The sequence below is a fragment of the Catenulispora subtropica genome, assembly GCF_039531675.1.
GTDB lineage: Bacteria > Actinomycetota > Actinomycetes > Streptomycetales > Catenulisporaceae > Catenulispora > Catenulispora subtropica.
This window is the reverse complement of the sequence record NZ_BAAAQM010000050.1, coordinates 1-55,646: the sequence shown is the minus strand read 5'-3', so window position 1 is coordinate 55,646 and position 55,646 is coordinate 1. Positions and strand designations below refer to the sequence as shown.

At 71.8% G+C, this 55,646-nt stretch carries 57 protein-coding genes and 1 tRNA gene (1 of these 58 running past the window's edge); 29 read left to right on the top strand and 29 right to left on the bottom strand.

Annotated features, from left to right (window positions below):
- The 5 genes from ABD466_RS33315 to ABD466_RS33295 all read left to right on the top strand — a co-directional run.
- Positions 1-108 carry the end of a flavin reductase family protein gene (locus ABD466_RS33315; RefSeq protein ID WP_344661206.1) on the top strand. Its footprint begins 498 nt before the window's first position, so 108 of the gene's 606 nt are visible here — the last part of the coding sequence; its start codon lies off the left edge, out of view; the stop codon is at positions 106-108.
- Between the two features lie 14 nt (positions 109-122).
- Positions 123-512 (top strand): hypothetical protein, encoded by a 390-nt coding sequence (locus ABD466_RS33310; RefSeq protein ID WP_344661205.1) that lies wholly within the window; start codon positions 123-125, stop codon positions 510-512.
- Positions 513-680: 168 nt separating this feature from the next.
- Entirely contained in the window at positions 681-2,324 is a 1,644-nt protein-coding gene (locus ABD466_RS33305) for a GMC oxidoreductase (protein WP_344661204.1), read from the top strand.
- A 60-nt stretch (positions 2,325-2,384) separates the two neighbouring features.
- Positions 2,385-3,464 carry an NAD(P)H-dependent amine dehydrogenase family protein gene (locus ABD466_RS33300; RefSeq protein ID WP_344661203.1) on the top strand — a complete coding sequence of 360 codons (1,080 nt, stop codon included), beginning with the start codon at positions 2,385-2,387 and terminating at the stop codon, positions 3,462-3,464.
- The gene (locus tag ABD466_RS33295; protein ID WP_344661202.1) at positions 3,461-3,940 is read left to right on the top strand and encodes a carboxymuconolactone decarboxylase family protein; all 480 of its coding nucleotides are present in this window, start codon (positions 3,461-3,463) and stop codon (positions 3,938-3,940) included. The genes ABD466_RS33300 and ABD466_RS33295 overlap by 4 nt, the downstream gene beginning before the upstream one ends.
- 155 nt (positions 3,941-4,095) lie before the next feature.
- Here ABD466_RS33295 and ABD466_RS33290 read toward each other — a convergent pair whose 3' ends face one another.
- Positions 4,096-4,647: an SMI1/KNR4 family protein gene (locus ABD466_RS33290; RefSeq protein ID WP_344661201.1), complete on the bottom strand. Its 552-nt coding sequence runs from the start codon at positions 4,645-4,647 to the stop codon at positions 4,096-4,098.
- A gap of 146 nt (positions 4,648-4,793) precedes the next feature.
- Here ABD466_RS33290 and ABD466_RS33285 point away from each other — a divergent pair, with 146 nt between their 5' ends.
- Positions 4,794-4,985, top strand: coding sequence for a hypothetical protein (locus tag ABD466_RS33285; protein ID WP_344661200.1), 192 nt, complete (start codon positions 4,794-4,796; stop codon positions 4,983-4,985).
- A gap of 75 nt (positions 4,986-5,060) precedes the next feature.
- On the opposite strand, the gene asnB is transcribed toward ABD466_RS33285, so the two are convergent.
- A complete protein-coding gene (asnB, locus tag ABD466_RS33280; RefSeq protein WP_344661199.1) occupies positions 5,061-7,724 on the bottom strand; it encodes an asparagine synthase (glutamine-hydrolyzing) in 2,664 nt (887 codons plus the stop codon).
- Positions 7,725-7,971: 247 nt separating this feature from the next.
- Between asnB and ABD466_RS33275 the strand changes: the two genes are divergently transcribed.
- Positions 7,972-8,904 carry a hypothetical protein gene (locus ABD466_RS33275; RefSeq protein ID WP_344661198.1) on the top strand — a complete coding sequence of 311 codons (933 nt, stop codon included), beginning with the start codon at positions 7,972-7,974 and terminating at the stop codon, positions 8,902-8,904.
- A 62-nt stretch (positions 8,905-8,966) separates the two neighbouring features.
- Entirely contained in the window at positions 8,967-9,827 is an 861-nt protein-coding gene (locus ABD466_RS33270) for a hypothetical protein (RefSeq protein ID WP_344661197.1), read from the top strand.
- Between the two features lie 4 nt (positions 9,828-9,831).
- Here ABD466_RS33270 and ABD466_RS33265 read toward each other — a convergent pair whose 3' ends face one another.
- The 4 genes from ABD466_RS33265 to ABD466_RS33250 all read right to left on the bottom strand — a co-directional run bounded on the left by ABD466_RS33265 (position 9,832) and on the right by ABD466_RS33250 (position 13,372).
- A complete protein-coding gene (locus ABD466_RS33265) occupies positions 9,832-11,148 on the bottom strand; it encodes a (Fe-S)-binding protein (protein WP_344661196.1) in 1,317 nt (438 codons plus the stop codon).
- A 125-nt stretch (positions 11,149-11,273) separates the two neighbouring features.
- A tRNA-His gene (locus ABD466_RS33260) sits at positions 11,274-11,346 on the bottom strand.
- A gap of 131 nt (positions 11,347-11,477) precedes the next feature.
- Complete coding sequence (orn, locus tag ABD466_RS33255) at positions 11,478-12,128, bottom strand: oligoribonuclease (protein ID WP_344661195.1); 651 nt, start codon at positions 12,126-12,128, stop codon at positions 11,478-11,480.
- Positions 12,129-12,346: 218 nt separating this feature from the next.
- Complete coding sequence (locus ABD466_RS33250) at positions 12,347-13,372, bottom strand: GlxA family transcriptional regulator (RefSeq protein WP_344661194.1); 1,026 nt, start codon at positions 13,370-13,372, stop codon at positions 12,347-12,349.
- Between the two features lie 289 nt (positions 13,373-13,661).
- Between ABD466_RS33250 and ABD466_RS33245 the strand changes: the two genes are divergently transcribed.
- Both ABD466_RS33245 and ABD466_RS33240 read left to right on the top strand, forming a co-directional pair.
- A complete protein-coding gene (locus ABD466_RS33245; RefSeq protein WP_344661232.1) occupies positions 13,662-15,107 on the top strand; it encodes an FAD-linked oxidase C-terminal domain-containing protein in 1,446 nt (481 codons plus the stop codon).
- On the top strand, positions 15,101-16,369 hold the full coding sequence (locus tag ABD466_RS33240) for an FAD-binding oxidoreductase (protein ID WP_344661193.1): 1,269 nt from the start codon (positions 15,101-15,103) through the stop codon (positions 16,367-16,369). Before ABD466_RS33245 ends, ABD466_RS33240 begins: the two co-directional genes overlap by 7 nt.
- A gap of 152 nt (positions 16,370-16,521) precedes the next feature.
- On the opposite strand, the gene ABD466_RS33235 is transcribed toward ABD466_RS33240, so the two are convergent.
- From ABD466_RS33235 to ABD466_RS33225, 3 genes are all read right to left on the bottom strand, one after another.
- Positions 16,522-16,992 (bottom strand): DUF6114 domain-containing protein, encoded by a 471-nt coding sequence (locus ABD466_RS33235; protein ID WP_344661192.1) that lies wholly within the window; start codon positions 16,990-16,992, stop codon positions 16,522-16,524.
- Between the two features lie 2 nt (positions 16,993-16,994).
- Complete coding sequence (locus ABD466_RS33230) at positions 16,995-17,612, bottom strand: DUF6230 family protein (RefSeq protein ID WP_344661191.1); 618 nt, start codon at positions 17,610-17,612, stop codon at positions 16,995-16,997.
- 170 nt (positions 17,613-17,782) lie between these two features.
- The gene (locus ABD466_RS33225) at positions 17,783-18,652 is read right to left on the bottom strand and encodes a TetR/AcrR family transcriptional regulator (RefSeq protein WP_344661231.1); all 870 of its coding nucleotides are present in this window, start codon (positions 18,650-18,652) and stop codon (positions 17,783-17,785) included.
- A 167-nt stretch (positions 18,653-18,819) separates the two neighbouring features.
- Here ABD466_RS33225 and ABD466_RS33220 point away from each other — a divergent pair, with 167 nt between their 5' ends.
- Together ABD466_RS33220 and ABD466_RS33215 are read left to right on the top strand one after the other, a co-directional pair.
- The gene (locus ABD466_RS33220; protein ID WP_344661190.1) at positions 18,820-19,752 is read left to right on the top strand and encodes a hypothetical protein; all 933 of its coding nucleotides are present in this window, start codon (positions 18,820-18,822) and stop codon (positions 19,750-19,752) included.
- A gap of 8 nt (positions 19,753-19,760) precedes the next feature.
- Complete coding sequence (locus ABD466_RS33215) at positions 19,761-20,411, top strand: hypothetical protein (protein ID WP_344661189.1); 651 nt, start codon at positions 19,761-19,763, stop codon at positions 20,409-20,411.
- A 153-nt stretch (positions 20,412-20,564) separates the two neighbouring features.
- Here ABD466_RS33215 and ABD466_RS33210 read toward each other — a convergent pair whose 3' ends face one another.
- The 3 genes from ABD466_RS33210 to ABD466_RS33200 form a co-directional block, all read right to left on the bottom strand.
- Positions 20,565-20,864, bottom strand: a complete 300-nt coding sequence (locus ABD466_RS33210) for a DUF2218 domain-containing protein (protein ID WP_344661188.1) — start codon at positions 20,862-20,864, stop codon at positions 20,565-20,567.
- 99 nt (positions 20,865-20,963) lie between these two features.
- Positions 20,964-22,043 (bottom strand): aldo/keto reductase, encoded by a 1,080-nt coding sequence (locus tag ABD466_RS33205; RefSeq protein ID WP_344661230.1) that lies wholly within the window; start codon positions 22,041-22,043, stop codon positions 20,964-20,966.
- Positions 22,044-22,130: 87 nt separating this feature from the next.
- Complete coding sequence (locus tag ABD466_RS33200; protein ID WP_344661187.1) at positions 22,131-23,324, bottom strand: L,D-transpeptidase; 1,194 nt, start codon at positions 23,322-23,324, stop codon at positions 22,131-22,133.
- Between the two features lie 147 nt (positions 23,325-23,471).
- On the opposite strand from ABD466_RS33200, the gene ABD466_RS33195 reads away from it, so the two are divergent.
- Positions 23,472-24,773: an adenosylmethionine--8-amino-7-oxononanoate transaminase gene (locus ABD466_RS33195; RefSeq protein ID WP_344661186.1), complete on the top strand. Its 1,302-nt coding sequence runs from the start codon at positions 23,472-23,474 to the stop codon at positions 24,771-24,773.
- Between the two features lie 92 nt (positions 24,774-24,865).
- Positions 24,866-25,939, top strand: a complete 1,074-nt coding sequence (locus ABD466_RS33190) for a phosphotransferase family protein (RefSeq protein WP_344661185.1) — start codon at positions 24,866-24,868, stop codon at positions 25,937-25,939.
- Positions 25,940-25,993: 54 nt separating this feature from the next.
- On the opposite strand, the gene ABD466_RS33185 is transcribed toward ABD466_RS33190, so the two are convergent.
- On the bottom strand, positions 25,994-26,848 hold the full coding sequence (locus tag ABD466_RS33185) for an NAD(P)-dependent oxidoreductase (RefSeq protein WP_344661184.1): 855 nt from the start codon (positions 26,846-26,848) through the stop codon (positions 25,994-25,996).
- Between the two features lie 58 nt (positions 26,849-26,906).
- Between ABD466_RS33185 and ABD466_RS33180 the strand changes: the two genes are divergently transcribed.
- A complete protein-coding gene (locus ABD466_RS33180; protein ID WP_344661183.1) occupies positions 26,907-27,272 on the top strand; it encodes a MerR family transcriptional regulator in 366 nt (121 codons plus the stop codon).
- Here ABD466_RS33180 and ABD466_RS33175 read toward each other — a convergent pair.
- A complete protein-coding gene (locus ABD466_RS33175) occupies positions 27,259-27,882 on the bottom strand; it encodes a TetR/AcrR family transcriptional regulator (RefSeq protein WP_344661182.1) in 624 nt (207 codons plus the stop codon). The genes ABD466_RS33180 and ABD466_RS33175 overlap by 14 nt on opposite strands.
- Before the next feature lie 85 nt (positions 27,883-27,967).
- On the opposite strand from ABD466_RS33175, the gene ABD466_RS33170 reads away from it, so the two are divergent.
- Positions 27,968-28,783, top strand: a complete 816-nt coding sequence (locus tag ABD466_RS33170) for a class II aldolase/adducin family protein (protein WP_344661181.1) — start codon at positions 27,968-27,970, stop codon at positions 28,781-28,783.
- A gap of 335 nt (positions 28,784-29,118) precedes the next feature.
- Here the strand turns inward: ABD466_RS33170 and ABD466_RS33165 are convergent, their stop codons facing one another.
- Positions 29,119-31,062: a fibronectin type III domain-containing protein gene (locus ABD466_RS33165; protein WP_344661180.1), complete on the bottom strand. Its 1,944-nt coding sequence runs from the start codon at positions 31,060-31,062 to the stop codon at positions 29,119-29,121.
- Positions 31,063-31,278: 216 nt separating this feature from the next.
- Here ABD466_RS33165 and ABD466_RS33160 point away from each other — a divergent pair, with 216 nt between their 5' ends.
- The 3 genes from ABD466_RS33160 to ABD466_RS33150 are packed head-to-tail and all read left to right on the top strand — an operon-like array spanning position 31,279 to position 33,873.
- Positions 31,279-31,752: a hypothetical protein gene (locus tag ABD466_RS33160; RefSeq protein WP_344661179.1), complete on the top strand. Its 474-nt coding sequence runs from the start codon at positions 31,279-31,281 to the stop codon at positions 31,750-31,752.
- A gap of 43 nt (positions 31,753-31,795) precedes the next feature.
- Positions 31,796-32,482: a response regulator transcription factor gene (locus ABD466_RS33155; RefSeq protein WP_344661178.1), complete on the top strand. Its 687-nt coding sequence runs from the start codon at positions 31,796-31,798 to the stop codon at positions 32,480-32,482.
- Positions 32,479-33,873, top strand: coding sequence for a sensor histidine kinase (locus ABD466_RS33150; RefSeq protein WP_344661177.1), 1,395 nt, complete (start codon positions 32,479-32,481; stop codon positions 33,871-33,873). The genes ABD466_RS33155 and ABD466_RS33150 overlap by 4 nt, the downstream gene beginning before the upstream one ends.
- Here the strand turns inward: ABD466_RS33150 and ABD466_RS33145 are convergent.
- The 5 genes from ABD466_RS33145 to ABD466_RS33125 all read right to left on the bottom strand — a co-directional run bounded on the left by ABD466_RS33145 (position 33,845) and on the right by ABD466_RS33125 (position 37,165).
- Positions 33,845-34,270, bottom strand: a complete 426-nt coding sequence (locus tag ABD466_RS33145; protein WP_344661176.1) for a barstar family protein — start codon at positions 34,268-34,270, stop codon at positions 33,845-33,847. The two genes, ABD466_RS33150 and ABD466_RS33145, sit on opposite strands and share 29 nt — an antisense overlap.
- A complete protein-coding gene (locus ABD466_RS33140; protein ID WP_344661175.1) occupies positions 34,267-34,776 on the bottom strand; it encodes a guanyl-specific ribonuclease in 510 nt (169 codons plus the stop codon). The genes ABD466_RS33145 and ABD466_RS33140 overlap by 4 nt, the downstream gene beginning before the upstream one ends.
- 45 nt (positions 34,777-34,821) lie before the next feature.
- Positions 34,822-35,511: a thiamine phosphate synthase gene (thiE, locus tag ABD466_RS33135; RefSeq protein ID WP_344661174.1), complete on the bottom strand. Its 690-nt coding sequence runs from the start codon at positions 35,509-35,511 to the stop codon at positions 34,822-34,824.
- A complete protein-coding gene (locus ABD466_RS33130) occupies positions 35,508-35,840 on the bottom strand; it encodes an Rv2175c family DNA-binding protein (RefSeq protein ID WP_344661229.1) in 333 nt (110 codons plus the stop codon). Before ABD466_RS33130 ends, thiE begins: the two co-directional genes overlap by 4 nt.
- Before the next feature lie 152 nt (positions 35,841-35,992).
- Complete coding sequence (locus ABD466_RS33125) at positions 35,993-37,165, bottom strand: NAD(P)/FAD-dependent oxidoreductase (protein WP_344661173.1); 1,173 nt, start codon at positions 37,163-37,165, stop codon at positions 35,993-35,995.
- Positions 37,166-37,213: 48 nt separating this feature from the next.
- Here ABD466_RS33125 and ABD466_RS33120 point away from each other — a divergent pair, with 48 nt between their 5' ends.
- The 7 genes from ABD466_RS33120 to ABD466_RS33090 all read left to right on the top strand — a co-directional run bounded on the left by ABD466_RS33120 (position 37,214) and on the right by ABD466_RS33090 (position 45,754).
- On the top strand, positions 37,214-38,443 hold the full coding sequence (locus ABD466_RS33120; protein ID WP_344661172.1) for a low temperature requirement protein A: 1,230 nt from the start codon (positions 37,214-37,216) through the stop codon (positions 38,441-38,443).
- A 26-nt stretch (positions 38,444-38,469) separates the two neighbouring features.
- On the top strand, positions 38,470-39,618 hold the full coding sequence (gene thiO, locus ABD466_RS33115) for a glycine oxidase ThiO (protein ID WP_344661171.1): 1,149 nt from the start codon (positions 38,470-38,472) through the stop codon (positions 39,616-39,618).
- A gap of 5 nt (positions 39,619-39,623) precedes the next feature.
- Positions 39,624-39,839 carry a sulfur carrier protein ThiS gene (gene thiS / locus ABD466_RS33110; protein ID WP_344661228.1) on the top strand — a complete coding sequence of 72 codons (216 nt, stop codon included), beginning with the start codon at positions 39,624-39,626 and terminating at the stop codon, positions 39,837-39,839.
- A 4-nt stretch (positions 39,840-39,843) separates the two neighbouring features.
- Positions 39,844-40,692 (top strand): thiazole synthase, encoded by an 849-nt coding sequence (locus tag ABD466_RS33105; protein WP_344661170.1) that lies wholly within the window; start codon positions 39,844-39,846, stop codon positions 40,690-40,692.
- 10 nt (positions 40,693-40,702) lie between these two features.
- On the top strand, positions 40,703-42,526 hold the full coding sequence (gene pknB / locus ABD466_RS33100; RefSeq protein ID WP_344661169.1) for a Stk1 family PASTA domain-containing Ser/Thr kinase: 1,824 nt from the start codon (positions 40,703-40,705) through the stop codon (positions 42,524-42,526).
- Positions 42,527-42,877: 351 nt separating this feature from the next.
- Positions 42,878-44,659, top strand: a complete 1,782-nt coding sequence (locus ABD466_RS33095) for an ATP-binding SpoIIE family protein phosphatase (protein ID WP_344661168.1) — start codon at positions 42,878-42,880, stop codon at positions 44,657-44,659.
- A gap of 66 nt (positions 44,660-44,725) precedes the next feature.
- On the top strand, positions 44,726-45,754 hold the full coding sequence (locus ABD466_RS33090; RefSeq protein ID WP_344661167.1) for a DMT family transporter: 1,029 nt from the start codon (positions 44,726-44,728) through the stop codon (positions 45,752-45,754).
- Between the two features lie 68 nt (positions 45,755-45,822).
- On the opposite strand, the gene ABD466_RS33085 is transcribed toward ABD466_RS33090, so the two are convergent.
- Positions 45,823-46,200, bottom strand: a complete 378-nt coding sequence (locus tag ABD466_RS33085; RefSeq protein ID WP_344661166.1) for a hypothetical protein — start codon at positions 46,198-46,200, stop codon at positions 45,823-45,825.
- 26 nt (positions 46,201-46,226) lie between these two features.
- Between ABD466_RS33085 and ABD466_RS33080 the strand changes: the two genes are divergently transcribed.
- The gene (locus ABD466_RS33080; RefSeq protein WP_344661165.1) at positions 46,227-46,394 is read left to right on the top strand and encodes a hypothetical protein; all 168 of its coding nucleotides are present in this window, start codon (positions 46,227-46,229) and stop codon (positions 46,392-46,394) included.
- An 82-nt stretch (positions 46,395-46,476) separates the two neighbouring features.
- Here the strand turns inward: ABD466_RS33080 and ABD466_RS33075 are convergent, their stop codons facing one another.
- The 3 genes from ABD466_RS33075 to ABD466_RS33065 all read right to left on the bottom strand — a co-directional run bounded on the left by ABD466_RS33075 (position 46,477) and on the right by ABD466_RS33065 (position 49,095).
- Positions 46,477-47,121, bottom strand: a complete 645-nt coding sequence (locus ABD466_RS33075) for a type III secretion system chaperone family protein (protein ID WP_344661164.1) — start codon at positions 47,119-47,121, stop codon at positions 46,477-46,479.
- Positions 47,122-47,206: 85 nt separating this feature from the next.
- Positions 47,207-48,319: a glycerol dehydrogenase gene (locus ABD466_RS33070; RefSeq protein WP_344661163.1), complete on the bottom strand. Its 1,113-nt coding sequence runs from the start codon at positions 48,317-48,319 to the stop codon at positions 47,207-47,209.
- 224 nt (positions 48,320-48,543) lie between these two features.
- Positions 48,544-49,095 (bottom strand): MarR family winged helix-turn-helix transcriptional regulator, encoded by a 552-nt coding sequence (locus ABD466_RS33065; protein ID WP_344661162.1) that lies wholly within the window; start codon positions 49,093-49,095, stop codon positions 48,544-48,546.
- Positions 49,096-49,209: 114 nt separating this feature from the next.
- Here ABD466_RS33065 and ABD466_RS33060 point away from each other — a divergent pair, with 114 nt between their 5' ends.
- Positions 49,210-50,562 carry an MFS transporter gene (locus tag ABD466_RS33060; protein ID WP_344661161.1) on the top strand — a complete coding sequence of 451 codons (1,353 nt, stop codon included), beginning with the start codon at positions 49,210-49,212 and terminating at the stop codon, positions 50,560-50,562.
- Between the two features lie 332 nt (positions 50,563-50,894).
- On the opposite strand, the gene ABD466_RS33055 is transcribed toward ABD466_RS33060, so the two are convergent.
- From ABD466_RS33055 to ABD466_RS33045, 3 genes are all read right to left on the bottom strand, one after another.
- On the bottom strand, positions 50,895-51,722 hold the full coding sequence (locus tag ABD466_RS33055) for a hypothetical protein (protein WP_344661160.1): 828 nt from the start codon (positions 51,720-51,722) through the stop codon (positions 50,895-50,897).
- The gene (locus ABD466_RS33050) at positions 51,719-52,333 is read right to left on the bottom strand and encodes a DUF4365 domain-containing protein (protein ID WP_344661159.1); all 615 of its coding nucleotides are present in this window, start codon (positions 52,331-52,333) and stop codon (positions 51,719-51,721) included. The genes ABD466_RS33055 and ABD466_RS33050 overlap by 4 nt, the downstream gene beginning before the upstream one ends.
- Before the next feature lie 77 nt (positions 52,334-52,410).
- Positions 52,411-52,740, bottom strand: coding sequence for a hypothetical protein (locus ABD466_RS33045; RefSeq protein ID WP_344661158.1), 330 nt, complete (start codon positions 52,738-52,740; stop codon positions 52,411-52,413).
- Between ABD466_RS33045 and ABD466_RS33040 the strand changes: the two genes are divergently transcribed.
- Positions 52,730-53,428: a phosphodiester glycosidase family protein gene (locus ABD466_RS33040; RefSeq protein ID WP_344661157.1), complete on the top strand. Its 699-nt coding sequence runs from the start codon at positions 52,730-52,732 to the stop codon at positions 53,426-53,428. The genes ABD466_RS33045 and ABD466_RS33040 overlap by 11 nt on opposite strands.
- 5 nt (positions 53,429-53,433) lie before the next feature.
- Here the strand turns inward: ABD466_RS33040 and ABD466_RS33035 are convergent, their stop codons facing one another.
- Positions 53,434-54,507: a winged helix DNA-binding domain-containing protein gene (locus tag ABD466_RS33035; protein WP_344661156.1), complete on the bottom strand. Its 1,074-nt coding sequence runs from the start codon at positions 54,505-54,507 to the stop codon at positions 53,434-53,436.
- A 124-nt stretch (positions 54,508-54,631) separates the two neighbouring features.
- A complete protein-coding gene (locus ABD466_RS33030) occupies positions 54,632-55,429 on the bottom strand; it encodes a DNA alkylation repair protein (RefSeq protein ID WP_344661155.1) in 798 nt (265 codons plus the stop codon).
- Positions 55,430-55,646: the final 217 nt, after the last annotated feature.

Here is a 55,646-nt window from a genome sequence, read left to right as displayed (position 1 = left end):
GATCACGTCGAGCCGGGGGCCTGGGAGCCGCTGATCTACAACTTCCGGCACTACTTCGGGCTCAGCGAGGAGCTGGGGTTCTCGTATCGGAGTCAGACGCCGCGGTGAGGCGCCGTCAGCATATGGTGACGACCGGCCGCGAGCCGCTGCTGCCCTGGGGAGCCCGGCGGGCCCGGCGCCGCGCCGCCATGGCGACGCCGCCGCAGGGTGCTGGCGCGCGGGCCTGCTACGAGGCGTCGCTGCGACTCGCGTTGGGGCGACGCGATCGCGTCCACTCGACGGCGCATCTCGCCCTGGCGGCCGCGTGCCTGGATCCCGGCGTCGCGTGGCTGCTCGACCACCTCGGCGTCGATCGCAGAGCCCTGCTCGCCGACCTCGCGGCGACCTTCCCCGCACGGCGGAAAGGGCACCCTCGGCGCCGCGCGGACATCCTGCGGAGATATCAGCGGCGCACCGGCCGCGCCGCGGTCGACGGGGCGGCACTGGCCGGGCTGATGGCGCCGGAGCGGTGACACCCCGGCCCTGACGTCGCGTCTCAGGGGTCGTATCCCTCATCGGCGAGGTCTACCTGGGGTTTCTCATCTGACGTTCCGTTATATTACTCGTCAGTAGACCGTGACTTCTCACGCCGGCGGTAGTAGAACAAGTTCTCAAAATCCGCCCCGTGTGAGGAGCGTCACATGAGCGCAACATCAAGGCAAGGGCCCGGAAGACGGAGCCTGTCACGGCGGGGTTTCCTGGCGGGAACAGGTTCTGTGGTGGGCGCCGCGGCCCTGGGGGGCTTCTCGGCCTCCCGGGCCGCCGCCGCCTCGCGGTACAGCACCCCGATCGGCAACGGCGCGCACGCGCAGGCGCTGGTCATCGGCACCGGGTACGGAGGATCGGTCGCGGCGCTGCGGCTGGCCCAGGCCGGTGTCAGCGTCGAGATGATCGAGATGGGCATGGCGTGGGACACGCCGGGTTCGGACGGGAAGATCTTCTGCACCCTGACCAGCCCGGACTACCGGTCGTACTGGCTGCGCACGCAGACCAAGGCGCCGCTGAACTACTTCCTCGGCTTCCCGATCGACCGCAGCATCCCGAAGTACACCGGCATCCTCGACGCGGAGGACTTCGCCGGGATCACGGTCTACCAGGGGCGCGGCATCGGCGGCGGGTCACTGGTCAACGGCGGGATGGCGGTGACGCCGAAGCGGGAGAACTTCAGCTACATCCTGCCGTCGGTGAACGCCGACGAGATGTACAACACCTACTACCCGCGCGCCAACGCCGGGCTCGGGGTCGGCCTCGTGGACCCGACGTGGTTCGACAACACGGCCTGGTACCAGTTCGCGCGCGTGGGCCGGAAGCAGGCGGGGCGTTCGGGGTTCCCGTTCGTGTTCGTTCCGGACGTGTACGACTGGAACTACATGCAGCAGGAGGACGCGGGGACGGTGCCGAAGTCGGCGCTCGGCCAGGAGCTGCTGTACGGCAACAACTACGGGAAGAAGTCACTGCAGAAGACGTACATACCCGCCGCGCTGGCGACGGGGAAGGTCAACATCTCGCCGCTGCACAAGGTGACGTCGGTCAGCCCGGCACCCGGCGGCGGATACATGGTGCTGATGGACCAGCTGGACACGTCGGGGAACGTGGTGACGAGCAAGCAGGTCACCGCGGACAAGGTGTTCTTCGCGGCCGGGAGCGTCGGGACCAGCAAGCTGCTGGTGCGGCTGCGGGACACCGGTCAGCTGCCGAACCTGAACGCGGCCGTCGGACAGGGCTGGGGCGACAACGGGAACATCATGGTGGGCCGCGCCAACCAGATCTGGGACCCGACGGGGGCGAAGCAGTCGACGGTGCCGTGCGGCGGGATCGACAACTGGACGGCCGGGGGCGCGTTCGCCGAGGTCGCGCCGATCCCGACGGGGATCGAGACCTGGGCGTCGCTGTACCTGGCGATCACGAAGAACCCGCACCGCGCGCAGTTCACGTGGAACGCCGCCACGCAGACGGTGGACCTGAACTGGCAGCAGGCGTGGAAGCAGGACGGGATCACGATGGCGAAGAGCATCTTCGACCGGATCAACTCGACGGAGGGGACGATCTACCGGACGGACCTTTTCGGGGTCTACAAGATCTGGAACGACACGTTGACCTATCACCCGCTGGGTGGGGCGGTGCTCGGCCAGGCGACGGACGACTACGGGCGGCTGGCCGGGTATCAGGGGTTGTACGTGATCGACGGCGCGCTGATCCCGGGCAACACGACGGTGAACCCGTTCGTGACGATCACGGCGTTGGCGGAGCGGAACATCGAGAACATCATCGCCAACGGGGGCTGACGGCCGGGGCCGAAGCGGGCTGGTGCGAGGTCGGAGCACGATCGAAGTGAGGCAGAGCTGATGATCCCCACGGTGGTCTGGGGCACCGGCAATGTCGGGCGCGCGGCGATCCGGGCGGTCGCCGCGTGTTCGGGGTTGGTGCTGAAGGCAGTGATAGTGAGCAATCCGGAGAAGGTGGGAAGGGACGCCGGGGAACTGGCCGGCCTCAAGGACGGGCCATGGGGCGTGGCGGCGACCGACGACGTCGACGCGGCGCTGAGCGGGGCGCGGGCCGTCGTGTACGCGGCGTCCGGCGAGATCCGGCCGCAGGAGGCGCTGGACGACGTCAACCGCGCCATCCGGGCCGGCGCGGTGGTCGTGACGCCGTCGTTGTACGCGTTCTACGATCCGCGCAGCGCACCGGCCGAGCAGCGGGAGCAGGTCCTGGCGGCGGTGGCCGAGGGCGGCGGGTCGCTGTTCGTGTCGGGAATCGATCCGGGGTGGGGCAACGATGTGCTGCCGCTGCTGATGACCGGACTGGGGACCGAGATCGAAGCGGTGCGCTGTCAGGAGATCTTCGACTACTCGACCTACGACCAGGAGGATTCGGTCCGGTACCTGGTCGGCATGGGGCAGCCGATGGACTATGAGCCCCCGATGACGGCGCCGACCGTGCCGACGATGGTGTGGGGCGGGCAGATCCGGCTGATGGCGCGGGCGCTCGGCGTCGAGGTGTCGGAGATCCGGGAGCACGTCGAGCGGGCGGCGCTGACGGAATCCGTGGAGACCGAGACGATGGGCCGCTTCGAGGGAAAGACCCAGGGTGGCGTGCGTTTCGAGGTGCGGGGGATCGTCGACGGCGTCGCGCGGATCGTCATCGAGCACGTGACCCGGATCCATCCGTCGGTGGCCCCGGAATGGCCCCAGGCGCCGGACGGAGTGGGGGCGCACCGCGTGGTGATCGAGGGGCGTCCGCGGATCGAGGTCACCGTCGAGGCGGCCGACGAGGACGGCAACCGTTCGGCGGGCGGCAACGCCACCGCGGTCGGACGGCTGGTGAACGCGATCGGCTGGCTGGCCGGCCGCGAGCCGGGGATCTACGACGCGCTGGACGTGCCACTACGCCCGGCGGCGGGGCTGTGGGGAGGCGCGACGCAGTGATCATCGACATTCCGGAGGGCAAGGAGCCGATCGGATACGTGTGGGGCGAGATGGTCCCCGGTATCGGCCCCGCGGCCGCGACGTTCTCCATGGCGGTCTACGAGCACACGACCCTGGGACTGCGCGAGTTCGAGGCGGCGAGGCTGCGGATCGCGCAGATCAACGGGTGCTTGTTCTGTCTGGACTGGCGGACCGACCGCGACGGGGTGAAGGTCGAGGAGGGGTTCGACGAGGCCGTCGCCGAGTGGCGGACCACGGACGCCTTCGACGAGCGGACGCGGTTGGCAGCCGAGTACGCCGAGCGGTACGCCGTGAGCCACCATGAGCTGGACGGCGAGTTCTGGGAGCGGATGCTGGCGCATTACTCGCAGAAGGAAGTGGTCGAGCTGACCATGTGCCTGGGGTCGTGGCTGGCGTTCGGGCGGTTGAACCGGGTGCTGGAGATCGACGCGGCTTGTGTTCTGCCTGGACGGTGACGGCGGAATCGCGAATCCGGGTTGGACGGCCCCCGGCCCCCGGGGGAACAGTGAGCTGACGTGCGACCTCGCCGATCGCGACCGGCAGGCGCGCGTGCCGCTCCAGCAGCGCCGGCGCCTGCCGACACACCGAAGCGGCCCGAACCCGAACAGCCTTACCGCGCCAACTCCGCCATCGTGTCCTCGAAGTCCGGGAACTCGTCCCGGGCGGCCGCCACGACCTCCCGGGCCGTCATGCGCTCGCCCGTCGCGTGCTTCTCGGCGATCGCCGTGAACTCCGGGTGCGGGCGGGAGCGGCGGGTCGGGTACTCCACGGCCTCGTACGGGCCGCTGCCGTCGGCGACCAGCCAGAGGAAGCCGGACAGGTCGCAGGCCACGACGCCGGTCTCGCCTTCCGGGCCGAGGAACACGATCGGCTGGTCGGTCAGGGGCGCGTCGTCGCGGACGAGCCAGAACGCCGCGTAGCCGCCGGCCGAGGTCTGGCCGAAGACCCGGAACTGATCGCCGGTGGTCTCGGGGTTGGCGGTCCAGGTGCGGAACCAGTCGGTGGTGTCCTCGGCGTCGAGGAATTCTTCGAAGGGCTCGAAGTCCACGGTGGGGTGGTCGTCCTCGTCCTCGTCGTCCTCGCCGGCTTCCGGGAAGCCGAGGGCGGCTATCGCGGCCAGCGCCGCCGGGAGGACGAGGTCGTCGTCGTCTTCGATAGTCACGAGGCGTAGATTAGCCGGGCTCAGGGCGTCTGCTCCAGCGTTGCGCGGGGTGGGGCTTTCGGTGGGGTTCGTCGGTGGAAATCCTCTGGTGTCAATTGCCACCGAGCTGGTGCAATGGAGGTGAGGCGCCAGGGAGGGGGTGTCTGATGAACGCCACCATCGCAAGGGAGCGTCAGGACAACGAACGCGGCCCCGCGGACATCTACTGCACATGGGGCGGGTGGCCTTGGCGGGCCGAGTGCCGGCTCTGCACGATGAGCTCGCCGGGACAGCGGACGCGGGACGAGGCGCGGGAGTGGGCTGAGAGCCACCACCACGCTTTCCACGAGATCGACTGATAACGGGGAACAGGCCGGAGGCCCGGATCCCCCTGTGTCGCAAGGGGACCCGGGCCTCCGGCTTTCGGCTTTCGGTTAAGAACCCTGCTTCGGCAGCACCACCACAGCCAGCGGAGTCCGCTGGGCGCCCTGGCCGAGAGGGTTGTCCTTGAACATCTCCGCGATCTTCTCCTCGGAGACGGTCGTGGCCTGCCCGAGGATGTTGCAGCCCAGGTCGTTGGCATCGATGATGGCCACCCCCTGGAACGTCTCCGCGGCCTGCTCCGGCAGCACCCTGCGAAGGCGCTCGGCCAGCTCGGCGGCGGCCTTCTCCGGATGCGCGGGAGCCAGCTTGGCCGAGACGTTCGACGGGTAGAGCGAGTACTGCGTCGGACCGTCGATGGCCCGGACCGCGGGGCCGGCGAGCTGGTAGAACAGGCCCTTGCGGCCCACGACCTTGCCGACGGCGCCGGCCGCGGAGGCGGCGATGATGCGCGGCAGCCCCGCCTCCTGGATGGCCAGCTGCATGGTCTCCGGGGAGCCCAGGCCGATGCCGGCCGGGGTGCGGACGACGAACTTCTGCAGCTTGCGCGCGGCGAAGGACGGCTTGATCTCCCACAGGAAGTAGGAGCGGCCCTGGGAGATGGCCACCACCTTCTCGCTGACCGCCAGGAACCAGGGGCTGTTCAGCGCCTCGGCGTGCTCGTCCGACTCGGCCGCGCGGGTGGCGAACTCGGCGCCGTACTCGGAGATCTTGGTGTGGAAGTCGTCGCCCTTGGCGAAGGCGTCGGTCTGGATCGGGAAGCGGAGCACCTGGCCGCTGGAGGCGGTGCTGATCGCGATCTCCTTGCCCGGGTTGGCCGCGAAGTACTCCTTGGCCGCCGAGGTGGTGGAGTCGATGTGGGTGCCGGGAGCGTCGACGAAGGTGCGCAGCCAGAGCTCGACGTTCAGCAGGCGCCAGAACAGCATGGTGTCGCTGTTCTTGCCGGCGATGAACTCCTCGAAGGCGCGCAGCACGGAGGCCTGGTCGAAGTACGGCCGGGAGCCGAAGGAGTCGGAGCGGAAGACCGTGTGCACGTGGTTCTTGATGCGCAGGAACCACTCCCGCTCGGGGGTGGTGAAGCCGATCTTGTTGCGGCGGTCGACGATGGTGTCGGGCAGCAGGCCGCGGACCGAGTCGCGCAGGATCTTCTTGTTCCAGCCCTGCTTGATGATCGCCTCGGGCTCGAGGGTGAACAGGTAGCGGAGCAGGGTCATGTCCAGGAAGGGCACGCGGCCCTCCAGGGAGAAGCGCATGGTGTTGCGGTCCTCGTAGCGGAGCAGCGAGGGCAGCGAGTTGGCGAAGATGTCCTCGACCAGGCGGGCCCGCAGGTCGTCCGGCACCGGGGAGAAGGTCTCGCCCTTGTGCTGCTTGGCGAAGCCCTTGTCCAGCATCTGCCGGATGTCCACCGGCTTGTCCAGGCCGAGCTTGCCGCGCACCACCTGCTTGCCGTACCGGGACACGACGTCGGTGGACGACACCACCTCGCGCAGCAGCTTCGTGTACTGCTTCTCCTTGCGGAGCTGGCGCAGGTACACGAAGTAGTACGGCAGGTAGCCGGCCATCATCTCGTCCGCGCCCTGGCCGTCGAGCAGGACCGTGACGTGCTGCGTGGCCTCCTGCATCACCTTGTACTGCGCGTAGGGGCCGGTGGAGATGGTCGGCTCCTCCTGGGTGCGCACGAAGTCCGCGAGGTCCTCCAGGAACTCGTCCGGGTTCGGCCTCACCTTGTGGCAGTTCACCGGGCCCTCGGCCTTGGCGATGACCGCGTCGACGTAGCGCTCCTCGTCGTTGACGCTGCCCGGGAACACCGCGGAGAAGCTGTTCTGGGTGGAGCCGACCGACTCCACGTCCTGAGCGTGCTGCTTCATCAGCTTGCTGATGACGGCGACCACCGTGGAGGAGTCCAGGCCGCCGGACAGCGCGGTGCCCACCGGAACCTCACCGACCAGGCGCATCCGGATGGCCTCGGTGAGGCGCTCCTTGAACTCCTTGGTGGTGTCCTTCGTGAACGGCGAGCGCGGGCCCTCGGCGAGCAGGTCCTCGCGCAGCGTCGTGAACATCCGCCGCTCGACGGTGCCGTTGTCGACGACCACCACCTCGCCGGGCCGCACCTTCTCGATGCCGGCGAAGAACGTGCGGTCGGAGTCCTCGTGGATCCGGAACCGCAGGTAGCGGTAGAGGGTGACGTCGTCCGGCGCGGCCTCGACCAGGCCGGAGGCCAGGATCGCCTTGATCTCCGAGCCGAACACCAGGCGGTGGCCCTCCGGGCCGTCGACCGAGGCCAGGTAGATCGGCTTGATGCCGAAGTGGTCGCGGGCCAGGTACGACTTCCCGGTCTCGGTGTCGTGGATGGCGACGGCGAACATGCCGTTGAAGCGGTCGAACGCCTTCTCGCCCCACTCGGCGAACGCGCGCACCACCACCTCGGTGTCGCAGACCGTGCGGAAGGTGTGGCCGAGCGCCTCCAGCTCGGTCATCAGCTCCCGGTAGTTGTAGACCTCGCCGTTGTAGACCGCGGCGTAGCGGCCGTCCTCGGTGAGGAAAGGCTGGTCTCCGTGCGCCCGGTCGATGATCGCCAGGCGGCGGTGCGCGTAGCCGACCTTCGCGCCGTCGCTGTAGACGCCCTCGCCGTCCGGACCCCGGTGGGCGATGGAGTCGCCCATCCGCTTGAGCATCGCCTCGTCATGGGCGCCGAAGACACCCGCGATCCCGCACATGTGCTGTGCCACTCCTCGCCGTATGTAGAACCTGCCGCGCTGAGCCAAACCTATACGACGAGCGGGTGACGCCCGCGCGACGCCGAGTAGTGCGATGCGCGAGCGGGCAGGGGAACCGCGTGATCACCGTCCGCGCCCGAGCCGACGTCGGATCTTCCGACGTTGCTACCATCCTCCTAGGAGGCGGATTTCCAGTACAGCCAGCCATGCCGGACGCCACGGCTACCGATCCGGGGGGACGACGACGATGGCGAATGACACCGTGACCGACAGGCCGCAACCACCGGCCGGGACCGCGCCCGCGGGCGGTTCCGGCAGCGCGACCCAGGCCGAGGGCGACCCGGGGGCCGGCGTGGACGGACCACGGACCGGCGAGGCGGTCGCGGCCGGCGGGCAGCCGGACCGGCCGGACGCCGGCCGGAGCCCGCGGGGCACCGCCGTCCCCGCCTCCCCACCGGAGGGCCGTCGCCGCAACCCGCTGGTCCGCGCGGCCGTCGCCGTCGGCCTCAGCTTCGCCCGCGACATGGTCACCTTCTTCTCGGTACCGGTGCGCAAGGTTCGCGAGCGCAAGCTGATGGCGATCCCGGCGACGCTGATGTGCGTGGCGCTGATCGGCGTGCTGTGGGTCCTGGAGATGATCCGGCCGACCGGGCTGGCGTTCGTGCAGCACGTGGCCGGGGTGCGGCAGGGCGAGCCGCTGTGGGAGGTGCTGCCGCAGCTGCCGCTGTCGCTGTTCGCCCCGGCGCCGGACCTTCCGGCCTGGGGCGCGATGGCCCAGGTGCTGATCGCGTTCGGGATCGCGGAGTGCTGGCTGGGCTGGCGGAAGATGCTGGCGATCGCCTTCGTCACCAGCGCGGTGACCTCGATGGCGGCCCGGGTGATGGTCTACGCCAGCAACTGGCTGCACATAGGGACGCCGGGGATCGACAACTTCCAGGTCGACACCGGTCCGTCGGTGTCGGTGGTGGCCCTGCTGATCTACCTGGCGCTGCGGCTGCGCACGTACTGGGTCGTGGCGCTGACCGCGGTGTCGATGGGCGGCGAGGCGGCGATCCTGCCGAACCTGGCCGGGCGCGAGCACCTGGTGGCGATCAGCCTGGGCATCCTCACGTACTTCATCCTGGACCGCTGGTGGCCGGCCTGGCAGAGACGCAAGATCGAACGGTCGACCTCGGACTGAGCCGCTCGGCCCGCCGCTCGGCCCGCCGCTCGTCCACCCTCGTGAAATAAGCTCTCTGCGCTATGGACTGGTATCCCGAATCCGACGAGACGCTGCTCTACCGGGGCCGGGTCGCCTTCGCGACCGGCCGGGCCGCCAAGGTGGCCGGCATGCGCTGGTTCCGCGACGAGGCCGGCCGCGACATCACCCCCGAACTGGGCTGGCCCGCGGGCCCGGCGTACACGCCGCGCAGCGAGGCGGCCGCCCGGACCGGCAGGACCCTGGGCGGCATCGGCAAGGGCATCGTGGTGATCGCGGCGATGGCGATCAACGCGGTCAGCAACGCCAACCCGGACGTGTCGGTGGGCGACGGCGCCAGGTCGGCCGACCCCGCCCACGAGGTCGAGGACTTCCCGGTCCTGGTCGCCGCTCCGGGCACGGCGGCCCGCACGCTGCCGTACCGGCTGGACCCCGACCGCCGGCCGGCGGACACCGCGACGGACCTGGCCGTGACCGACCGGCGGGTGGTGGTCCTGGGCGTCTCCACGAAGGCCGGCCTGACACCCGCCGAGGTGCTGTGGGAGACGCCGCGCACCGCGATCGCCTCGGTGGTGAAGCACGCCTTCGGAACCCACGGCGGCGACCTCAGCCTGGTCTTCGGCGACGGGTCGCGGGCCCGGCTCGACCTGCTCGACGGCTCGCGGGCGGCGGTCCAGCTCACGGCCGAACTATGCCCGCGGCGGCGGGTGGAGATGACCGAGCTGGCGCTGCAGAAGATGAAGAACCGGGCCGCGCCGATGAAGCTGGAGCACTGGTGGGAAGCGGTGCGGCAGGACGACGGCACGGTGGTGGCGCAGCGGGTCCTGGTGGCGCCGGACGGCAAGCGGGTGCGGGAGTCGCGCCAGCACGACGTGACGAAGTGGATCGACGCCCCGGTGGGGTGAGCGGTCAGGCCTCGCCCCGGGGTGTCCGCCGGCGCGCCCGGCGCGGGTTGAGCCGCAAGCCGCGGATCGAGGCGTCGACGATCTCGACCGGGTGCACGACCGGGATCGGCGGCTGGTCCCCCTCGTCAAGGTAGCGCCGGATCTGGAGCAGGCAGCCGGGATTGCCGGTGGCGACCAGGTCCGGGTCCGTGGCCCGGATCCGCTCGGCCTTGCGGCGGCCGAGCTGTTCGGCGGCCTCCGGGCGGACCAGGTTGTGGATCCCCGCCGAGCCGCAGCAGAAGGCGGCCTCGGCGGGCTCGACGAGCGTGAGGTCCGGGATGCCGGCCAGCACGCGGCGGGGCTGGGCGCGGACGCCCTGGCCGTGCGCGAGGTGGCAGGCGTCGTGGTACGCGACGCGCGCCGGGACCGGGTGGCGCTCGGCGACCGGTTCGAGGTCGTCGAGCACTTCGGAGACGTCCCGCACCTTGGCGGCGAAGGCGGCGGCGCGGTCGGCGTAGGCGGGGTCGCCCGCGAGCAGGGCGCCGTACTCCTTCAGTGTCGAGCCGCAGCCCGCGACGTTGACCACGACCGCGTCGAGGCCCTCCCCCTCGTCGAACGCGTCGATCATCCGCCGCGCGTGGCGCCGGGCCTCGTCCTCTCGTCCGGCGTGCAGCGACAGCGCGCCGCAGCACCCCTGCGCCGGGACCTCGACGTCGCAGCCCTCGGCCTGGAGCACGCGCACCGTGGCGGCGTTGACGTCGCCGAAGAACACCCGCTGCACGCACCCGGCGACCAGCCCCACGGTCCGCCGCCGCGCGCCGCGCGCCGGGTTGTGCGGCGCGGACGACCGCCACGCCGTGCGCAGGGTGGTCGGGGGCATCAGAGCCTCCATCGCGCCGAGCCGGGGGAAACGGCGCAGAAGACCACTGGAACGGACCAGGGCCGCGCCACCCGTTCGGCGGTAGGCGACGGCGCCGAGGGCCGCCACCCGGAGCCGCAGCGGATGCGGGAACAGCGCGAACACGAGGCGCCGGAAGAGCGCGTCGCCCCGCGGCTCGGCGTAGGCCTGCTCGACCTTCGGCCGGAACTCCTCGATGATCCGGTCGTACTGGACGCCGGACGGACAGGCGCTGACGCACGACAGGCAGCCGAGGCACGAGTCGACGTGTTCGGCGACCGCGGGGTCGAGGTCGGCTTGTCCGGTGATCACCTGACGCATGAGGTGGATGCGGCCGCGCGGGGAGTCGTTCTCGTCCCCGGTGAGGGCGTAGGTGGGGCAGGCCGGGAGGCAGAACCCGCAGTGGACGCAGGCCGAGGTCAGGTCGTCGAGGTTCTCGCCCATGGCGGGCAGTGTACTGAGCGAGTGCCGGACCACTAGGGTCGCCGCGTGGTTTCTCTGGCGAGGCCGTGAGCCGGGCCCGGCAACGAAAAAGCTCCCGACCTGAGGTCAGGAGCTGTTTCCAAGAGGGTGGCCGACGGGGCTCGAACCCGCGACAACTGGGATCACAACCCAGGACTCTACCAACTGAGCTACGGCCACCATGTGCCCCCCGCGCCGCTGACCTTTGGTTTCCCGCCGTCCCGCGCCGCGCTGGCACCGCCAAGCATACATGGATCGGGGCGTGCTCTGCACAACCCTTTCCGTAGGTGCTCTCACCGCACCTTGGGAGGTCAGGCGCCTGTGGGCTCGGAGCCCCCGGCGACGCGCGCGGCCTCCTCGGCTTCCACCTTGGCCGCCAGCGCGCGGGCGGTGTCGGAGTCCGGGCCGGGGTGCGGCACGAAGATCGCCTCGCGGTAGTAGCGGAGCTCGGCGATCGAGTCGCGGATGTCGCCGAGGGCGCGGTGGTTGCCGGTCTTCTTCGGGGCGTTGAAGTAGACGCGCGGGTACCAGCGGCGGGCGAGTTCCTTGATCGAGGAGACGTCGACGATCCGGTAGTGCAGGTGCTGCTCCAGCTCGGGCATGTCCCGGGCCAGGAACCCGCGGTCGGTGCCGACGGAGTTGCCGGCCAGCTGCGCCTTGCCGGCCTCCGGGACCTGCTCGCGGACGTAGGCCAGGATCCGCTGCTCGGCCTCGGCCATCGGGATCCCGCCGGGCAGCTCCTCCAGCAGGCCGGAGGCGGTGTGCATCTCGCGCACCACCTCCACCATGCCGGCGAGAAGGTCCGGGAGCCGGTCGGCCGGCGGCGCCACGACCACGTCGACGCCGTCGCCCAGGACGTTCAGCTCGGAGTCCGTGACCAGCACGGCCACCTCGATCAAGGCGTCCTTGTCCAGGTCGAGCCCGGTCATCTCGCAGTCGATCCACACCAGCCTGTCACTCATGGGCCCACCCTATCCAGGCCCGATCGCGCCCCGCAGGCCAAGGGCCGGGCCGGGGGACGGGCCGAGGCGGCGGGGCGGACCCGGAGGGGGCCGACCGGCGCGGGCCGGTGAGCCGATCGCGGGTTCCGCCGGCACCCCGCGAGTCGAGCTGGACCGTCCTGCAGGTCGCGCGAAGGCGCGGCGCCGCGTTCGCGCTGCCGGATCTCGCAGTCGGCTCGCTAGTGCCCGTCGCGGCCGCCGCGCGCCCGGGAGGCCAGGTACGCCTCGCGGTACCGGGCCGGCTGGGTGCCCAGCACGCGCAGGAAGTTGGCGCGCATCGCCGGGCCGGAGGCGAAGCCGGAGCGCCGGGCCACCTCGTCCACCGGCAGGTCGGTGGACTCCAGGATGCGCTGCGCCGCGATCACCCGCTGGGAGTTCACCCAGCGCAGCGGCGTGGTGCCGGTCACCTCCAGGAAGCGCCGGTCGAAGGTGCGGCGGGACATCGAGGAGTGCTTGGCGAACTCGTCGACGTCAAACGGCTCGGCCAGGTGGTCCAGGGCCCAGGCCATGGCGTCGCCGATCGGGGTGCCGGCGCCGAGCTCGCTGGGCAGGTGCCGGTCGAAGTAGGCGGCCTGGCCGCTGCGCCGGCCCGGGCCGACCACCAGGCGCCGGGCCAGCGCGCTGGCCGCCTCCGCGCCGTGGTCGGTGCGCACCAGGTACAGGCACAGGTCCAGGCCGGCCGAGGAGCCGGCGCCGGTGACCACGTCGCCGTGGTCGATCTGCATGGAGCGGGCGTCGACCTTGACCCGGCGGTGGTGCCGGGCCAGGGCCGGCGCGTACATCCAGTGCGTGGTGGCCCCGCGGCCGTCCAGGACGCCGGCCGCGGCCAGCACGAAGACCCCGGAGTCGAACGCGGCCAGCCGCGCGCCCTCCTTGTGGGCCTTGCGCACCGCGGCCAGCGCCGGTTCCGGGGGCCGCTCCCCCGGGGCCCGCCAGGCCGGCACGATCACGGTCCCGGCCTGGTCGGCGCCGGAGAGCCCGAACGGCGTGGACAGCCGCAGCGATCCGGTGGTGGCCAGCGGGCCGGCCTCCCCGGCGCACACCAGCAGCCGGTAGTACGGCAGGCCCATGACGCGCCGGTCGACGCCGAACACCGTGATGGGTATCGCCGATTCGAACAGGGGGGCGTCCCGGAAGAGCAGGACGGCGACGGTGCCCCGGTCGCGCGTGGGAGCCAGGCGCGGGCGGGGGGCTGTCAGTGTCATTCGGGCGGCTGACCTCTCTGGTCCAGATGGATCGTCGAACGAGCCATTTTCCTTTGTAGGCAAAGGGAAAAGCGACTTGGAGCGGAAGCCGTGCCGGGCCGTGGATTATCAGAACTCATACATGACCCGGGCACGGGTGTCCACCCGCGCCGTCACCGCGGCCGGCTTCCCCGGTGGCGCACGGTGGTGATCTGTGGTGGTCTACTGGAGGATCGAGGGTGGGGCTCGGCGAGGAGAGGGGGTGCGGCGCGTGGACCGGGAACGGGCGCTCGAAGCGGTTCTGACGGACGTGACAGCGCGGTGCGGCCCCACGCTGCGCGCGCTCACCGGCGCCGCCGAACGCCGTGCGTACGAGACCGACGCGCTGACCGCGCACCGCGTGCTGCCCGGCCTGGTGCTGCTGCCCGCGGAGCGTGCGCAGGTGGCGCCGATCGTGAAAGCGTGCCTGCGGCACGGCGTCCCGTACGTCGCGCGCGGCGCCGGGACCGGACTGTCCGGGGGCGCGCTGCCGGCCGCGTCGGGCGTCGTGATCTCCCTGGCGCGGCTCAACCGGATTCTTGAGGTGGACGCCGACCGGCGCACCGCGGTGGTCGAACCGGGCGCGACCAACCTGTCGATCAGCGCCGCGGCCGCCGTGCACGGCCTCTACTACGCCCCGGACCCCTCCTCGCAGGTGGTGTGCACGATCGGCGGCAACGTCGCGGAGAACTCCGGCGGCGCGCACTGCCTGAAGTACGGGTTCACCTCGCACCACGTGCTGGCCGTCGAGGCCGTGCTGCCGGACGGCTCGGTGGCCGTGCTCGGCTCCGACGACATCGAAGCGCCCTGCTACGACGCGCCCGGGTACGACCTGCGGGGCGTCTTCGTCGGCGCCGAGGGGACGTGCGGCGTCGCCACCCGGGTCGCGGTCCGGCTGCTGCGCCGGCCGGAAGCGGTGCGCACGCTCGTCGCCGACTTCCCGGACGTGCCCTCGGCGTGCGACACGGTCAGCGCGGTGATCGCGGCCGGGATCGTCCCCGCCGCGATCGAGATGATGGACAACCTCGCGATCCGCGCCTGTGAGGACGCCGTGCACGCCGGCTACGACCGGGAGGCCGCGGCCTCGCTCATCATCGAGCTGGACGGCCCCGCCGAGGAGTGCGCGGAGCTGTTCGAGAAAGTCAGCGCCCTGTGTTCGGCGCACGGCTGCACCCGGCTGCGGATCGCCGACGACGAGGCCGAGCGGGCCGCGATCTGGGCCGGGCGCAAGGCGGCGTTCGCCGCGATGGGGCGGCTGTCGCCGGAGTTCCTGCTGCAGGACGGCGTCGTGCCGCGGACCCGGCTGGCCGAGGCGCTGGCCGGGATCGCCCGGCTGTCCGGGGCCGCCGGGCTGCGGGTGGCCAACGTCTTCCACGCCGGCGACGGCAACCTGCACCCGCTGGTGCTCTACCGGGCCGCCGACGGCGAGGAGCCGGCCGCCGAGCGGCTCGCGGCCGACATCGCCGAGCTCTGCGTCGCGCTCGGCGGGTCGCTGAGCGGCGAGCACGGCATCGGCGTGGACAAGGCGTGCTCGATGCCGAAGATGTTCTCCCCCGCGGACCTGACGGCCATGGACCGTCTACGCGCCGCGTTCGATCCGTCAGGGCTGTGCAACCCCGGCAAGGTGTTCCCGACCCCCGCGCTGTGCGGGGAGGCGCGGGCCGGGGCGTACCAGCCGCATCCGCTGGAAGAGACCGGAAAGATCCAACGATGGTAGGCCCCTCATCCTCCGGCCCGACGCCCGGCGACACGCCGCCGGGGCCGGGCTCCGACACCGCCGGCACCGCCGTCGCGGGCCCGTCCGGCACCGCCGCGGAGCCGCCGCCCGGCCCGCACTCGATCACCCCGACCACGGTGAAGGACCTGCGCGACGCGGTCACCGCCGGCACGGTCCTGATCCGCGGCACCGGCACGGCCACCACCTGGGGCGCGCCGGTCCGCGACCCGCGCACCACGGTGTCGCTGGCCGGCATGGACCGGGTGCTGGACCACCGCCCCGCCGACATGACCGTGCACGTCCAGGCCGGCATCCGGCTGGACATGCTGCAGGCCGAACTGGCCGAGCGCGGGCAGTGGCTGCCGTACGACCCGGCGCGCTCGGAGGCCACCATCGGCGGGCTGCTGGCCACCGGCGACGCCGGCCCCCGGCGGCTGGGCTACGGCTCCCTGCGCGAGCTGGTGATCGGCGCCACGATGGTGTTCCCGGACGGCGCGATCGCCAAGAGCGGCGGGCACGTGATCAAGAACGTCGCCGGCTACGACCTGGCCAAGCTCTGCCACGGTTCGCTGGGCACCCTCGGCGTGGTCGCCGAGCTGGTGCTGCGCGTGCACCCGCTGCCGCAGACCTCGCGCACGGTGATGGTCCGGGACGTGGACACCGAGGCGGCGCAACGCCTGGCCTGGGCGCTGACCCGGTCCGCCACCGAGCCGACGGCGATCGAGTGGTGCGAACCGGAGCAGGTGCTGGCGGTCCGCTTCGACGGCACCTCCGACGGCGCCGCGGCACGGGCGGCCGCCGCCCGCGCTTTGCTGTCCGGAAGCCTGGCCGAACTGGACGCGGACGAGTCCGAGGGCTTCTGGTTCTCCCACGCCGCGCGCGTCATCGCCGAACCCGGCGACACGGTGCTGCGCGCCGCGACCCGCCCCGGCGTCGACCCCGGTCTGGTGCGCGCCCTGGCGGCGTGGGCCGAGCACTCGGGGGTGAAGGCGCTGCTGACGTGCAGCCCGGCCACCGGCGGCTACACGGTCCGGGTCACCGGCGGTGACGCGAAGGCGCACGCGGAGCTGGTGAAGAACTGGCGGACGTCGGTCGAGGCGGTCGGCGGCTTCGTGATGCTGCGCCGGCGCCGCCCGGGGGTGGACGCGATGGTGGAGTCGTGGGGGCGGGCGCCGGGCGGGGTGGAGGTCATGCGGCGGGTGAAGGGGAACTTCGATCCGGAGAACCGGTTCGCGCCGGGGAGGTTCGCGCCCTGGTTCTGAGCGCCCTCACCTGCCGCCGGCACAGAGGTGCCGCCCGACGCCGTCGGTGGTGCGCGCAAGCCCACCGCTGACGGTTCCAGACCGGGAGCCTTCGAGGCGCTCGGCCGGCCGGCCCGGGGCGGCGGCCGGCCGAAGCCGTCCGGCGTCACGCGTCAGGAGGTCGGCACCTGCTCCGTCCCGGACTCGGGCCCCGTCTCCTCGTCCTCCTCTTTGGCCCCGGCGGGGGCGTCGCTCCAGCCGTAGGCCAGCGAGGCGCCGGTCATGGCCACGAGCATGCCCACCATGAACCCGCCGAGGTTCGACGTCATCCAGCTCGCGATCGAGAACAGCAGCGCCAGGATCGAGTAGAACGTCCGGTGCTGGGGGTCGAACAGCAGGCTCAGGCCCAGGACGCACAGCACGATCGGGACCACGTACCCCGACACGCCGTACAGGCCCATGTGCAGGATGACTTTCCAGGGCACGTAGAACAGCGACAGCATCTCGGCGCCGCCCGCGAGCACCAGGAACCCGCCCCAGAACGGACGGGTGCGGCGCCAGTGGCGGAAGGCCAGGCGCGCCCGGCGCGCTGCGGAGGGCCGGGCCTCCGTCGCGGCGGGCGCGCCTTCTTCGTGTTCTGTCACGCTCAGCAGCCGTTGTCCGAGAAGGTCATGCTCAGGTTCGGCAGCTTGAAGGTCGCCGCGGTGGCCGCCCAGTTGTGCTGGCGGACGTTGGTGATGTCGACGCTGTCGGCCTGCTGGCCGAACACGCCCAGCGGACCGGCCAGCGAGGGGACCTCGGTCATGGTGCTGGCGTCCTGGCCGATGGAGATGTTGTTGAAGTCGGCCTCGTCACCGACCAGGGAGTCCGAGTCCAGCACCAGGTTGGTGGCGGTCACCGCGTTGGCGCCGCCGCCGGCCTTGATCAGCAGGTTGGTGCCGACCAGGTTGACGCTCTGGCACAGGTTGTGGATCGTCGCGTTCCGGATGACCGACACGAACACCAGCTGCTGGCCGTTCTCGTCCTGCAGGTTCGGGCTGCCCGGCGCGGTCTGGTCCAGGCCGCCGTACTGCTGGAAGCCCTCGCCGTGCAGGCTGGAGGCGGTCACGTCGAACGGCATCCCGGAGATCGCGAACTGCACGCCCAGGGCGCCCTGCGCGGTCGCGAACACCAGCGCGCCGGTGGTGGCCAAAGCGGCCAGGCCGGGCACGGCGGCCCGCCGGTAGCGGACCCTGCCCTCGGGCTTGGCGGGTTTCGTCGCCATTCGGCTCCTTTCGATCCTGTCACCAGGCGTTGGTCGACGCCGGCGCCGTGGTCCACGCGCTCTTCCGGCACCGGCTGTGCGGAGAATGTGAACTGGATCACACAAAAGGTGACCGACCGGTAACATACTCTCAGGGTTTTGAATCGGTCAACCGTTCGCTCCCTGATTCACTACCCGCTGCTCGCCCCGGTGACACCGGCTCCGGCCAGCGCCGGAACGCACGGGGCGACAGAGCGCTGATGCGCTCCGCGGGCCTCGGCCGCGGCGCGCGCCGCCGGCTCCGGCCCGGCGAACGGCGCGACCACGAAGTAGACCAGGTCCGGCAGCAGCCCGGGCAGTTCGGCGCCCCGCCCCTCGGCGATGTACCGGTAGAGCGTGCCGTAGGCGCCGGACACCACGCCGCGGACCAGTTCGTCCCGGTCCACCTCGGGCGGGGTGGCCGGGGCCGGGGCGAAGAAGGCCTCGAAGTCGCGCAGCCGGCCGGCCCGGGCCCGGCGGCCCTCCGGGCCGACCGCGTCGATCTCCACGATCGCCGCCGCGGCGAACGCCGGCACGCTGCTGAGCACGTCCAGCAGCACGCCGAGCACCGCGCGGGTGGCCCGGGTCCAGCTCTCCAGGCAGTCCGGACGGGCCGGGGCGCCGGTGGCGGCGTCCTGGCCCACGGCCCCGGCGTAGGCGTCGCGCAGCATCGCGAACAGCACGTCGGTGCCGTGCCGGTAGGCCGCCAGGAACGCGCCTTGTTTGCTTTCGAAGTGCTCGTAGAACGCCGGTCGCGTCACGCCGGAGGCCCGGCAGATGTCGCTCACCGAGGCGTTCGCATAACCCTGTTCCGCGACGGTGCGGACCAGGCCGTCGTAGAGGCGGTCGCGCTGCGCGGCGGCCACTTGCTCGCGCGGCACGCGGCTGGGCCCGCGTTTGATGGCGCGCTGGGGATCCCGGGCGTCGCGGGCGCCGGGCAGCGGGGCCAGGGCCGCCGACGAGACGGTGACGTGCGGCGCCTCCACGATCGGCGGCGGGAGACGGGTGGGCGTAACGGACATCTTCACCCCCTGAGGGTTGACTGGCGAACCCAGCGGAGTTACAACTCCCACGAGTTTTGTTACCGGCCGGTATCGGAGCGTGATCCGTACTACCCGCACCATCCCGGCGTCCTCTGCGACGCCTCCCCGCCACTGTAGGCATTCCCCGCTGACGAGGGAGCGTGAACATGGCTTTCCGAGGCCTGTTCCACCGGTTCAGAAACCGTGCACTGGCCGCGGCAGCGGCGGGGGCCGCGCTGGTCGCGGTCGCCGCCGCGCCCGCGGCCGCCACCACTGGTCAGCCTTCGGGCCCGTATACAGGCATGGGCACCTGTCCCACCGCGAGTGCCCCGATGCAGAGCCCGGACAACGCGATCGTGGGCTGCGTGGTGGCCACGATCGGCGGGGGCGGGTTCACCGTGGGCTCCACCAAGGTGAACTTCACCTCACCGATGACGGTCACGTTCGGCATGTACTGGTCGGCCACCGGCCCGACGGTGACCTTCCCGGACGGGACCACCGCGGCGCTGTTCTCCACCGCGGCCCCGACCGACGGCAAGGAGCTGACCGCGAGCCCGCTCGACGTCCCGATCCCGGGGCTGTCGAACTTCTGGCCCGGCGTCACCAGCGCCATCGTGCTGATCGAGCCCGCCGGGCCGGTGACGGCGTTCGCGCCGTTGTCCGCCGGCGAGAACTATCCGTTGTTCAAGCTGCCGATCAAACTGCACCTGCTCAACGCGTTCCTGGGCCTGAACTGCTACGTCGGCTCCAACAGCAGTCCGATCGTGCTCAGCCCGACGGCCGGCACCACCAGCCCGCCGCCGCCCAACCAGCCGATCACCGGCGACCCCGGCACCATCGCGATCGACAACGATCCGAACGGGTTCGGCACCTCGGTGATCGACTTCAGCGGCGCGACGATGGTCGACAACGCGCTGTCCGTGCCCGGAGCGCACGGCTGCGGCCTGTTCGACTCCGCCGACTGGATCGTGAACTCGCTGTTCGGGGTCCCCTCGGCGGCCGGCCACAACACCATCACGCTGACCGGCGTCGGCAGCACCATCGCCGTCGACCCGAGCATCAGCGACCTGACCAACGCCATCAACGCCACACGGAAGTGAGACCCGCCATGCGCAAGCGCACCCTCGCCACCGCGGCCGTCGCCGCCTGCGGACTCGCCCTCGGCATCGCCGGCCCGGCCGGCGCCAGCACCGGCGGCGTGCTGACCGTCGGCAGCGCCGGCGGTACCGACGTCAACGTCGGCGACACCCTGACCGGGGCGATCTCCAGCAACTTCGTCTTCACCACCAGCGGGGGCAAGATCACCTGCACCACCGGCCAGTTCACCGCGACCGACTCCACCAACGGGCCGGTCGGCGGCACCGCCACCGAGAGCATCTCGCAGCTGCACGCGGACGCGGCGAACTGCACCACCACCATCTCGGGCACCACCAAGGTGGTCAGCGTGGAGATCAACGGCGCCGCCACCGGCACGGTCACCGACGGCGCCAGCCCGACGCTGCACGTCACCGGCCTGGACGAGAAGGTCACGCTGAGGTCCATCCTGGGCACCAACGTGGTCTGCGACTTCGGCACCACCGGCTCGGTCACCGAGATCGACGGCGCGCTGAGCAACACCACCAACGGCGCGACCTTCACCAACCAGCCCGTCAACAAGATCACCGGCTCCAGCCTGTGCCCGGCCAACGGGACGTTCTCCGGCGGGATCGGCCCGATCAAGGACACCACGCAGGCCAGCCAGAACACGTTCGTCAACTGACCCGCTGAACCGGTCCGGAGTCGGCACTCCAGGCAGTACTCTGGACCGCCCCACCTCGGAGGGGCCCGGTCGGGCTCCGGGCTCCTCCGCCAGTCCTGTCCTGGACCTGTCCTGGACCTGCCCTGGACCTGCCCTGGACCGTCCTAGACCGTCCTAGACCTCGGCCCCCGCCGACCACTCCACGACCAGCTCGTCCTGGGTGGCGAAGCGCATCAGGTGCCGGGCGACGACGTCCTGCACGGCCGCGAGCCGCTCCTCGTCCTCGGCCCGCACCGTCAGCACCAGGGTGCCGGGCTCCGCGAGCAGGACGCAGCCGCCGGAGCTGAAGGTCAGCGTGCCCGAACCGCCGTCGTCGGACTGCTCGGCGTCGACCTTGCGGCCGAGGTGGGACACCAGCTGCTTCAGATAGCGCTCGGGGCGCTCCGTACGGACGTGCGCGACTGACTCGATCATGCCGCCATTATTCCGGCCGTCCCGTCACCACCCCGTCACCGTCCGTCCCACCTCGGCTTGTCGCGCGGGCTCGTCACCCGACAGCGGTACCGTCCCGCGTCACTCGCTCTCCGTCTCCGCCGGCTCCTCCGCCGCAGCCGGCCGATCCGCGAGCGCCCGGCGCCGCATCGCCACGTCGCTCAGCGCCGGCGGCTTCCAGCCGCCGTCCTCCCAGACCAGTTCGCGTCCCGGGGGCACGATCGCGTCGATCCGGTCGAGGGTCGCGTCGTCCAGGACCACGTCCATGCCGGCCAGCGAGGCCTGGAGCTGCTCCATGGTGCGCGGACCGATGATCACCGACGTCACCGCCGGGTGCGCCAGCGGGAACGCCGTGGCCAGTTGCGGCAGGGTGCAGCCGAGCTCGTCGGCCAGCTCGGCCAGCTTCTCGACCGCGTCGTACTTCGCGGCGTTGGCGGGCAGGGCCGGGTCGAAGCGCTCGGCGGCCAGGGAAGCCCGGCCCGAGGAGTAGTCGACCTCCCGGCCCCGGCGGAACTTGCCGCTCAGGAAGCCCCACGCCAGCGGGCTCCAGGTGAGCACGCCCATGTTCAGGCGCCGCGCGGTCGGGAGCACCGAGCGCTCGATGCCGCGGGCCAGGACCGAGTACGGCGGCTGCTCGGTGCGGAACTTCATCAGGCCGCGGCGCTCGGCCACGTGCCACGCCTCGACGATCTCCTCGGCCGGGAACGTGGAGCAGCCGAAGGAGCGGATCTTGCCCGCGTGGACCAGATCGGTCAGGACGCCGAGCGTCTCCTCGATGTCCGTCTTCGGGTCCGGGCGGTGGATCTGGTACAGGTCGATCCAGTCGGTTCGCAGCCGCCGCAGGCTGTCCTCCACGGCGCGCACGATGTAGCGCCGGGAGTTGCCGCCGTGGTTGCGCTGGTCGTCCAGCGAGAAGTGGACCTTGGTCGCGAGCACGATGTCGTCGCGCCGGCCCTTCAGGGCCTTCCCGACGATCTCCTCGGACTCCCCGCTGGAGTACATGTCGGCGGTGTCCACGAAGTTGATGCCGGCGTCCAGGGCCGCGTGGATGATCCGCTCGCCGTCGGCGTGGTCGGGGTTCCCGATCTTGCCGAACATCATGGTGCCCAGCGCGTAGGTGCTCACTTCGATGCCGGTGGCACCGAGCACTCGGTAATGCATCGTCATGCCCCGGACGTTATGACCTGGAGTCGACTCCAGGTCAACCCCCGCACCCCGCGCGGCCGGAGCACCGGCTCGCGCGGGGGGCTAGGACTTGACCGCGCTCCCGCCGAGCCACTGGTTCCAGCTCTCCTGCCAGTCCCCGTAGCCGTTGCCGGGCGCCACGCTCTTCGGCGAGTTCACCACCTGCACCAGGTCCCCGGGCATGGTGTTCTGGAACAGCCACGCGGCGCGGTCCATCGACAGACCGACACAGCCGTGGCTGACGTTCGCATAACCCTGCGAGCCGACGGACCACGGAGCGGCGTGGATGTACGTACCCGAATACGTCAGGTGGATCGCGTACCGCACGTCCGGGATGTCGTACTCGTTGCCGAAACCGACGGTCGAGGACTGCATGTGGACCGACGTCGACTTGTCGATCACGGCCATGGTGCCGCCCCAGGTGTCCGCCCCGGGCTTGCCGCCGGTGACCGGGAACGAGTTCACCTGCTTGTCGTTCTGGTAGATCGTCATGCGGTGCTTCGACAGGTCGATCAGCGACAGCTGCTTGCGGCCCACGGTGAACCCGAACGCGGTGTCCCCGCCGCCGTACTTGCCGTCGCCGGCGGGCACGCCGTCCAGCTCCAGCGACACCTGCACCTTGGTGCCCGGCTGCCAGTAGCTCTCCGGGCGCCAGTCCAGCCGGGCGTCCGACAGCCAGCTCCAGTGCCCGGCCTGCGGTGGGTCGGTGACCACCCTCAGGGACTTCTCCACCGCGGCGCGGTCGGTCACCGGGCGTGTGAACTGCACCAGGATCGGCATGCCGACGCCGACCGTGTCGCCGTTCTGGGGCGCGGTCGCGGCGAACTTCAGCTGCTTGTCGGCCTCCGGGGCGAAGGTGGTGAAGGACGACGTCCGCGACACCTGGGTGCCGTCCGAGGCCACGCCGGTCGCGGTCAGCGTGTACCGGGTGCGGGTCTTCAGATGGGAGTCGGCGGTCCACGTGGTGCCGTCCGGGTTCAGCGACCCGGGCACGGCCCGCCCGTCCGGGCCGGCGAGCACCACGGCGGCCAGCTTCTCGCCGGACTGGGCCGTCACGCTCACCGGAACCTCGGTCCGGATGTTCGTGGCCCCGTCGCTGGGTACGCTGGTCAGCGGGATGGGGGTGGCGACCGGCTCCACGGCGGCGCGGGCGACGAGCGGGACCGCGCCCGAGGCCAGGGTGCCGCCCACCAGGGTGGCGACGGCGGCGACGCCGAGGGTCCGGCGGGGATGGCGCGGAGTCGTCCCGGTGCGCACTCTGGGCTTCCTCAGGTTCGTGACGGATGAGCGGTGCATGTTGATATATGTGCGCCGCTTCCTCCGTATATATGCGAAACGATGCTCCGATCGAAGGAAGGCGCGCTGAGTTGTCGCCCAAGAGGTCCAAAGTGGTTTGATTCCCAGGTGAGCGATTTCGCGGGCGACGCCCTGTCCTGGACCCCCGACCTGGCCGCCGCGGACCGGGAACGGGTCTGGCACCCGTACGCCCCGATGCCGTCGGTGGTCGAGCCGTTCCCGGTGGCCGGCGCCGACGGCGTCCGCATCCGGCTGGCCGACGGCCGCGAGCTCGTCGACGGCATGGCCTCCTGGTGGTCGGCGATCCACGGCTACCGCCACCCGGTCCTGGACCGGGCCGTCCGCGACCAGCTGGACGCCATGGCGCACGTCATGTTCGGCGGCCTCACCCACGCCCCCGGCGTGCTGCTGGCCGAGCGGCTGGCCGCGATGGCCCCGGCCGGCCTCGAGCACGTGTTCTTCGCCGACTCCGGCTCGGTGTCGGTCGAGGTCGCGATCAAGATGTCCCTGCAATACCAGCGCTCCCAGGGGCACACGGCCCGCACCCGGCTGATGACCGTGCGCGGCGGCTACCACGGTGACACCTTCGGCGCGATGGCCGTCACCGACCCGGCCGGCAGCATGCACCAGCTGTGGGCCGACGTGCTGCCGCGGCACGTCTTCGCCGACCGGCCGCCGGCCGTCTGCACCGAGGAGTACGCCGCGCACCTGCGCGGCCTCGCCGCCGAGCACGCCGACTCGCTGGCCGCGGTCATCGTCGAGCCGGTCGTCCAGGGCGCCGGCGGCATGCGGTTCTACGACCCCGAGGTGCTGCGCGTGCTGCGCGCGGTGTGCGACGAGCACGGCCTGCTGCTGGTCTTCGACGAGATCGCCACCGGCTTCGGACGCACCGGCGAGCTCTTCGGCGCCGGCCACGCCGGCGTGAGCCCGGACATCATGACCGTCGGCAAGGCGCTGACCGGCGGCTACCTGACCCTCGCCGCGACGCTGTGCACCGCCCGGGTCGCGCACGGCATCTCCAGCGGCGAGGCGCCGGTCCTCATGCACGGCCCCACGTTCATGGCCAACCCGCTGGCCTGCGCGGTCGCCTACGCCTCCACCGGCCTGCTGATGGAAGGCCCGTGGCGCTCCCAGGTGGCGGGCATCGAGAAGCTCCTCACCGAGCACCTGGATCCGGCGCGGGAGCTGCCCGGGGTCGAGGACGTCCGCGTGCTCGGCGCCATCGGCGTGGTGGAGATGGAGCGGCCGGCGGACATGCGCACCGCCACCAAGGCGGCGATGGACCTCGGGGTGTGGATCCGGCCGTTCGGGAAGCTGCTCTACGTGATGCCGCCGTATGTGACCCCGGACGAGGACGTCGTGCGGATCGCCGAGGCGCTGGTCGCGGCGGCGCGCGTCTCGGGGCGGTGAATCGGCCGAAGGTCGCGATCTCGGCGCCGGGCACCCGCACGCCGCGCAGGCCGCTCTTCCGCGAGTGACCGATAAGCCATACCTTTCCAAGGGTGACAGACCCCGCCGCCACCGCTCCGGTGGGCCTCGACCTGGTCGCCGTAGCCGCCCACCTCGCCGAGCGGGCCCCGGATCTGAAGGCGCGGGAGCCCCTGTCCGCGACGTTGATCGCCGGCGGCCTGTCCAACCTGACGTACGAGATCCGGGACGCCGGCGGGCGGTCGTGGATCCTGCGGCGGCCGCCGCTCGGCCACGTGCTGCCGACGGCGCACGACATGCGGCGGGAGTTCCGGGTCGTCTCCGCGTTGCACGGGACGGTGCCGGTGGCGCGGACGCACCTGCTCTGCGAGGACCCGGACGTGATCGGCGTGCCGTTCTATGTGATGGAGAAGGTCGAGGGCGTCGTGCTGCGGGCGCGGACGCAGTGCGCGGCACTCGCGCCGGCCCAGGCGCGGGCGGCGAGCGAGGGGCTGGTGGACGTGCTGGCCACGCTGCACTCGGTGGACCCCGACGCGGTCGGCCTGGCCGACTTCGGCCGGCCCGAGGGCTATTTGCATCGGCAGCTGGACCGGTGGGAACGGCAGTACGCCGCGTCGCAGAGCCGTGAGATCAGAGGCCTGTTCGAGCTCGGCGACGGGCTGCGGGCCGCCGTGCCGGTGACGCAGCGGTCGGCGATCCTGCACGGCGACTACCGGCTGGACAACGTGATGATGCGGATCGACGACGGGGGTGCCGGCGACGGCGGGGTATCCGTGGCCGCGGTCTTCGACTGGGAGATGTCGACGGTGGGCGACCCGCTGGCGGATCTGGGACTCCTGTTGACGTACTGGGAGGACCCGGGGCACCCGGCGAAGGGCATCCTGTCCGGAGGCGGCGGCCTGACCAACCACGAAGGCTTCCTGAACAGCCGCGCGATCGTCGAGCGGTACCAGGCGGCGACCGGACTCATCGTCGACGACCTGGACTGGTACGTCGCGTTCAGCCACTACAAGCTGGCGGTGATCCTGGAGGGCATCCGCTACCGGCACGAACAGGGCCTGACCCTCGGCGAGGGCTTCGAGCAGGCGGGCGCGGCGGTGCCGACGCTGGTCGAGGCCGGGCGGAAGCATCTGGACCGGACGCGGTAGGGGCCGCGACCGCGGCTCCCCGTCGACCTGTCGGCACCGCACCGTACTTCGCGGCTAGCCGGTCCTCCCCCACATCACCGCCAGTCGGCTCAGCCCTTCGTGTCCGTGGCCCTCGGCCACCGCGCGGTCGATCACGGCGCGCGCCGCGTCGAGCATGCCGGTGTCCAGGCCGCGGGCCCGGGCGGCGGCGGTGACGTGCGCGATGCCGGAGGCGGCGGAGCCGATGGTGGAGCGGTCGCCGGGGTGGCGGCCGTCGGCCAGTCGTCCGCCGAAGCGGGTGGCCATCTCGGGGAGCAGGGCGCCGATGCCGGCGGCGAAGGCCGCGAAGTCGGGTGGGGCGATGCCTTCGGCGGCGGCGAGGGCGAAGCCGTGGAGGAGGCCGTTGGTCGCGGTCGCGAAGACGTCGAGCAGCGCCACGTCGTAGGCGCTGGCGCGGGCCGGGTCGGGGCCGAGGTGGAGGATGCGGCCTCCGAGCACGGCGAGGGTGGGGGCCACGGTGGCGTGGACTGCGGGGTCGCCGCTGAACAGGATGGTCCCGGACGGGGTACCGATCATCGGGGTCGGGGTGAGGATGGCGCCGTCGAGGTAGGGGACGCCGCGGTCGGCGGCCCAGGCCGCCAGCTCGCGGGCCTGGTCGGGTGTGCCGCTGGTGAGGTTGATCAGGGTTCGACCACCGAGGTCGGCGGCGGCCAGGGTGCGGCGGACCGCCGGGTAGTCGATGAGGCAGGTGACCACGATGTCGGCGGCGGCCACGGCGTCGGAGGGGGACGGCGCGATGGTCGCTTCGAGCCCGTCGGCCTTGCCCGGCGTGCGGTTCCAGACCGTCACCCCGGGGCCGAAGGCGGCGGCCAGCGCGCGGCCCATCGGCCCGAGTCCCAGGACCGCGACATTCTGTGTGCTGGATTCCATGCCGCGACGCTAAAGGCTGACGTTGACGTGAGGGTCAAGCCCGGGGTCTGCTGGAGGGGTGAAGATCGGCGAGCTGTCCCGGCGCACCGGCGCCTCCGTCAGGGCCCTGCGGTACTACGAGGAGCAGGGGCTCCTCGCGCCCGAGCGCCTGCCCAGCGGTTACCGCGACTACGACGAGCGCAGCGTGGTCACCGTGCATCGGGTGCGGGTTCTGTTGTCGGCGGGCCTGAGCACGGCGTCGATCGCCGAGATCCTGCCGAACGTCGTCGACGACTCGGTGGTGCTGACCGGCCGCTGCCCCGAACTGCGCGAGGGGCTGGCCGCCGAGCGCGCGCGGATCACCGAGCGGATCGAGGCGCTGACGGCGGCGCGCGACATCCTGGACTCGCTGATCGGGCGCCCGCTGGTGGTCAGCGGTCGGTAGCGGTGGTGGTGACCGCTCCCAACAGTGCCGGCAGGAACCGGCGCTCCAGCGTCCCCGGCGGCAGCGCCTCCGGCTCGACGTAGCTCTGCGCCAGAGCGCCCTCGCGGATCGCGATCAGCATCCTGACCAGCGACTCCACGTCGACACCCGGTCGCGGCCGCAAGCCGGCGCGCGTCAGGAGCCCGGTCAGCAGCCGGGCCGCCTCGGCCCGCAGCCGGGCGTCGTGGTCGGCGAGCCGGCGCGCGGCGTCCGGGTCGCGGATGGCCGAGAGCGTGAACTCCGTCGTGACCAGGTACCAGGTCCGCTCGTCGTCGTCGATGTCGGCGAGCGCCGCGGCGATGCCCTCGAGCGTGACGGGCCCCGCGCCCAGCGCGTCCGCCTGCTTCTCGAAGCGTTCCAGCACCCGTGCGGCGTGCCGGTCGAACAGCGCGAAGAACAGCTCCTCCTTGCTGGTGAAGTTCGAGTAGAAGGCGCCACGCGTGTAACCGGCCCGCTCGCAGACGTCCTCGATCCGCGTGCCGCCGAAGCCGGTGGCGGCGAACGCCTCCAGCGCGGCGTCGAGCAGGCGGGCCAGCGTCTGGGGCCGGCGCTTGGTCAGGCCTCGGGGCACGGGCTCTTGACACCTCCTCGGGAGTGGGAAACGATCCGACCACGCATCCGATACGCGAATGTATCCGATAACCGGAGGGGCGGCCATGACCACCACCGAACCCGGCGTCGAGCAGGTCGAGCAGGCCGTGGGCAACGCCGCCCAGGACCTCTACTTCCCGCTGCCGCCGACCTTCGACACCGTCGAGGCGGAGCGCCGGTACCGCAAGGAGCAGCTGGCCGCGGGCTTCCGCATCTTCGGCAGGTTCGGCTTCTCGGAGGGCGTGGCCGGGCACATCACGGTCCGCGACCCGGAGTTCCCGGACACGTTCTGGGTGAACGGCTTCGGCCAGTCCTTCAACCAGATCAAGGCGTCGGACCTGATCCGCTGCGACCACGACGGCAACGTCCTCGAAGGCCGCTTCCACGTCAACCGCGCCGCCTTCGTCATCCACGCCGAGGTGCACCGCGCCCGCCCGGACGTGATCGCCGCCGCCCACTCGCACTCCCTGTACGGCAAGGCCTTCGCGGCGCTCGGCATCCCCCTGGACCCGATCACCCAGGACGCCTGCGCGTTCTTCGAGGACCACGGTCTGTACGACGGCTACGGCGGCGTGGCCGGCGACGTCGAGGAGGGCAAGCGCATCGCCGCCGCCCTGGCCGGCCACAAGGCCGCGATCCTGCAGAACCACGGCCTGATCACGACCGGCGAGTCGGTCGCCGAGGCGGTGTGGTGGTTCGTGACCATGGAGCGCTCCTGCCAGGCCCAGCTGCTGGCGATGGCGGCCGGCACCCCGAAGCTGATCGACCGCGAGACCGCACTGATGGTGCGCGAGCAGATCGGCGGCCACTTCGCGGGCTGGTTCCAGGCCCGGCCGCTGTGGGACCAGATCGTGGTGTCGGACCCGGATCTGTTCGACTGACGGCCGGTCGCCGAACGGCCCGGCCGCGGCCGGCCGTTGTGGACGCCGCGAGGTCGATCGGCGGCTCAGGAGCTGATCGGCCTCGGCGTGCGCCGACCGCGGCGACCGCCCAGAACGCGCCGAACGCGCCGAACGCGCCGAACGCGCCGAACGCGCCGACGACGGCCGCCGGACCGGAGTCCGACGGCCGTCGCGGAAGGCGGGCCGGCGCGTGTGGCGAGGGCGGCACTGTCTCAGGACATCAGCGCCGACCGTCCCAGGGGTGGCGCCCGGTCCTGTCCGGGCGCCACCGCCCTAGCCGGCCGCGTCAGCCCGCCGGCCTGGGGCGCCCCGCGTCACGGCATCGCCGCGAGGTGCGGGGCGACCGTGTTCACGAAGCTGTAGCCGCTGCTCGCGTCCCAGTTGATCGACCAGGTCATCGCGCCGCGGATGGCCGGGTAGGCCGTCGAGGGCACGAACGAGCCGCAGCTGGTCCTGGCCGCCAGGCAGTCCAGGGCGTTGTTCACCGTGGACGGGGAGACGTAGCCGCCGCCGGCCGCGCCGCCCGTGGCCGGCAGGCCGAGGCCCACCTGGTCCGCGCGCAGGCCGCCCTGGAGCTGGATGCAGGCCAGTGCGGTCATGAAGTTCTCCGTGCCCTCGGCGTAGACGCCCTGGTCGCATCCGTTCATCGAGCCCGAGTTGTAATACTGGGTGTTGACGATGGTCAGGATGTCCTTGATGTTCAGCGCCAGCTGGAAGTACTGCATGCCGGTGGACTGCATGTCGATGGTCTGCGGCGCCATCGTGATGATCAGGCCGGAGCCCGCCTTCGCCGACAGCGACCGCAGCGCCTGCCCCATGTAGGTGGCGTTGACGCCGTTCTCCAGGTCGATGTCCACACCGTCGAAGCCGTAGCTCTGCATCAGGCCGTAGACGCTGTTCGCGAAGTTGGTCGCGGCCGTGGAGTCGGCGACGCTGATCGCGCCGTTCTGCCCGCCGACCGAGATGATCACCTTCTGCCCGCGCGAGTGCAGGGTGCTGATGTCCGCCTTGAACTGCGCGTCGGTGTAGCCGCCGAGCGTGGAGGACAGCTGCGGGTCGAGCGTGAACGTCACGCCGCCGGGGTGCGACGCGTCCGCGTCCGCGAACGCCACCGCGACCAGGTTGTAGCCGGCGGGCGTCGCCGCCAGCTTCAGCGGCGTCGCGCTGTTCACGAAGTCCTGCCAGTAGCCGGTCAGCACATGCTTCGGCAGCGTGCCGCCACCGCCACCACCGGACGTCGTGGCGCTCACCGCACCGGACTTCGCGGACTCGCCGGCCGAGTCGGTGGCCGAGACCGTGTAGCTGTAGGTGGTCGAGGCCGTCAGACCGGTGTCGGTGTACGACGTGCCGGTCACGCTCGCGACCTTCGAGCCACCGCGATACACGTTGTACCCGGTCGCTCCCGAAGACGCGTTCCAGGACAGCGACACCGAACTGGACGTCGTCCCGGTCACCGCCAGGCCCGTCGGCGTCGGCGGAACCGTGGGACCACCGGAGGTGGTGGTGCCCGTGACAGAGGTCGACATCGCCGACTCACCGGCCGAGTTCGTCGCCGAGACCGTGTAGCTGTAACTGGTCGACGCGGTCAGACCCGTGTCGGTGTAGGAAGTGCCGGTGACGCTGGCGACCTTCGAGCCACCGCGATACACGTTGTACCCGGTCGCCCCCGAAGACGCGGCCCACGACAACGACACCGAACTGGACGTCGTCCCCGTCACCGCCAGACCCGTCGGGGCGGATGGCACCTGAGCCGTGCCACCCGGCCCGACGAGCGCGACGTCGTCGGCGTAGTAGGTGCCCTGCGCGTACCAGCCGTGCAGGTAGATCTCGACGCTCGTGGTCGAGGCGCCGGTGGTGAAGCCGGTGGTCAGCTGCTGCCACGAGCTCGCGCCCGGGGTCCAGGTCGAGCTGTACCCGGTGGCGCCGAGGTAGACGTAGTCGCCCTCGACGTACGCCGACAGCGTGTACGCCGAGTTGGGCAGCACCGCGACGGTCTGCGTGCACTGCGCGTCGTCGGAGCCGGTGGCGGCGCCGGCCAGCGCGTGGCTGCCGCCGTGGACCGGCGAGGACACCACGCTGCCGGTGCCGCCGGTGCACGTCCAGGGGCTCAGGCTTCCGGTCTCGAAGCCGGGGTTCACCGCCAGGTTGCTGTCGGCGCGGGCGTGGGAGGCGCCCGTCGCCAGCGAGACCATGGCGGCGATCAGCGTCGCGGCCAGCAGGGCCGCGAATGCGCGGAGGCGCGTTCTTGCACAGGTCAATGCACACCTCTCTCGGGGGACAGAGTTCGGCCAGTGGTCTAAACCACGGGGGCTGTGTTCAAAATGGTGTAGACCAGAGGGAGTGTCAAGAGTCTGAACGCCCGGCGATTCCTAAGGGAATGCAAAGGTTCGCCAGTGCTCGGCGAGAAGCCCGGGTGGTTCCGTGATCGGCGCGAGCACCGGACCTCCGGTGAGCACGAGCGAAAGGACTCCGTCATGAACCTGCGCAACAGGCTCCTCCCCGTCGGCGCGCTGGTCGTCGCCCTCGGCGCCTCGGCCGCCGGCGCCGCGGCCGCCGCCGACATCGGCAAGGGCACGCCGCCCAAGCCGAATCCGGCCCCGGGTCAGACCATCGTGAAGTGCGAGGGCTCGACCCCCGGCGACAAGGACAAGGGCGGACCGGCCCAGAAGAAGACCGAGCCGGACTGGGCCGCGATCGCCGGGAAGCTGGGGGTCACCGAGAAGCAGCTCCAGGACGCGCTGGCGGCCACCAAGCTGTGGATCCGCGACCAGGCCCATCCGGCCCCTGACCTGTTCATCCAGCACGTGGCCGACCTGCTGCACCGGCCGGTCGCCGAGGTGAAGACCGTGCTGACCGACGCCGGCGTGTTCAGCGACGACGAGGGGAAGGACAAGGCTCCCGGCAAGACCCCCGACGGGTCCGCCGACAAGGCCGCGGCCGCCAAGTGACCCTCTCAGCACCGTCTCAGCAGGCGGCGTCACACTCTGCGCCATGCGCATCCTGGTAGTCGACGACGACCCGGCCGTCCGCCGCGCGCTGGAACACGCGCTGCGGCGTGACGGCTACCAGGTCTCGCAGGCCGCGTCCGGGACCGAGGCGCTGCGCGAGCACGCGCGCGCCGCCCCGGACGCGCTGGTGCTGGACGTCATGATGCCCGAGCCCAACGGCCTGGAGATCTGCCGGCGGCTGCGCGCCGCCGGCGACGGCACGCCGATCCTGCTGCTGACCGCCCGCGACCTGATCGACGACCGGGTCGCGGGCCTGGACGCCGGCGCGGACGACTACCTCGTGAAGCCGTTCGCGCTGGCCGAACTGCGGGCCCGGCTCAGGGCCCTGTTACGGCGCACCGGCGGGGGCGCGAGCGCCGGCGGCACCGAGACCCTCACCTTCGCGGACATCGCACTCGACACGGCGGCCTGCCGGGCGACCCGGGCGGGCGCGGTCGTGCCCCTGACCCGGACGGAGCTGGCCTTGCTGGAGATGTTCCTGCGCAACCCGCGCCGCGTGCTGAGCCGCACGCAGATCTTCGAGACGGTCTGGGGCTACGACTTCGGGCCGGACTCCAACGCGCTGTGGGTCGGCATCAGCTGCCTGCGCTCCAAACTGGAGGCCGGCGGACGGCCGCGGGTCGTGCAGACCGTGCGCGGCCTGGGCTACGTCCTGCGGGACGAGCCGTGAACCTGCGCGCGCGGGTCGCGATCAGCGGCGCGGTGGCCGTGGTCGCGGCCCTGACCCTGGTCGGCGCGATCGAGTACCCGGCCGTCGAGCACGGGCTGCGCGCCGACCTCGACGCCCAGCTGAGCAGCGCCCCGACCTCCGACCAGGATCTCAAGGGGGCCCTGGTCAAGCTGGAGGGAGCGAAGGTGGAGAACATCACGATCCCCTCCGGCAGCCGGCTGCTCGACATCCTGCTCGTCCCGGCGGCCGGGGCGTTCGACAAGCTCGCCCCGATCACCGCGCGCGACGTCGCCGTCGGGAACGGGACGGCGGCCCCGTACTTCGAGGACGTCCAGGTCGGCGACGGCACCCTCTACCGCGTCTACGTCGCCCCGCTCACGCTGAAGGACTACCCGGGCGCGGTGTCCCGCATCGCCGAACCCGAGTCCGACCGCACCAGGACGCTGCACCAGTTCGGCTGGCTGCTGGCGGCCCTGATCCCGGCGGCGGGGCTGGCGACCGCGCTCGGCGCGCGCGTCCTGGCGGCCCGGGTGCTGAGCCCCGTGGCGCGGCTGACCTCGGCGGTCGAGCACGTCACCGCGACCGGCGACCTGTCGACGCCGATCGAGGTCCGGGGCCGGGACGAGGTGGCCCGCCTGGGGCTGGCGTTCAACGCCATGACGAGCGCGCTGGACGGGTCGGTCGGGGCGCAGCGCCGGCTGGTGGCGGACGCCTCGCACGAACTGCGCACGCCGCTGACGTCGATGGTGACGAACCTGGAGCTGCTGGCCGAGCGGCCGGACGACCCGCAGGCGCCGCGGCTCATCGACGAGGCGCTGTGGCAGGCGCGGGAGCTGACGGTGCTGACCAACGGCCTGGTGGACCTGGCGCGGTACGGCGAGGCGCCGGCCCGGGACGAGCTCGTGTATCTGGACCAGCTGTGCACGGAACTCGCCGAGCGGCGCGGAGCGCAGTTGATGCTCGGACGCGGTCCGGAGCCGGAGCCGGGACGGACGCCCGGCCCCGGACCGGGGTGGGCGGCCGGAGCGGGGTGGGCGTCCGGAACGCCGATGACGGTCCGCGGCGACCCGGCGGCTCTGGAACGCGCGGTCGCGAACCTGGTCGACAACGCGCTGAAGTTCGGGACCGTGGCCCTGATAGCGGTGCGCCCGGCCGCCGGCGCGGTGATCATCGAGGTCTGCGACGACGGCCCCGGCATCCCGGACGCCGACCTGCCCTACGTCTTCGACCGCTTCCACCGCTCCGAGGCCGCGCGGGCGCTGCCCGGCTCCGGGCTCGGGCTGGCGATCGTGAAGCAGATCGTGGAGGCGCACCACGGCGTCGTCGAGGCCGTGCCGCAGCCCCGCGGCGCGCTGCTGCGGATCACGCTCCCGGCCGCAGCAGCACCGTGAACGGCACGCCGATCCGCCGCCAGGCCTCGGCCGCCTCCTCCCAGATCTCCAGGGCGATGTCGTAGGCGTCGAGGTCGGCGCGGGCGAAGGCGTCGCTGTCCTCGTACACGGTGAGGATGCCGCCGCCGCTGCCGGTCTCGGGCGGCGGCAGCCACTGCAGGTCGGCGAGGCAGTCGGCGAGGGCGTCCCAGTTGTGGCCGAAGTACGCGGGGAAGCCGTAGGCGCGCTCGCACTCGTTCAGGAACGAGGTCTTGTCGACGATCAGCGAGCCGTCCAGGACGACGCACCGCCACGCGATCTCCGCGGCCTCGGCCCGGATCTCCGTCACCGGGCGCTCCGAGTGCCAGAGGTGGACCCCGGGGCCGGCCTCGCCGAGAACGTGGGCCAGCGCTGTCATGACACACCACCTCGCACCACCCACAGGAAGGACCGGTAGTGGTCCGGGGTGTAGTAGAGCTCGCCCTGTTCACCGTGGACCAGCCGCCGCGCGCCGCGGTCCTGCGCGCCGGGGGTGACCACCGTGTATTCGCGGTAGTAGCCGCTCGGCTGCCGGGGCAGCAGACCTTCGCGGTTCTGGAAGCCGACGCCGTCCTGGCGGTACTGGAACGGGCCGCCGGCGTCGATGCGGCGGATCACGTCGCGGGCCTCGGCGGGGAGCGCCGACTCGGCGATCGTGCGCATGCCGGGCGGCTTGAGGGACGGATCGGCGGGACGGACCGCCGCGGTGCCGGTGGCCGTGTTCGCAGTCGTGGCCGTGGCCGCCGGGGCCGAGGTCTGGTTCGCAGAGGACGACTTCGCCCTCGACGGCGCGCTGCCGCAGCCCGCGAACGTGATGACCGCGACCAGCGCCGCGAGCACCGCGACGAGGGTCCGGGCGTTACGCGTCGGCGCTGACGTGGTCACCTTCGAACCCTAACGCAGGGTGACCACATCAGCGCCCATGGCACGCTAACCGCGCAGCAGGCCGGCCAGTTCGGCGGCCGCGGCGCCGGGATCGCCGGCCTCGGTGAGGGCCCGCACGACCACGATCCGCCGCGCTCCGGCGTCCATGACCTCGCCGAGGTTCTGCTTGTCGACGCCGCCGATGGCGAACCAGGGACGGGCGCCCTCGGCGAACGGCGGGGCCACCCGGGCCGCGTGGGCGACCAGGCCCAGACCCGGGGCGAACCGGCCGGGCTTGGTCGGCGTCGGCCAGACCGGGCCGGTGCAGAAGTAGTCGACGCCCGCCGCGGCGGCGGCCTCGTCGACCTCCGCCTCGGCGTGGCAGGAGCGGCCGATCACCGGCTCCTCACCGATGATCGAACGCGCGAGCGGCACCGGAAGGTCGTCCTGTCCGAGGTGCAGCACGTCCGCGGCGGCGCCGGCCGCCACGTCCGCGCGGTCGTTCACCGCCAGGAGCTTGCCGTGGCGGCGGCAGGCGTCGGCGAACACCTCCAGCGCCGCCAGCTCCTGCTTGGCCTCCATGCCCTTCTGCCGCAGCTGCACGATGTCCACGCCGCCGGCCAGCACCGCGTCCAGGAACTCCGGCAGGTCGCCCTGCCGCTGACGCGCGTCACAGCACAGGTAGAGACGCGCGTCGGCCAACTGGTCGCGCAGGGACGTCCGGGGGAGCGGCTTCCGGTGGGGCGCAGCGCTCACAGTTCGGCCTGCGCGCGCCGGCGCACCTCGGTCCCGCGGTTCTCGCGCAGCGCGTCCACCGGCGTGCCGGGCAGCGAGTCATCCGGCGTGAACAGCCAGCGCAGCGCCTCCTCGTCGGTGAACTTGGCGTCCTTGAGGAGGGTGAGCGTGCCGGTCAGGCCCTTGACCGTGTGGTCGTCGACGATGAACCCGGCGGGGACGGACAGGACGTTGTTCTCGCCGCGGCGCACCGCGATCAGCTGGTTGTCGCGCAGCAGCTGGCGGACCCGGGTCACCTGCACGCCGAACCGCTCGGCGACGTCGGGGAGGGTGAGCCACTCCCCCACCATCGCGTCGGTCTCGGGGTCGAGCGTTTCGCGCTGGGCCTCGACGGAGGTGGTTCCAGCAGCGGTGTTCTTCTCAGTCACCTCTCCAGCATGCCAAAAGAATCTCCCGCCCGCCGCCCGCCTCCGCCGGTCAAGGAGACGCTTCGCGCCGCAGCTCACATGGCTGCCGACGTCAAAGGCGCGCCGGCGTCCGCCACCCGGGCGGCGTCGAGCACGGTCCCGGCGGCCACCAGGCGCCGCCCCTGCGCCAGGTCGCGTGGCCGGCCGACGGCCAGCACCGCGGTCGCCCGGTGCAGCGGGTCCAGCCAGACCGCCGCCCAGGAGGGCTCGTGCGGAGAGCCGCGCAGGACCATGCGGTCGGTGGCCGAATGCCGTCCGACGTACTGCACCATCCGGCCGAACTGCTCGCTCCAGAAGTACGGCACCGGGTCGTGCACCTCGGCGCCGACGCCTTCGATCACGTTGGCGACCACCGCGTCCGGGCCGCGCAGCGCGTTGTCCCAGTGTTCGACGCGGATGTGCTCGCCGCCGTAGCGCAGGCTGCGGTAGGCGGCGACGTCGCCGACCGCGTAGACGCCCGGCACGTTCGTCTCCAGGTGCTCCGAGACCAGCAGGGAGCCGTCGGAGGCGCGGTGGAAGGCGGGGCCGAGCCACCGGGTGTCGGGGCGCGCGCCGACGGCGACCAGGACGTGGTCGGCGTCCTGCGGGGCGGCGCTGATCGGGTCCGAGCAGCGCAGGACCGCGCCGGCCTGCCGGTACCAGACCGCCATGGCGTCGCCGACGGCCGCCGGGAACACCGCCGCGAGGGGCCGCTCGCGGGCTTCGTGCACCACCACCTCGCACCCGGCGGCGCGGGCCGCGGTGGCGACCTCGGCGCCGATCCACCCGGCGCCGACGATCGCCAGCCGCTTGCCGGCGCCGATGGTCTCCCGCAGGCGCACGGCGTCCTCGAAGGTGCGCAGCGTCTCGCCGAACCCGAGCCGCACCGGCTCGCCGCCGGTGGCCACGACCAGCGCGTCGTAGGGCAGCCGGTCGCCGGCCGCGGTGATGACGGCGCCCGGGGACCACGCGACGGCGCGCTCGCCGAAGCGCAGGGTCACCCCGGCGGCTTCGAAGTCGAAGGCGAAGGCCAGTTCCGCGACGTCCTCCACGGCGTCCTCGCCCCGGTACTTCAGCACCGCCTTGGACAGCGGCGGCCGGTCGTAGGGGACGTGCTCCTCGGCGCCGAGAAACGTGATCGTGCCCTGGAAGCCCTTCTCGCGGAGCAGCCGCACGGTGTGCAGGCCCGCCATCCCGCCGCCGACGACAAGAACACGTTCTAGTTTCATGACCCGCCACTATCCCGTAGAAAACCTGTATGCGCCATCATGGTCGCCGTGGCGACGCAGGACTACCGGGACACCCCGATCGAGCCCGACCGAGACGACGGCCGGCCCGACATCGAGGCCGACGTCGACGCCGCTCCGCACTCGCCGCACGCCGTCCAGCGGGTGACCTGGGCCGAGCTGTTCTTCGACCTGGTCTTCGTGTTCGCGGTGACGCAGGTCGCGCACGCGGTGTCCGTCGGGGACGGGTGGGGCGACCTGGGGCGCTCGCTGCTGCTGTTCGTCCCGTTCTGGTGGGCCTGGGTGGGCTGCACGATCCAGTTCAACGGACTGGTGGTCTCCGCGACGCGGCGCCACCTGCTGCTGCTCGCGATCGCCGGGGCGGCGTTCGTGATGTCGATATCGGTGCCGGACGCCTACGGCGACCGCGGCGTGCTGTTCGGCGGCGCCTACTTCGGCGCCCGGATCCTGCTGGCCGTCGTGGGACGGATCCGCGAGGCGTTCCGCCAGCGGATCAACCCGATCTCCGGGGCGCTGGTCACCGGTGCGCTGTGGATGCTCGCCGGGCTGCTCCCGGCCGGCACCCGGCAGTGGGCGTGGCTCGCGCTGGCCGCCGTCGAGCTGTCGATGCCGCTGGTGCTCGGGCACCGGCTGGACTACATGCGGTTCGACGCCTCGCACCTGCCGGAGCGGTTCGGGCTGTTCGTCATCATCGCGCTCGGTGAGACGCTGGTGGGGATCGGCCAGGGCGGCACGCACAAGGCGCTGGACGGCACCGAGGGCACGGCGTTGTTCGTCGCGTTCATCCTGTCCTGCGGCCTGTGGTGGACGTACTTCCAGTACGGCGCGTCCGCGGCCGAGCACGCCCTGCGGGTCGCCAAGATCCCCGCGGCCCTGGTCCGTTCCTCGTTCTCCTACGGACATCTGGCCTTCGTGGTCGGCATCATCCTGGCCGCGGCCGGGATGGCGCAGGCGGTGGCCGGGCCGGCGGAGCACCCGCACGGGGTGCACGCGCTGTTGCTCGGCAGCGGCGTCTCGCTCTACACGGCGACGTTCTGCTACACGCGCATCGTCATGTTCGGCGGCGCCTCGTACACGCGCGTGATCGCGTCGCTGCTGGCGATCGTCATCACCGTTCTCTCACCCGGCCTGCCCGCGCTCGCCCCGCTCGTGATGCTGGCGGCGCTGGTCATCGCGCTGAACGCGTTCGAGCTGTACTGGGTGACCTCCGGGCGCCCGCTGATGCTGATCAACGTCGGGCAGGGCGCCGCCGGTCGCTGACAGGGGGCGCAACTACACTGATGACCATGCCCGAGCCCGCGAGTCCCGACGTCCTGATCATCGGCGGCGGACTGATCGGGCTGGCGACCGCCTGGCGGGCGGCTGTGCGCGGGCTGTCCGTGACACTGTGCGATCCGGCGCCGGGCACCCACGCCTCCTACGCCGCGGCGGGCATGCTGACCCCGGTCACCGAACTGCACTACGGCGAGGAGACGCTGCTCGGCCTGAACCTGGCCTCGGCGCGGCGGTATCCGGAGTTCGTCGCAGAACTGCGCGAAGCCTCCGGCGGCGCCGACCCCGGCTACCGCGCGTCCGGGACGCTGGCCGTGGCCTTCGACGCCGACGACCGCGCGGTGCTCGCCGATCTGCACACGTTCCAGCGCTCGCTGGACTTGAAGGCGGAGTGGCTCAGCGGGAGCGAGGCCCGCAGGCTCGAGCCGATGCTGGCGCCGGGCGTGCGCGGCGGGCTGCTGGTCGAGGGCGACCACCAGGTCGACAACCGGATGCTGCTGGCGGCGCTGTTCGCGGCGCTGGAGCGCGAGCCGAAGGTGCGGATCGTCCGGGCGCGGGTGGCGGAACTGACCGTCGCCGGCGACCGGGCGGCGGGCGCCGTCCTCGACGACGGCACCGCGATCGCGGCCGGGCAGACCGTGCTGGCCGCCGGATGCTGGTCCGGCCGGATCCGCGGCGTCCCCCAGGAGGCCGTGCCGCCGGTGCGCCCGGTGAAGGGGCAGATCCTGAGGCTGGCGGTGCCGGAGGTCTACCGGCCGTTCCTGACGCACACCGTGCGCGGCGTCGTCCGCAGCAACCACGCCTACCTCGTGCCGCGCGCGCACGGCGAACTCGTCCTCGGCGCCACGACCGAGGAGCAGGACTACGACACCGCGGTCACCGCCGGCGGCGTGTACGAGCTGCTGCGCGACGCCCGCGCCCTGATCCCCGGCATCACCGAGCTGCCGCTGGTCGAGACCCGTGCCGCGCTGCGCCCCGGCTCGCCGGACAACGCCCCCGTGATCGGGCCCACCGCGCTGCCCGGCCTGCTGGCCGCCACCGGCCACTACCGGCACGGCGTGCTGCTCACGCCGGCCACCGCGGACGCCGTCGCCGAGATCCTCGCCACCGGGGAGATCCCCGACGTCGTCGCACCGTTCAGTCCGCTGCGCTTTCGGAAATGAGCACCATGCATCTCTATGTGAACGGCGAGTCCTCCCAGGCCGAGGAGGGCTCGACGGTGGCGGACCTGGTCGCCTCCCGGATCGAGGCGGCGCGCGAGGGCCGCAGCGGCGGCATCGCCGTCGCCGTCAACGAGGCGGTGGTGCCGCGCGCCTCCTGGGACGCCACGAAGCTCGCGCCCGGGGACCGGGTCGAGATCCTGACCGCCGTACAGGGAGGGTGAGCCCATGAACACCGGCACTGACACCGCCACCGACAGCTTCGAGCTCGGTGGCCTGACGTTCTCCTCGCGCCTGATCATGGGCACCGGCGGCGCGCCGTCGCTGGACGTCCTGGAGCAGGCGCTGCTCGCCTCCGGCACCGAGCTGACCACCGTGGCGCTGCGCCGCATCTCGGCGGCCACCAGCGGCTCGATCCTGGACGTGCTGACCGGCAACGGCATCAAGGTCCTGCCGAACACGGCCGGCTGCTTCACCGCCGGCGAGGCGGTGCTGACCGCCAAACTGGCCCGCGAGGCGCTGGGCACGGACTGGGTGAAGCTGGAGGTGATCGCCGACGAGCACACCCTGCTGCCGGACCCGATCGAGCTGGTCGCGGCCGCCGAGACGCTGGTCGACGACGGCTTCACCGTCCTGCCCTACACCAACGACGACCCGGTCCTGGCCAAGAAGCTGGAGCAGGCCGGCTGCGCGGCGGTGATGCCGCTGGGCGCGCCGATCGGCTCCGCGCTGGGCGTGCGCAACCCGCACAACATCGAGCTGATGGTGGACGCGGTCTCGGTGCCGGTGATCCTGGACGCCGGCATCGGCACCGCCTCCGACGCCACCCTGGCCATGGAGCTCGGCTGCTCGGCCGTGCTCCTGGCGACCGCGATCACCCGGGCCCGGCAGCCGGTCGCGATGGCCGCGGCGATGCGGCACGCGGTCGAGGCCGGCCGGCTGGCCCGGATCGCCGGCCGGGTCCCCAAGCGCTACCACGCTCAGGCCTCTTCGACCATGACAGGACTCGCCCGCCTCGGCGACGCCGTACCCAACGTCGTCGAACACGAGCTGCCCGCGTTCGACCTGTCTGAATAGACTCGGCGCCGTGGACAAGACTTTGGACGAATCGCTCGTCGGGCAGGTGCTCGACGCGCGCTACCGGGTCGACTCCCTGATCGCTCGCGGGGGCATGGCAACGGTCTACCTGGCCACCGACCGGCGGCTGGACCGCACGGTCGCGCTGAAGGTCATGCATCCCGAGTTGGCGCGGCACGACGAGTTCGTCTCGCGCTTCATCCGGGAGGCCAAGACCGCCGCGAAGCTCACGCACCCGAACATCGTCGCGGTCTTCGACCAGTCCGCCGACGGCGGGCACGTGTATCTGGTCATGGAGTACGTCGACGGCCAGACCCTGCGGGAACTGCTCGCGGACCGGGGCCGTTTCACGCCCCGCGAGGCGCTGGAGATCCTCGCGCCGGTGCTGTCCGCCCTCGGGGCCGCGCACCGCGCCGGGATGGTGCACCGGGACGTGAAGCCGGAGAACGTGCTGATCGCCGGCGCCGGCAGCTACGCGCACGCGGTCAAGGTCGCCGACTTCGGCCTGGCCCGCTCGGCGGCCGCCGGGGCCACCGTGTCGCTGGCCGGGATGATCGTCGGCACCGCCTCGTACCTGGCCCCGGAACAGGTCAAGTCCGGGGTCTGCGACGCCCGCTCGGACGTGTACTCGGCCGGGATCGTGCTCTACGAGCTGCTCACCGGCGACAAGCCGTTCGTCGCCGACTCCCCGATCCAGGTCGCGTACCGCCACGTGCACGACACGGTGCCGACACCGTCGGCGAGCGTGCCCGGCCTCGACCCGGCGCTCGACGCCCTGGTGTCCCGCTCCACCGCCAAGAACCCGGACGAGCGGCCGGCCGATGCCAACGTCTTCCACGCCGAGATCATGCGGACCATGGGCAACCTGCCGGACGCCGCCCTGGACTTCGGCGCCCTGCCGGAGGAGAACGACCCGGACCAGACCGCCACCGCCGAGTTCGCCGCGATGGCCGAACAGCGCACCACCTCGGCGACCCGGGTGATGCCGGCCCCGGAGGCCACGCGCGCCGTCCCGCCGCCCCCGCCGCTGCCGACGAACCCGACCCGGATCCAGCGCTCGGCGATGCGCAGCGAGGCCCCGGTCAAGAAGGTCTACAAGCCGCGCACCAACCCGAACCAGCGCCGCGAACTCATGCCCGCCGACCAGAGGTGGCGCCCGCGCCGCGGCCACTACGCGCTGGCGGTGATCGTGGTGCTGGCCGTGGTGCTGGGCGTCGTGGCGTGGTGGGTGACCAGCGGCCAGTTCCGCTCGATGCCGTCGGTGATCCGCCAGACGCAGGAGGCGGCCCTGGCCGAGCTGAACCGGGACGGTCTGCACCCGGACGTCGACACCGCCTACGACGACAGCGTGCCGGCCGGGATGGTGATCGGCACCTCCCCGGACCCGTCGCAGAAGGTGAAGAAGGGCGGCTCGGTCCGCGTCACGGTGTCCCGGGGCCCGAAGCCGATCCCGGTGCCGGACGAGGCCGGCAAGAGCCCGGACGCCGCCACCACCGCTCTGCGCGCGGCCGGCTTCCAGGTCGCGATCGCCCCGGACCAGGTGTTCTCGGACACGGTCGACTCCGGTTCGGTGGTGTCGCTGGCCCCGGAGAACGCGCAGCCGGGAGCCCTGGTGACCCTGACGCTGTCGAAGGGTGCGCAGACGTTCGCGTTACCCGACGTGACCGGACTTCCGGAGGACCAAGCCATCGCGAAGCTGGCGGGCGAAGGCTTCACCAACGTAAAAGTCAACAAGTGGTTCTTCGGCAACACCGTCCATTCGCAGCAGCCTGAGGCAGGCGCCCATGCGCGGCACAAGGATCCCGTGCAGCTTTTCGAGAGTCCACTGTCCTGAACAGAGGCAGACGGATGTCCCGTGCGCCCTCTGCCGCGTCCGGGGGGAGGAAGTCTTCACCGATTCCGCCCGTACCGTCGCCCGGCGCACTCATACTCGGAGTGTCCAGTCGGTGACTACCTGTCAGGATGCTTCCCGACGGTCAGCACACCCGACAGACGGGTATGGGGACAAGGAGACGTGCGTCGTGCGCGCGCTGATGGGGACCGTACGGTGAAGGGGACCACACGGGAAGCGCTCGTAAGACGGCGACGGTCAGGCGAGAGGGCGGGAACAGCGGTGGAACGAACAGTGGCGGGGCAGGCTGCCACTTCCTTTTCCGGAACACCCGGCGCCCCGGACGGGGCCGCCGTGGGGACGGGGGGTGAGAAGCGCACACCCCGGCACGCCGCTCCGCCGCACGACTGGCACGACACCGCCGACTCCGTGCGTCTGCGGCTGGCTCTGCTGAACAGGGCGAGCGAGGAAATCGGCACGACCCTGGACCTGGTCCGCACCGCCGAGGAGCTCGTCGGCATCGCCATCCCGGACTTCGCCGACACGACCTGGGTCCTGCTGCAGGAGCGGGTGGTGACCCACCACGAGATCCCGGCGCCGTTCAAGGACGGCGGAGCGAGAGTCCGCCGGCTGGCCCTGGGTGTGTCGGACAAGGACCCGCTCCCGGTCGAGTTCTGGCTCTCCACCCTGCCCATCGGGGAGACGGCGGTCTGCCCGCCGGCCTCGCCCTTCGCCCGGTGCATGGCGGAACGGCGCTCGCTGTTCTTCCCGATCGTGCCGGACGAACTGGCCCGCCGAACGGCCGAGGACTTCGGCCGCCCGGACTTCCTCCGCGCCATGGCCGGCCGCTCCCTGCTCCTCAGCCCTCTGATGGCCAGGGGACGCGTCCTGGGCCTGCTGGCCTTCAACCGCGACCCGGCGGCGCGCGCCGAGTTCTGCGGACGCGACGTGGAGCTGGCGGACAACCTGGCCCGCCGCACCGCCCTGTGCATCGACAACGCGCGGCTGTACAACCTGGAGAAGTCCCAGGCCCTGACGCTGCAGAGCTCCCTGCTCCCCAAACGCGTCCAGCCGCCGCCGGGCATGGAAGTGGCCCATCGCTACGTCCCCGGCAGCGACGTGGCGGAAGTGGGCGGCGACTGGTTCGACGTCATCCCTCTGTCCGGCGGCCGGGTGGCCCTGGTCGTCGGCGACGTGATGGGGCACGGCATGCAGGCCGCCACCGTCATGGGCCAGCTCCGCACGGCCGTCCGCACCCTGGCCCGCCTGGACCTCCCCGTCACCGAGTTGATGGGCCACCTGGACGCCCTGGTCCCCGACATGGCGGACAGCTACATCTTCGCCACCTGCATCATCGCGGTCCACGACCCCGAGGCCCGCACCTGCGAGATCGTGCGCGCCGGCCACGTGCCGCCGGTGATCGTGCATCCGGACCCGTCGGTGAAGCCGCGGGTGGAGGACGTCCCCCCGAACCGTCCGCTGGGCCTGGGCTTCGTGTCCGGCCCCTTCGAATCCTGGACGCTGGACCTGCCCGAGGGCAGTCTGCTGGTCCTGTGCACCGACGGCCTGGTCGAATCCAAGAACCGCGACATCGGAGACGGACTGCATCTCTTGTTGGAGAACCTGGGCGACCCCGAGGCGGGGCTGGAAGAGATCTGCGACACCCTGACCCGCACCTTGGTGATGGAGGGCGACCGCGACGATCTGGCCTTGCTGGTCGCGCGCATCGGGCGGGCACCGTCCCGTTCGGCGTCGTGGGAACTGCCGGCCGAGTCCTACGCGGTGCGGGAGGCGCGACACTTCGTCCGGCAGCAGGCCGGATCCTGGGGTCTGCCGGAGGACACGGTCGAGACGGCGGAGCTGCTCGTCAGCGAACTGGCGACGAACGCGGTCAAGCACGCCGGGGGGCCGGGCCCGATCGAGATCCGCCTCTCCTATGACGACCGGCTCACGTGTGAAGTCGCGGACCAGGTCGGTGCGGAGCCGCGGCCGGCGATGCTGCCGGACGAGCTGGAGGAGAACGGGCGGGGGTTGTTCCTGGTGAGCGAGCTGTCGGCCGAGTGGGGGTCGCGGCGGACTTCGACGGGGAAGGTCGTGTGGTTCGCGCTGGAGGGGTTGGTGGCGGCGGCGGCCTGAGGTTGTCGCCTCTCCGCCAGACGAATACTCATTCGTCATTCAGCAAATTTATGAGAGACTCGGCGCGTGATCACCGAGGCGACCCGTCGCACAACCCTTCTCGCCACCGCCGGCCTTGTCCTCACCACCGCTATATGGGGCTCGACCTTCGTCGTCGTCAAAGACGCGATCACCTCGATACCGGTCCTGGACTTCCTCACCCTGCGCTTCGCCCTCGCCTTCGTCGTCATGCTCGCCGTGCGGCCGCGGGCGTTGGCGTCGCTGGGGCGCGACGGGTGGCGGCACGGGCTCGTCCTCGGCCTGGTCCTCGCCGCCGGGTACGCGGCGCAGACCTTCGGACTCCAGGCCGCCTCGGCGTCGGTGTCCGGATTCATCACCGGGCTCTTCGTCGTGTTCACGCCGCTCACTGCGGCGGTGCTCCTGCGGCGGCGGGTGCCGCCGGCGGTGTGGGTGGCGGTGGTCGTCGCGACCGTCGGGCTCGGGCTGATCTCGCTGCACGGCCTGTCCATCGGCCGGGGTGAGCTGCTGACGGTGGCGGGGGCGTTCTTCTTCGCACTGCACATCGTCGGCCTCGGCGAATGGTCCCACCGCAACGACGCCTACGCCCTGGCCGTCGTGCAGATCGGGACGGTCGCGGCGTTCTCGCTCGTGCTGGCGCTCGCTACCGGCGACGGGTCTGCTTTGACACTCCCAGCCGCCGCTTCCACCTGGACCGCGGTCGTGGTGACGGCTCTCCTCGGGACCGCCGCCGGCTTCCTCCTGCAGACCTGGTCCCAGGCACGCATGTCCGCCACCCGGGCGGCCGTGGTGCTGACGATGGAGCCGGTCTTCGCGGGCCTCACCGGTGTGCTCTCCGGCGAGACGCTCGCCGCGCGGGGGTGGGTCGGCGCCGCCCTGGTGTTGGGCGCCATGTATCTGGTGGAGCTCGCACCCCGGGGCGCCGCCGACACCGCCGTTGCCGTCGACGCCGACGCCGACACCGACACCGACACCGACACCGACACCGACACCGACACCGAGCGGACTTGTACCGGACTTGTCCACTTAGGGGAACAACACCAGGTCACAGCCGATGGGAAGCTCGCCGAAGTCTGACACACGGGAGGGATCCGGTGGAGCACAGCCCGTCGAATTGTCCGCTGACATGGGTGTTGGCGCGCCACTCACACGGCTTCGGGATGCAGACGACGCTGGCGCTGGCGCTGGATCTGCTCGCGGCGGCCGCGGCGCCGGACGGGACGCGGCGCGCCTTCGGCGTCGACGCCGTGACCGTTTCGAGGAACGGCCGGGTGGAGCCCGGCACCGGTCCGGGCAGCCCGGAGAACGCCGCCGTTCCGGAGATCCTGGACCTGCTCGGCCGCTGTCTGGGAGCACAGACCACCGCCGAGCTCCCGCACCTGGTCACCGGGCTGTTCCGGACCGTCTTCGCGTTCGCGGAACCGGGCTCCGCGCAGCCGTGCCCGACGGCCGCGCTCCTGTACGAGCGCATCACCCGGGCCGCCGAGCGCACGCTCGAAGCCGGATGGCGTGGTCGCGCCCAAGAGCGATTAGCCAAGGACGTGGAGCAGTGGCATCGCGAAACGTCCCCATCCCCCGCCCGGTCGACGTCCCGTCGGACGCGGCTCGTGACCTTTCGCCGACCGGCCGGTTCTGCACCACGCCCTACTGGGGCGTCACCGCTTCCGCGAACAAGCAGACCACCTACCGGAGCCTCCGCGGCAGCGTCTGTCGCTGAGCGGAGTCACCGAAGGCCGGCCACGGTCTGGAGAAGCGACCACCCGATCATTCAGACCGCAGCCGACCGACCCGCTCCGGCGCTACTCGTCCTTGTCGTCTGCCTCGTCCTTGTCGCCCTTGTCGCCCTTGTCGCGCTTATCGCGCCTATCGCCCTTTGACTCGACGACTCCCTCATCGGCGCTGAGGTCGTTGGTCGGCTCGTCGGACTCCTCGCCGTCCTGCCCCACCGAGTCGACCTCGGCCTCCAGCCCCAGCCGCTCGGCCAGCCAGCCGTGGAAGCCCACCGACGCCTGGACCCAGTTCACCGTGGTCCCGACGAAGTAGTCGATGTTCACGCCCTGCGGCACGACCATCTGCGTCTCGCCGATCAGGCGCAGGACGCCGTCCTCGTTCGTGTGGGTGTAGACCTTGGGCCAGAGCGTGTCGCGGTTCCACTCGTCGATGACGTCGAGCAGCTCCTGCTTCTCCTCCAGCGGGTACGCGCGCTCGTAGAACGCCCGCACCGCGAAGAGCTCCTTGTGCTCGCCGCGGAACATCGCGTAGACCCGGAAGCCCGGCCAGGAGGCGACGATGTCGCCCTCCGGGTCGGTCGTGTACTTGATCCCCAGCTGCTCGAACAGGTCGCCGACCAGGTTGTCGTCCGGCTTGATGATCGGCGGCGGACCCTGCGGGCCCTGGGGCTCCTGGGGTCCGAAGTTCGGGATGGCTCCGGGGTCGATGGTCATGCGATGTCCTCAGCGGCAGGTCGAGTGGTGGCTACGTCGATGGTGTCGGGTGGTCGGCGGTCACGTCATTGGTTCTTCCATCCTTTCATCCTCCGCCCGCGGGACAGAACTCGCGCCCCAGGCTGTCCGCCGCCAGGAGCGCGTCGGCGACCATCGGGGCGTCGACGACGAACGGCTCGTTGTGGACGGTCTCCCCGGGCGCCACCGTCCGTTCGGCGATCGTGCGCACCAGCGCCCGGTCGATGCCCGCCAGGCCCAGGCCCCCGAGCGTCACCGGCAGGCCCACGGCGGTGCAGAACTCCAGCACCTGGGCGATCTCCTCACTCGGCGCGCCCTCCAGGACCAATTGGGTGAGGACGCCGAAGGCGACCTTCTCCCCGTGGAGGAACCCGTGCGTCTGCGGAGCCGCGGTCAGCCCGTTGTGGACGGCGTGCGCCGCGGCCAGCCCCGACGACTCGAACCCGAGCCCGGACAGCAGCGTGTTGGCCTCGATCAGCCGCTCCACCGCCGGCGTCAGAAGCTGGTGCCGCACCGCCGACAGCGCGGCCGGGCCGTCGGCGAGCAGCGTGCGGTGGCACAGCTCGGCCAGCGCCGCCGCCGACCGCGTCGAGGCCCCGCCGCGCATGTTCTTCACGTGCCCCGCCACGCAGGTGCGGGCCTCGTACCAGGTGGCCAGCGCGTCGCCCATCCCGGCCGAGAACAACCGCGCCGGCGCCCGCACCACCGCGCTGCTGTCCACCAGAACCAGCGCGGGATTCCTCGCGACGAGCTGATAAGCCTCGAACTCGCCGGCCTCGCTGTAGATCACCGACAACGCACTGCACGGCGCGTCGTTGGACGCAGCGGTCGGGCAGCTGACGAAGGACAGGCCCAGCTCATCGGCGGCCGCCCGCGCCGCGTCCAGCGCCTTCCCGCCACCCGCGCCGACCACGACAGCCGCCCCGGCGCCCTGGGCGGCCTCTCTGATACGCGCGATCTCCGCCCGGCTGCACTCGCCCCCGAAGCGATGGATCCCGTAGTCGGCCCCGGTGTCCTTGAACGTGCTCCGCCAGGCATCGCCGAGAAGCCGCTCGGCGCTGGGAGCCGCAACGATCAGCACCGGCCCGGTGAGCCCGAGCCGCAGCATCTCCGGCCCCAGGGCAGCAGTGGCATCACGGCCCTGCACGTAATGGCCCGGGGAGGAGAAGACGCTGAGCATGGCGGCCTCCGTAGCGATCGGGGGGGTCGGTAATCTGCCCTACCCGCGATCCGCCGGCTTACGCCAGCCCCGCCGCTCAGCTGCTCAGCTGCTCAGCTGCTCAGCTGCTCAAGCTACGGTTCGACCCGGGCTCGACTTCAGCTCGCGCTACGCCGGGCCGAACTCGAACTCGAACTCGAACTCCACCTCGGTTCCGGAACCGCCCTCGGCTCACACGTCCCGGACTAAGCCCCGGCCTTGCCGTCGGAACCAGCCCCGGCGTCGCCTTCCTCCGCGCCCGTCCCCGACCCCGCGAACAAGTGCTCCACCAGCTTCGCCAAGGCCGGCAGTGCCGCCGCCACCGCCTCCTGCTCCTCCCCCGACAGCCGGTCCAGCGCGGCTCCTATCCGCCGCTGGTGTGCCGCCTGCCAGTCGGCCAGCTGCCGCCGGCCCGCCTCGGTCAGCTCCACCACCGCGACGCGGCGGTCGTCGGCGTGCGTTCCGCGCACCACGAGGCCGGCGGTCATCAGCTGTCCGATCAGGCCGCTGACGGTGCTCGCGGACAGGCGCTGCCGGGTCGCCAGGTCGCCGACGCGCGCCGGGGACTGGTCGCTCAGCGCCTGCATCAGCTCGATCTGCGCCATCGGCAGCGCCTCCCACGGGTACTCCGTGCGGATCGAGGTGCGCAGGGCGCGGCGCAGACGGGTCACGACGTCGGTGAGCTGCTGCGCGGTGGCGTCCGAGAGCTCCGGGACGTCCGGCGCGGGCGGCGGGGTGTGCGGGGCGGGCGTGGCCATGCCCAGACTTTAGGGCGCGCGGGCCACGTTGCGCCCAAACCACCGCGAGGTTGAGACGGCATGTCGGCGACCCGAATATTTCGGTGTCCGAAACTTTCGGCGTACGCTGGATCCGTGACCGCCCTCCTGCGCGAGCGCCCCCGCCCGGAACGCGTCCGCAACCTGCCCTCGGCCTGGCGCCTGGCCGTGGTGACGGTCTGCTTCGGCGCCTTCATGGGACAGCTCGACGCGTCCATCACCACGCTCGCCTACCCGGCCCTGCGCACGGAGTTCCGCGCCTCGCTGGCGGCCGTCTCCTGGGTCTCGCTCTCCTACCTGCTGACGCTGACCCTGCTGCTGGTCCCGGTCGGCCGCCTGTCCGACGCGCTGGGCCGCAAGCTCTTCTACGTCTACGGCTTCGGCGTCTTCACCGCCGCCTCCGCGGCCTGCGCCCTGGCACCCAGCCTCAAAACGCTGATCGCGTTCCGCGTGGTCCAGGCCCTGGGCGCCGCGATGCTCCAAGCCAACAGCATCGCGCTGATCTCGAACTCCGCCCCGCGCGCCAAGCTCCGCTCCGCCCTCGGCGTGCAGGCCGCCGCCCAGGCGCTCGGCCTGGGGCTGGGCCCCGCGGTCGGCGGCCTGCTGGTGGACACCCTGGGCTGGCGCTGGGTGTTCGGCGTGAACGTCCCGGTCGGCCTGGTGGCGCTGGCCGGCGGCGTGTTCCTGCTGCCCCGCACCCGCGAGCGCAACCCGGGCTTCCGCCCCGACCTGGCCCCGCTGAAACAGCACGAGGTGCGCTGGGGCCTGCTCGGCGCGGCCGGCGGCTACCTCGTCCTGTTCGGCCCGCTGGTGCTGGTCCCGGTCATCATGGCCGCCCGCGGCAGCAGCGCCCTGGCTTCCGGCCTGGTGCTCACCACGCTGCCCGTCGGCTTCGCCCTCGGCGCGTCCTTCCTGAAGTGCCGCGCGGCCGCTGGTCTGGGTCTGGCCACGGCCGCCCTGGCGGCCCTGCTGGCCCTGCCGTTCGAACCCCTGGTGCTGGTCCCGCTGCTCGGCCTGCTCGGCCTCGGCCTGGGCGCCTACGCCCCGGCGAACAACGCGCAGGTCATGGCGTCGGTCCCGCAGAAGGCGTCGGGAGTCGTCAGCGGCCTGCTCAACACGGCGCGCAGCCTCGGCACGTCCGGCGGCGTCTATCTGGTGACGTCCGCCATCGCCGTCGCCGCCCACGACGACCGCCTCGGCGCGCGCTACGCCTTCGCCGGCCTACTGGCCATCTGCGTCCTCACCGTCGCCGCCGCGGTACGTCCGCGCACGCACCCGGTCCAGGACGAACTCGTCCACCAGCCGCCACCCCCACTCGGGCCGGAGGTCGGGCCGCTTGTGCGGGGTGACGATCAGCAGAGCGTCGCTGACCTGGGCCAGCTGCCACGCGAGCAACGGCAGCCGGGAGGCGTCCGCGAGGTGCAGCGCGAAGCTGCACACAGTCAGTGAGTAGTTCCGCCCGGCCAGAGCGCCGGCTGCCACGTCCTCGAAACTGAACTCCTCCGCGCGCCGCCCCGTGGCTGCGTTATACGCGGCCGCCGTATAGGGATCGACACCGTCGACTTCCTTGGCGCCCAGCTCCAGGAGGACGCGCGTCGCCTCGCCGCTGCCACAGGCGAGGTCCAACACATGGCGCAGCTCTAAAGCGTTGCGCTCCACGCTCGCCCGGATCACCGCACGTACCGCGTTCTCATGTGGGTTGCGGTACTCGGCCCCGAACCGTTTGTAGTACTCCTCCGCCCCGAACTCTTCGTAGGCGCCGCGGATGGAGGACATACCGATCACCTTAGGTCGCGTAGCTCCCTGGCCGCTCGCGCTACCTCCCCGAGCACGTGCGGAGTGAACTCGAACACCGCCTGGTCTCCCTTGAAGGGCACGTCCGGGGACCAGGTGAAGCGCAGCTCGTACCCGGATCTGGAACGTCCGCCGATCCTCGCGAGAGCGGCGCAGACCTCCCTGGCGAGCGTCGGGCGAGTCGCGCGGTAGCCGTTCACGATGGGGAAGTACGCCTGGGACTCGTTGTCCCCTATAGCGGCCCGGAAAGCGCCCAGCACACCCTCGTACATGGTGCGCGTCACCTTGCGCTCCACCGGCTCCCCCAGGTCCGGTGTCAGGGCGGTCCGCACTGTCAGCACCGGCACCCCGGTCCGGGACGCGCCCACGTCGGCGCCCCGCACGAAGTCCCACGCGTGACGGTTGTCGACCGCCCGGGCCGCCGCCAGCGCCAGGTCCCGGAGCCCGGTGAGCGCCGGGGCCAGGTCCGCCAGCGAGAACTCGTGCAGGCGCAGGTAAAGGATGTCCGCCCAGCGCAGGTCCAGATCTCCGAGGACGGAGTCCGCGTCCCGCTGCTCGGCGTTCGCCACCGTCTCCAGCAGGTCGGTCATGCGCAGCGGATAGTCGCGCAGGCGCTGGTCCAGCGGCACCAGCACCTCGTACGGGTGCGGGTTCGCGGTGCCGGTGGGCGGGTCCAGCTCCCAGATCTGGCCGCGTCCGTAGTCGCGGCCGCGGCGCCAGCCCGTAGCGGCAAGGTAGCGGAGTACGTCATCCGGCCGGAGCCTGGCGGCCCGGCCGGAAGCGGAAGTCTGCGCTGTTTTCGAGGGGGCGGTCATCGCGCGAGCATCTCCCGGAACTCGTCGCCGAACAGCCCGTGGAGGGCCCTGATATCTAGCAGATTGGCACGAGGGACGCGCACTGTATATGTAGATGACCGATTTCGTCCCGGGAGTGGGAGCGCGTCGTGGAAACACGCCCAGTAGGCGGCATGGCGGAGCAGGAGACGGTCAACGTCGATGTCCGTCCACTGCGCGGCCGAGCGCGGCACCACCACCAGGAAGAGGAACCGGGGCACCAAGTAGTCGCGGCCGGCCAGCCAGTTGTAGTTCTTCACCTCCAGCGGATAACGCCAGGCCACGTCGTTGCCGCGCGGATCGGACCAGGACTTGACCTGGACGTCTATCAGCGGGAAGCCACGGCGGCCCTGCGAGGCGGGATAGCGTAGCGTCCAGTCCACCCCGACCCGGTCGCGGTCGGAGCGCAGGGCGTCGAGATTGGCCGCGGCGGCCAGGGCTCGGATGAAGGTCTCACCGAAGTCGCCCTGGTGTCCGGAGTCGCCGAGGGCCAGGGGGCGTCCGGCACCCCCGGTCTGCGCCGCTTCGAAGGTCTGCGCCGCATCGATGGTGGTCGCGTCGGTGTGGAACCCTTGGTCGATCGTCCCCGTCATCGTTTCCCTTTTGCGCGCTCTTGTTCGGGGGTCGGGTCCTGATATCAGAGTATCCCCGACCATCCGTCGCCGAAAGGTCACTTACCGTTGACTCTCGGTGAACATCTAGAGTGATGCGCCATGGGCAGCGGCGCGAACAGTACGGTCATGACAGGTGTTTTTCTCGTCGCCGCGGTCGCCACGGCCACCGTACTGTCGGGGTGTTCGTCATCGAGCGCGGACAAGCCGCCCACCGCACAGAAGCCCGTTGCGACGTCCTCCGCGGCGGGTTCGAAGACCACGAACTCCCCCTCGGCCCCGCGGACCACCGCCTCGTCCACGTCGTCGACCTCGAACAGCGCACCGCCGGCGGCCGCGGCCCCGGAACCGCTGGACTGGAAGGTCTCCAAAACCGGCGTGGAGGTCACCGGGGACGCCGCGGCGTTCGCCGCCCGCTTCGACCCCGCCACGGTGCGGTTCGTCCTGCACGCGGGCTCCCAGGTCCCCGGCGGCACCGGGTGGCTGGACGCGAACCTCGCCGCGACCGACCACCTCGTCGCCGGCTGGAACGGCGGCTTCCTCATGGCGAACAACGCTTCCTGGGGTGGCTTCTACCTCGGCGGGCGGACCGCCTTCGGACCGCTGAAGAAGGGGACCGCCTCCGAGGTCTTCTACAAGAACGGCTCCATGGACGTCGTGGCGTGGCCGGGCGGCGAGCCGGGTCCGGACGTGGCGGGAGTACGACAGAACCTGGGCCTGATGATCGACGGCGGCAAGCTGGCCGGGAACCTCGACCGGGGCACCGCCGCGGACGAGAGCACGTGGGGCTTCACCAACGACTCCTCCAACGTGCACGGGAACCGGTCCGGCGTCGGGGTGCGCGCCGACGGGAAGATCGTCTACGCGGCGGTACGCGGCGCCTCGCCGCTCCAGCTCGCGCAGTATCTGCAGAAGGCCGGCGCGGTGCGGGCGATGGAGCTGGACATCAACTTCTCGCGGCCGATCTTCGGGACGTATGCGGAGGGGCGGTGGTCGCAGCCCGCCCCCTGGCTCGGCCCCGCGACCCGTTTCACGTCCGGGAACGAGCGGGACTTCGTCGTGGTCTATGAGCGCTGATCACACTATGCCCTCTTGTTACTATTTGTACTCCACTTGAGGTACATCTCCACCTCTTCGTGGAATGCCGCCGAAGCCGTGTCCGAAAGATCGGCGAAAGGCTCGAGCACACCGCCGCTCCAGACGCCGACGATTCGGCCCTCGGCCATCATGGTCTGCGCGATCATCCCCCCGCCGGCGTTGACACGCTTGGCGAAAGCCGGATCGAGGATCAGGTCGCGGGAGCGGTGGCCGAGCAGGTAGGGGTCGAAACGGCCGAGGAGACGGCAAGGGCGCTCGGGAAGCGCCGGCTCGGCACCGCGCGGGAGAAGGAGGCGCGCGCCGTCGTAGTCGACGTCTTCAAGGTCCTCACGGATCAGCTCGACCGCCGCCTTGGCATCGCCCGCCGGAAGGCCGGACCACGTGGTGAAGTCGGCGACGGAGGCCGGGGCGTAGGACCCGAAGTAGCGCCGCGCGAGCAGGCGGAGGGCTTCGTCGCGGTCCGGAGCCGAGCCGCTCTCCGGCAGCCATTCGTCGAGGAGGACATAAGTAGGCTCATCACGCGCCGCGTCCGGCCCCCGGCAGATCAGGGCGCTGTTGGCGGCGAAGCCGAGCAGGTGGGGCGGCTGCTGGGTCCTCGGGTCGACGACCACGTCGTGCTCGGCCCACGCGGCCACGATCTCGGCGCGCGTCAGGGCTCTGCCGCCACCGAGGATCGCCGGCAGCGCCGTCACCGCGCGATCGCACAACGCGGCCGTGAGCCCCAGTTGGTCGCGCCGCCGCTGCCCGTTGCGCAGGTTCACGGGCCCCAGCACCGCGAGCATCGGCCGCAGGTCCTCCGCCGCGACCGCGTGGATCGTGCCGCGCATCAGCCAGGTGCGAACGATCGCCGCGCCGGCGAGGGCCGCGTCGACATCCGACGGCGACACCCCGTCGGACCGCGACCACACCTGAACACGCGCGGGGCCGGCGGCCTGAGCCTGGAGCGCGGCGGCGGACCGGACGGCCTCAGCCACGGTCCGGGCCGGGTGCGGACCCCCGGCGAGTCCCTGCGCCCGCACCCGCAGCCATCGCACCTGCTCCGCCGTCAACGTCCGCATGGCACGAATCTACGGTGCGCCACCGACCGGCCACTGCCATGGTGCCGATCACGAGCGCATACCCGTCGCGACCGGCGCCACCCTCCTGCCCGTCGAACGTAAGGGCGGCTGACGGAGGGCCGCCTCACGCCGCCGACCGCGCCACCGCCTTCCCGGCACCGCGTCCCGACCCCGCCGCCTTGTACTCCGCCGTCAGCCGCGCCGCCATGTCCTCCGGCAGCCGGCGCACCGCCTCGCGGAACGTCACGCCCGACAGCCGGTCCAGCCGCGCCGTCACCCACGCCGCGACCCAGGTCGGGTCCTTGTACGCGATCTCCCGCAGCACCCACCCGATCGCCTTGCGGATGAAGAACTCGCGCTCCTCGACCATCGGGTCGGCGTAGCGAGTGAAGCGGACCAGGTCCGGCTTGCCCTCGCGGATGCCCGGAATCAGCGCCAGCAGCGCCGCGCGCCGCAGCCAGAAGTCGCCGTCGTCGGCCCACAGGTCGAGCGTGCGGCCGGTGCCCTCGCGGTCGCGCAGCACCACCTTGCCGGCGACGTCGCCGGCCAGCGGGTCGACCAGCGACCACATCGGCGCGTCGCGGAGCATCAGAGTCACGTCCTGCAGGTCCGCCCCGTCCAGCAGCCGCACGCCCTGGGCCAGCACGAACACCGCGGCCAGGCGGCGCTCGTAGACGTCGCTGTCCCACAGCGCGGCGGCCAGCCCGGTCACGTCGTCGTGGCCGGCGCGGCGCCCGCCGAGTTCCTTGTAGAGACCTTTCACCAGCTTGCGCAGCTCCGGCACCGGCACTCCCATGTGCGCGAACTCGCTCTTGTGGTACTGCTGGTCGTGGGTCGCGCGGGCCGCGGTGCCGAGACCGTCCAGGTCCTTGTCGAAGCCGGACACGAGGGCGGGGATCGGGGTGGTCGTCGCATCTGTCACGCGGTGAGCCTAACGATCTGCGGGACGGTTTCGGCGGCACCCGCTGCGCCGTTCGGGCAGGATGGCTGATCAGTGTTCACCGTCAGGAGGGACGACCATGCGGATCAGGGCGCGCGCCGGGGCGCTGCCGGCGACGGCGCGGATGACCGGGCTCGGTGCCGGGACGCGGGCGGGGACGGCCTCGGCGGCCGCGATGCTGGCGGCCTCGCTGCTGGCG

Coding starts and splice junctions, on each gene's coding strand:
- ABD466_RS33210 (WP_344661188.1), bottom strand. CDS start 20,864: ATGATCGAGTCAGTCGCGCACGTCCGTACGGAGCGCCCCGAGCGCTAT.
- ABD466_RS33230 (WP_344661191.1), bottom strand. CDS start 17,612: ATGGCGACGAAACCCGCCAAGCCCGAGGGCAGGGTCCGCTACCGGCGG.
- ABD466_RS33125 (WP_344661173.1), bottom strand. CDS start 37,165: ATGAAACTAGAACGTGTTCTTGTCGTCGGCGGCGGGATGGCGGGCCTG.
- ABD466_RS33105 (WP_344661170.1), top strand. CDS start 39,844: ATGAACACCGGCACTGACACCGCCACCGACAGCTTCGAGCTCGGTGGC.
- ABD466_RS33055 (WP_344661160.1), bottom strand. CDS start 51,722: ATGACCGCCCCCTCGAAAACAGCGCAGACTTCCGCTTCCGGCCGGGCC.
- thiO (WP_344661171.1), top strand. CDS start 38,470: ATGCCCGAGCCCGCGAGTCCCGACGTCCTGATCATCGGCGGCGGACTG.
- ABD466_RS33270 (WP_344661197.1), top strand. CDS start 8,967: ATGGACTGGTATCCCGAATCCGACGAGACGCTGCTCTACCGGGGCCGG.
- ABD466_RS33205 (WP_344661230.1), bottom strand. CDS start 22,043: ATGCATTACCGAGTGCTCGGTGCCACCGGCATCGAAGTGAGCACCTAC.
- ABD466_RS33305 (WP_344661204.1), top strand. CDS start 681: ATGAGCGCAACATCAAGGCAAGGGCCCGGAAGACGGAGCCTGTCACGG.
- ABD466_RS33145 (WP_344661176.1), bottom strand. CDS start 34,270: ATGACAGCGCTGGCCCACGTTCTCGGCGAGGCCGGCCCCGGGGTCCAC.
- ABD466_RS33050 (WP_344661159.1), bottom strand. CDS start 52,333: ATGACGGGGACGATCGACCAAGGGTTCCACACCGACGCGACCACCATC.
- ABD466_RS33070 (WP_344661163.1), bottom strand. CDS start 48,319: ATGCTCAGCGTCTTCTCCTCCCCGGGCCATTACGTGCAGGGCCGTGAT.
- ABD466_RS33075 (WP_344661164.1), bottom strand. CDS start 47,121: ATGACCATCGACCCCGGAGCCATCCCGAACTTCGGACCCCAGGAGCCC.
- ABD466_RS33310 (WP_344661205.1), top strand. CDS start 123: ATGGTGACGACCGGCCGCGAGCCGCTGCTGCCCTGGGGAGCCCGGCGG.
- ABD466_RS33220 (WP_344661190.1), top strand. CDS start 18,820: ATGGCTTTCCGAGGCCTGTTCCACCGGTTCAGAAACCGTGCACTGGCC.
- orn (WP_344661195.1), bottom strand. CDS start 12,128: ATGAGTGACAGGCTGGTGTGGATCGACTGCGAGATGACCGGGCTCGAC.
- ABD466_RS33300 (WP_344661203.1), top strand. CDS start 2,385: ATGATCCCCACGGTGGTCTGGGGCACCGGCAATGTCGGGCGCGCGGCG.
- ABD466_RS33160 (WP_344661179.1), top strand. CDS start 31,279: ATGAACCTGCGCAACAGGCTCCTCCCCGTCGGCGCGCTGGTCGTCGCC.
- ABD466_RS33265 (WP_344661196.1), bottom strand. CDS start 11,148: ATGGGCGAGAACCTCGACGACCTGACCTCGGCCTGCGTCCACTGCGGG.
- asnB (WP_344661199.1), bottom strand. CDS start 7,724: ATGTGCGGGATCGCGGGTGTCTTCGGCGCCCATGACGAGGCGATGCTC.
- ABD466_RS33215 (WP_344661189.1), top strand. CDS start 19,761: ATGCGCAAGCGCACCCTCGCCACCGCGGCCGTCGCCGCCTGCGGACTC.
- ABD466_RS33035 (WP_344661156.1), bottom strand. CDS start 54,507: ATGCGGACGTTGACGGCGGAGCAGGTGCGATGGCTGCGGGTGCGGGCG.
- ABD466_RS33170 (WP_344661181.1), top strand. CDS start 27,968: ATGACCACCACCGAACCCGGCGTCGAGCAGGTCGAGCAGGCCGTGGGC.
- ABD466_RS33275 (WP_344661198.1), top strand. CDS start 7,972: ATGGCGAATGACACCGTGACCGACAGGCCGCAACCACCGGCCGGGACC.
- ABD466_RS33285 (WP_344661200.1), top strand. CDS start 4,794: ATGAACGCCACCATCGCAAGGGAGCGTCAGGACAACGAACGCGGCCCC.
- ABD466_RS33185 (WP_344661184.1), bottom strand. CDS start 26,848: ATGGAATCCAGCACACAGAATGTCGCGGTCCTGGGACTCGGGCCGATG.
- ABD466_RS33225 (WP_344661231.1), bottom strand. CDS start 18,652: ATGTCCGTTACGCCCACCCGTCTCCCGCCGCCGATCGTGGAGGCGCCG.
- thiS (WP_344661228.1), top strand. CDS start 39,624: ATGCATCTCTATGTGAACGGCGAGTCCTCCCAGGCCGAGGAGGGCTCG.
- ABD466_RS33250 (WP_344661194.1), bottom strand. CDS start 13,372: ATGACACTGACAGCCCCCCGCCCGCGCCTGGCTCCCACGCGCGACCGG.
- ABD466_RS33065 (WP_344661162.1), bottom strand. CDS start 49,095: ATGGCCACGCCCGCCCCGCACACCCCGCCGCCCGCGCCGGACGTCCCG.
- ABD466_RS33240 (WP_344661193.1), top strand. CDS start 15,101: ATGGTAGGCCCCTCATCCTCCGGCCCGACGCCCGGCGACACGCCGCCG.
- ABD466_RS33155 (WP_344661178.1), top strand. CDS start 31,796: ATGCGCATCCTGGTAGTCGACGACGACCCGGCCGTCCGCCGCGCGCTG.
- ABD466_RS33130 (WP_344661229.1), bottom strand. CDS start 35,840: ATGGTGGGGGAGTGGCTCACCCTCCCCGACGTCGCCGAGCGGTTCGGC.